Here is a 55,551-nt window from a genome sequence, read left to right as displayed (position 1 = left end):
ACAAGCTGGCGGGCTTTGCCTCGGAACATGGCCCTGCGTTCTATGGGCTGCCGGTGAGCGATCAGACGCTGACCCTGACCAAGTCGGAGACCGCCGTGGCATTTCCGGAGAAGATCGAGACCGGCGACGGGCCTGTCACCGTGTTTGATCCGGGCTTTGACGTGTACTGGCGTGCCGAATAGCAACACTTGTTAACCAACAGTAAAAATTTTCTCCCCGTCGCCTTGCCGGGAATCAGCAGCCCCACTCAAGTATCGGGCTATTGATTTCCGCCAGCGGCTGCCGCTGGCTTTTACCGGTAGGGGGGCAAGAGAATGACAACTTTTACTTTCAGTGGCGCGCGGGTCGATTTTGTGGACGGCGAACCGTCGTCCGTCAGCAACGTCGAAGTGCAAGTGACGGTTCCGAACGCCAGTTCGACCTTCACCTACTCAATTATCGGCCGTGACGACGACGGCGTGGCCTTTATCGACATGAATGACGATGTCCTTCAGGCGATCTCCGGCGGCGTTAATCTGAATAACCCCAGCTTCAACTTCCTCTCCGACGAGACCATATTGACCCAGGTCACTTGGTCCGGCGGCACCAGTGTGATCCTGGGGGTCACTTTTGAAACCGGCGACAACACTGATACAGAGTTCTATTTCGTGATCGACGGGGCGGCGCTGCCGCAAGTGAGTTCACCGGCGGATTGGAAGGCCTTCGACGCTACCATCTCCAGCTTGTCCGATCCCGCCGGGGCACTGGCTGCGGGCCAGGTCATTGCCTGGTCGTCGCTGGCCACCACCAGTTCCACCGAAGACGACGAATTCTACGGCACGGCGGGCCGCGACACGTTCAACGGCGGTGCCGGCGACGACTACTTCGTCAGTTCCGACGGGCGCGACACCTACAATGGCGGCAGCGGCAGCTTCGACCAGGTCGCCTTTACCAATGACCCCAGCGGCGTCGTTGCGCATCTGGGCACAGGCACCGCGACGGACGGCTGGGGCAAGACCGACACGCTGAAAAGCATCGAGGCGCTGCGCGGCTCTGCCCATGACGACAAGCTGACCGGCAACGGCAAGGCCAACTATTTCCGCGGCATCGAAGGCAACGACACCATCAACGGCGGCAAAGGCCAGGACGAGGTCCGCTATGACCGCGACGAACGCTATGGCGGCGAGGAGGGCGTGACCGTGAACCTGGCCAAGGGCTTTGCCATTGACGGATTCGGGGACCGCGACACGCTGAAAAGCATCGAACGCGCGCGCGGCTCCGAAAGCGCGGACAAGCTTTTGGGCAACGGCGGCGGCAACCGCCTGATGGGTCTGGGCGGCAATGACACGCTGTCCGGCAAAGGCGGCGATGACCTGATCCTGGGCGGCGCCGGGCGCGACAAGATCCTGGGCGACGGCGGCAACGACGAGCTGTTCGGGGAAGGCGGCGCCGACCGGTTCATCTTCAAGGGCGCCTTTGGCGACGACACCGTGTCCGATTTCGAGACTGCCGGGCGGAAGGAAAAGATCGACCTGTCCGGTGTGAACAGCATCAGGTCCTTCCGCGATCTGAAGAACAACCACCTGTCCGAAGAAGACGGCAATGCTGTGATCAGCGACGGAAATGGCAACACGATCACGCTGGACGGGGTCGGGATTGCCGACCTGTCGGGCAACGATTTCATTTTCTGACCCGCGCTGCGGCCGGCCCCCGCGATCATTGGGGGGCCGGCCCTTCGCCGGGGCTTCAAACCGGTGGCGTTCCGGTTTAAGGACAGCAAAACCGCTGCCGCAAAGGATGCCCGCCGCCATGATCCCCTCTTCCTACCCGTCGAAAGAAGAAATCGCCCGCCTGTCGGCCCGGATGCTGCTGGAAATCGGCGCGGTGAACTTCAATACAGAGACCCCCTATACGCTGGCGTCCGGCCTGCCTTCGCCCAGCTATATCGACTGCCGCAAGCTGATCTCCTTCCCGCGCATCCGCTCCACCCTGATGGATTTCATGGCGGTGACCGTGATGCGCAACGCGGGGTTTGAGGCGTTTGACAACATCGCCGGCGGCGAGACTGCGGGCATTCCGTTTGCCGCGCTGGTGGCGGAGCGGCTGGCGTTGCCGATGACCTATGTGCGCAAGAAGCCCAAGGGCTATGGCAGGAACGCCCGCATCGAAGGGGTGATGACCGAGGATCAGCGGGTGCTGCTCGTGGAAGACATGACCACCGACGGCGGCTCCAAACTGTCCTTTGTCGATGCAATCCGCGAAACCGGCGCGTCTTGCGGCCACACCGCGGTGATCTTCTATTACGATATCTTCCCCGAAACCACCAAACGCCTGGGCGACCACGGCGTTGAGCTGCATTACCTGTGCACCTGGTGGGATGTTCTGGCAGAAGCCAAGGCACAGAAAAGCTTCAGCGAGGAGACGCTCGCCGAGGTGGAGAAATTCCTCAAGGATCCGCGCGCCTGGCAGGACGCCAACAAGGCAGAGTGAGGCTGCGGCGGGCAGATTGCCCGCCAGTCCGCCGCCAGGGCCGCCGGCAGGGCCGCAGCAGGCGCGGCACGCGAAGATCCGCTTAACGCGAAGTTAAGCGCTCCCCGGCGGGCTGTGGAAAAGCCCGCCTCGAATCGTTCCCCGCGGCGGCTGATGCGCAGATATGGGGGCCTATCCAAACACGGCCGCATCATGTAGCCTGCATAGGACAGGCTTGCTGGCCCAATGCGGTAAACAGCCCACAGGCCCGGTGCGGATATCCACAGGGAATCCCCAGAGATTCCCAGATAGGCGAATGGCCCCGCGCACCGTATAAGGCGGCCGGAAAGACGAGAGCAGTGATGAACGAGATTACCCCTTTCGACGGCGATATGCCCCCTCCTGCACCGATGCCCGAACCCGCCGCGGCGCAGGCGGCCGCGATGCCGGACAACGAGCTGCCCCATTCGGTGGAGGCGGAACAGCAGCTCTTGGGCGCGATCCTGACCAACAACGAGGTCTACGACAAGATCGCGCTGATCATCGACTCGTCGCATTTCTACGACCCGGTCCATGCCCGCATCTATGAGGTGGCGGCGGCGCGGATCTCCAAGAACGCGCTGGCCTCGCCAGTGACGCTGAAGGCGTTCCTGGAGGACCACGAAGGGCTGAAGGAACTGGGCGGGCCGGCCTATCTGGCCAAGCTCGCCGGCGCGTCGATCTCCGCCTTTGCGGTGCGGGACTATGCGCAGATGATTTACGACCTGGCGATCCGGCGCGAGCTGATCGCCCTGGGCCAGTCGATCTCAGAAAAGGCACGCCGCGTTGACGTGGCATCAGAACCCAAAGAGCAGATCGTTGAGGCAGAGCAGGCGCTTTACCAGCTGGCAGAGCAGGGCCAGACGGAAAGCGGCTTCAAATCTTTCCTGAAGGCCGTCACAGAAGCGGTCAATGTGACCAACGAGGCGTATCAGCGGGGTGGCGGCATGGCCGGCATCTCGACGGGCCTGGTAGACCTCGACAAACAACTTGGCGGCCTGCATCCCTCGGACCTCCTCATCCTCGCAGGCCGCCCCTCTATGGGTAAGACGTCGCTGGCGACCAACATCGCCTTCAACGTCGCCAAGGCATACAAACGCGGGGTGAAACCCGACGGATCGGAAGGCGCGCTGGATGGCGGCGTGGTGGGGTTCTTCAGCCTCGAGATGAGCGCCGAGCAGCTGGCAGGCCGGATCCTGGCGGAAGCGTCGGAAATCTCCTCGCACAAGATCCGCCAGGGCGACATGACCGAAAGCGAATTCCGGCGCTTCGTGCAGGCGGCCAAAGACTTGGAAAGCTGCCCGCTGTTCATTGACGACACGCCCGCGATCCCGATCTCGCAGCTGGCCGCACGGGCGCGGCGCCTGAAGCGGACGCACGGGCTGGACCTTCTGGTGATCGACTATCTGCAGCTCTGCCGCGGCATGTCGGACAACCGGGTCAACGAGATCGCCGAAATCTCGATGGGGATGAAGGCGATTGCCAAGGAATTGCACATTCCGGTGATCGCGCTGTCGCAGCTGTCGCGTCAGGTGGAAAACCGCGAGGACAAGCGTCCGCAGCTCAGCGACCTTCGGGAATCGGGCTCGATCGAACAGGACGCCGACGTGGTGATGTTCGTGTTCCGCGAGGAATACTACAAGGAGCGGGAAAAGCCCGGCGACCACGAGCTGGAGAAGATGGAAGAGTGGAAGCAGGCGATGGAGCGGCTGCACGCCAAGGCCGAAGTCATCGTCGGCAAGCAGCGTCACGGCCCCATCGGCACGGTGGAGCTGTCGTTCGAGGCGCAGTTCACCCGCTTCGGCAACCTCGCCAAGGCCTGGCAGCAAGGCTACGACGAGCACTGATCCCGGCCTCTGCGGCCCGGATCGCGGAATTTCAGCGCTGCTGCCTGCCGGATCCATTCACCGTCAGGCCATCAGCACCAGCCCGGGCCGGCTCCCCCGCCGGACCGGGCTTTTTTGTTTCTTCAAAGGCAAACCTCCGCCGGCATTCCGGTTTTTCCCCCTTGACCTGCGCCCCGCCCATGTCATGAACACCGCATGAGCACGGCAAGATTGACAATCAACCTGGATGCGCTGGTCACCAACTGGCGGAATCTGGATGCGCTGACCAACTGCGAGACAGCCGCGGTGGTCAAGGCGAACGGCTACGGCCTGGATGCAGGCCGGGTGGGCAAGGCGCTGGCCCGGGCGGGCGCGCGCAACTTCTTTGTGGCCGCGGCCGAGGAAGGCGGCGCGCTGCGCCGCGCGCTGGGGCCGGGCCCCGGCATTTCGGTGTTCTCCGGCCATATGGAGGGCGACGCCAAGCTGTTGAAGGATTTCCAGCTGACGCCGATGCTGAACTCGCTGGACCAGATGCTGCGCCATTTCGAGACCCTGCCGGGCCACCCGTTCGGGGTGCAGCTGGACAGCGGCATGAACCGGCTGGGGATGGAGCCGGGCGAATGGGCCGCGGTGGCGGAAATCGCCCTGGGCCAGAACCCGGTACTCCTGATGTCGCATCTGGCCTGCGCCGATGAGCCGGGCCACGGCATGAATGCCCGCCAGCTGCACACCTTCCGCGAGCTGACGGACGGGCTGGACATCCCCCGCTCGCTGGCCGCGACCGGCGGCATGCTGCTGGGCTCCGATTACCACTTCGACCTCTGCCGCCCCGGCATCGGCCTCTATGGCGGGCTGCCGTTCATGGACGCGCTGCCGGTGGTGCAGCTGGACCTGCCTGTGATCCAGGTGCGCGATATGGAGCCAGGCGAAAGCGCCGGTTACGGCAATGCGTGGGTCGCCAAACGCCCCAGCCGCATCGCCACCGTTGCCGCCGGCTATGCCGACGGGCTGCACCGTGCGATGGGCCAGGGCGGCATCCAGGTTTACGCGGGCGACACCCCCTGCCCCGTTGTCGGCCGTGTCTCGATGGATCTGATCACCGTGGATGTCACCGACCTGGCCGAGGTGCCGGACATGCTGGCAATCCTGAACGAACGTCAGACCGTGGACATGCTCGCCGATGCGGCGGGCACCATCGGCTATGAAATCCTGACCTCCTCAGGCCACCGTTCGGCACGGACATATTTGGGATGAATCCAATCGCTCTCCTGGCCCGGCTGGGCCGCACCGCCCTGGCGGGGCTGTCGGCTGTTGGCCGCGCGGCGCTGTTTGCGCTGGGGGCCTTCAGCCATATGCTGCGCCCGCCCTATTACCCGCGGGAAGTGCTGAATTCGCTGCTGAACATCGGCTGGCTGTCGCTGCCGGTGGTCGGCCTGACCGCGATTTTCACCGGCGGCGCGCTGGCGCTGCAGATCTATGCCGGCGGCGCCCGCTTCAACGCCGAAGCCGTGGTGCCGCAGATCGTCGCCATCGGCATGGTACGCGAGCTGGGTCCGGTGCTGGTCGGGCTGATGATCGCGGCGCGCGTCACCTCCTCCATCGCCGCCGAGATCGCCACCATGAAGGTGACCGAGCAGATCGACGCGCTGGTGACGCTGTCCACCCATCCGATGAAGTACCTGGTCGCGCCCCGCGTGCTGGCAGCGCTGATCACGGTGCCGGTGCTGGTCGGCATCGGCGACATCATCGGCATCATGGGCGGCTATACGGTGGCGGTGCAGAACCTCGGCTTCAACGCTGCCGCCTACCTCAAGAACACGGTCGACTTCCTGGAGCCGCTCGACATCATCTCCTCGCTGGTCAAGGGCGCCGCCTTTGGCACCATCGCGGCGATGATGGGCTGCTACTACGGCATGCAGTCGGGCCGCGGCGCACAGGGCGTGGGCCGCGCCACCAAGGGGTCGGTGGAAGCCGCCGCGGTGCTGATCCTGGCCGCCAACTTTGTCCTGACAGGGGTGTTCTTCTCGCTATGATCCGCATGGAAAATGTCCATAAGGCCTTTGGCGACAACCGCGTCCTGAATGGCATGAACCTGGAGATCGCCAAGGGCACCTCGATGGTGATCATCGGCGGCTCCGGCACCGGCAAATCGGTGGCGCTGAAAAGCATCCTGGGGCTGATCAAGCCGGACTCGGGTCAGATCTATGTCGATGGCAAGCCCGCCGACTCCGGCGACCGCGACAAGTTCCTGGCGCGCTTTGGCATGCTGTTCCAGGGCGGCGCGCTGTTTGACAGCCTGCCGGTCTGGCAGAACGTGGCCTTCCGGCTCTTGCGCGGCACGCTGAAGCGCCCGGCGGAGGAAGCGCGCGCCATCGCCATCGAAAAGCTGCGCCGCGTGGGCCTGAAGGCCAATGTGGCCGACCTCTTTCCGTCAGAGCTGTCGGGCGGGATGCAGAAGCGCGTGGGCCTCGCCCGCGCCATTGCGGCGGAGCCGGAGATCATCTTTTTCGATGAGCCGACCACCGGGCTGGACCCGATCATGTCCGGTGTGATCAACGACCTGATCCGCGAGATCGTGGTGGAGATGGGCGCAACCGCAATGACCATCACCCACGACATGACCTCGGTGCGCGCCATTGCCGACAATGTGGCGATGCTGCACGGCGGGGTGATCCAATGGACCGGCCCCGTCGCGGAGATGGACCATTCGGGCGACCCCTATCTCGACCAGTTCATCCACGGCCGCGCCGAGGGGCCGATCGAGGCGGTGCGGTGAGGCATGGCTGAGGAGTGCCTTCCGCTTCATAACCTTCTTGGCTCCGGCCCGAGCCCTTATGCGGTTGCGATGTCCTACATCATCCTGGCCCTGCCTGTTGCCGCCGGCCTTTCCCTGATTGCAAAGCGGCTGAACGGGCAAGCCTCGCCCCGCATCGCAATCGGGATCGCCTCTGCACTTCTCTGGTCCGGCCTGCTGGCGACAAACTGGGTATCGCCCGGGTTCAGCAGCCGGCTCCTGCCGCAAGGCCTGAACACATTGGTTTTTGTGCTGTTGTTCGCCAGCACCATGCTTGACTGGACCGTCCAGGCGTTTCGCAGCAAGCTGCGCCCGCGCCTGAATGATGCATTTGTCCTCCTCCTCATTGCCGCCCTGCCCGCAATGGGTTACGCCGCGTCCAACTCTGCAAGACCGGTATGCGAAGACAGCTTCCAGTAAGAAGCCTTGTCCCCCTTTTCACCTTCTCCAAATACTCCCGCCGGAGGCTTCCTTCACAAGGCCGCAGAAGCCTCAGCAGGAAAGGTTCTCGCCGTTTTCCCCCTTTCAATCACGGCACAGAAGGCCCAAGTCTTGGCGGACCCGCAGAAAACGAGCCGCTATGATCCTCCGCTTCCTCACCCTGTCGCTCCTGATCCTCTACCCCGTCGCCTGGTTCGCGCCCTTGATGCGGGCGGGGCTGCTGCCGATTTTCGGCCTCAGCGAGATATCGGTGATCACCGGGCTGCAGAGCCTTTGGGGCAGCGACGCGGTGCTGGCGCTGATCGTCACCTTCTTTGCGATCTTCGCCCCCTACCTCAAGACCATCGGCCTGGCGCTGGTGCAGTGGAACCTGCTGGACGCGCGGCTGAAGCCGGTGCTGCATGTGCTGGGCAAGCTGGCGATGGCCGATGTGTTCCTGATCGCGCTCTATATCACCCTCGCCAAGGGCATTGGCCTCGCCACCATCGAGACGGCCTGGGGCCTTTACCTGTTCACCGGCTGCATCCTCGCCTCGCTGGTGCTGGGCATGGCAAATGCGCCGCAGGCGTTCAGGAATAAGATCAGCGGATAGTTGCCTAAAATTTGATTCTTGTGCAACATTTTGCCGATGAACCGCGTTGTTGTGTTCCGAGGGTGCCGCCGTGGACGGCCTGACAAGGCCACCCCCCCTGCCACCGGCCCCCGGGTGGTTTCGGTATTATGGAGGGGTATTCATGTCCGCCGTTCACACTGTCCTTTTCAAATCCCAGGCGCTGTTCCTGCGCCTCACGTTTGCGCTGATCTGCGTTGCCGCGCTCGGCGCGGTCTTGGCGACGGCGCTGTCTGCCGCCGGCGTCTGGCCCTGGCTGACGCTGCAGGCGGGGCTGGACGGGACCTATTATCCGCAGGCCGGCATGGTGGCGCAGATCACGCTGACCGCGCTGGTGCTGATGCTGGCGTTTTTCCTGCCGGCAAACGGCCGCATGCTGGCGCTGGAGAATTCGCACCGGAAATTCAGCGTGCAGATGGAGGATGTGGCCCGCGCCTACCACACCGCCCACGCCGGCGACCGCAAGGGGCTGTTCACCGCCCGCTCCGAATTCGACGCGGTGAAGGAACGGCTCGCCTTCATGCGCAACCACCCGGATCTGGGCGAGCTGGAGCCGGAAGTGCTGGAGCTGGCGGCGCAGATGAGCCAGGTCAGCCAGGATTTGGCCAGCACCTATTCGGACGCCAATGTCGAGCGTGCCCGCACGTTTCTGAAGCAGCGGCAGGAGGAACTGGATACCTTCCAGGCCCGGCTGGAGGATGCCAAGATGGTGATGCACGAGCTGCGCCAGTGGACCCGCGACGTGGAAATCGAGGAATCGCTGGCAAAGTCGCACCTGGGCCGCCTGCGCGAGGAGCTGTTCGAGCTGTTGCCGGAACTGTCGGCGCAGCTGCAAAGCCCGCCGGACGGCACCGACCCCGAAACCGGCAGCGTGGTGGCGATGAAGCCGCCGCGGCGCGCCGACTGACCGGGGTGCGGGGGCGCTGCCCCCGGCCCTCACGGGCCTCCCCCGGGATATTTTCAGCCAGATGAGGACCGGATCCTTCATTCATCTGGCCCTAAATATCCCGGAGCGCGAGGCAGAGCCTCGCATCCTCAGGTGCAGCACGCGCAGCCCCCTTGAACAAAACAGAAACATCTGCCACTGATCCGGCATGGCAAAAACAACTTTCTCCTGCTCGGCCTGCGGGGCCAGCTTTTCCAAATGGTCGGGCCGCTGCGAAGGCTGCGGCGACTGGAACACCATCAGCGAAGATCAGGGGCTGTCCTCCGGCCCCGCCAAGAAGTCCTTGGGGGTCAAGCGCGGCCGCACCATTCAGCTGACGGATCTGTCGGCGCGGGAGACGCCGCCGCCGCGCACCTGCTGCGGCGCGGGAGAGCTGGACCGGGTGCTGGGCGGCGGGCTGGTTCCGGCCTCGGCGATCCTGGTGGGCGGCGATCCGGGCATCGGCAAATCCACCCTCTTGCTGCAGGCGGCGGCGCGGTTTGCCCATGCGGGGCTCAAGACCGTCTATGTCAGCGGCGAGGAAGCCTCGGCCCAGGTGCGGATGCGGGCGCAGCGGCTGGGGCTGGCAGATGCGCCGGTGAAGCTGGCTGCGGAGACCAACCTGCGCGACATCCTGACGACGCTGGAAGCAGAGAAGCCGCAGCTGGCGATCATCGACTCGATCCAGACCATGTGGGCCGATCACGTGGACAGCGCGCCCGGGTCCGTCAGCCAGGTGCGCGCGGCGGCGCATGAGCTGACCACCTTTGCCAAGCGCAACGGGGTGTCGGTGATCATGGTGGGCCATGTCACCAAGGACGGCCAGATCGCAGGCCCCCGGGTGGTCGAGCATATGGTCGACACGGTGCTGTATTTCGAGGGCGAGCGCGGCCACCAGTTCCGCATCCTGCGCGCAGTCAAGAACCGCTTCGGCCCGGCCGATGAGATCGGGGTGTTCGAGATGACCGGCGGCGGGCTGGCGGAAGTGGTGAACCCCTCTGCCCTGTTCCTGTCCGAACGCGGCGAGCCCAGCCCCGGATCGGTGGTGTTTGCGGGCATCGAGGGCACCCGGCCGGTCCTGGTCGAGCTGCAGGCACTGATTGCGCCCTCGCCGCATTCGCAGCCGCGCCGGGCGGTGGTCGGCTGGGATTCATCGCGGCTGGCGATGATCCTCGCCGTTCTGGAGGCGCGCTGCGGCATTCCGTTTGCCGGGCTGGATGTCTACCTGAACGTGGCGGGCGGCATGAAGATTTCCGAACCGGCCGCCGACCTGGCGGTGGCGGCGGCGCTGCTGAGTGCGCGGGAAGACGTCGCTTTGCCCGCCGATACCGCGGTTTTCGGAGAAATTTCGCTATCCGGGGCCCTGCGCCCGGCGCCGCAGACGGAAAACCGGTTGAAAGAGGCGCAAAAACTTGGTTTCACGGCGGCGATTGCCCCAAGCGGCAGCAAAACCGTGTCCGTGAAAGGCCTGAACTTGCGAAAGTCCAGCGACCTGGCCGGTTTTGTTGGCGAATTCTTCGGGGCCGGCTAAAGTCGCAAAAAATTTGATACCGCAGGTAAACGGGCGAGGGACATGGAAGGTTTCACAATCATTGACGGGGTCGTGGCCCTGGTCATCGTCGTATCGGCGCTGCTGGCCTATTCGCGCGGGTTCGTGCGCGAGGCCATGGCCATCGCCGGCTGGATTGCCGCCGGCATCCTCGCCTTCATCTTTGCGCCGCAGGTCGAGCCGCTGATGGCGGAGATCCCGGTGATCGGCGAATTCATCGCCGACAGCTGCGAGTTGTCGATCATCGCTGCCTTTGCCGCGGTGTTCGCGCTGGCGCTGATCGTGGTCTCCTTCTTCACGCCGCTGTTCTCGACCCTGGTGCAGCGCTCGGCGCTTGGCGGGGTGGACCAGGGCGCAGGCTTCTTCTTCGGGGTGCTGCGCGGCATCCTCCTGGTGGCGATTGCCTTCTTCCTCTATGCGGTGGTGATGACCGGGCAGAGCTTTACCGTGGTTGACGAAAGCCGCTCCGCGGTGGTGTTTGAGCGCATGATCGGCAAGATCGAGGAGCGCAATCCGGAGCAGGCCCTGGGCTGGGTCACCCAGCAGTACGAGGCGCTGATCGGCAGCTGCGGGCAGTAAAGCCAACAGTACATTTCGGGACAGATCCGAACGGGCGCCGCACAGGCGCCCGTTTTTCTTTTCTTTCAAAGCGTTCACACAGTTATCCACAGAGTCATCACCGTAATTATTAACAGCGCAACCTTGCGTTAATACCTTGTTAACCAACAAGAATCGCGATTCGAGCGTCTCGCGCGCCGAGCGTTGACCGAGCGTCAATCCTTAACAAATCCTCAGGCTGCACCGTCAAAAGGTTAACAATGCCGGGTAAAACCGCGCTTTTGTCCCCAAAAATCCGCCGCATCCCGGAAGGGGCCGCACCCCTGCCCCAATTTGGTCCCAATTCGGGGGCCTGATGGCTTCAACGGCAAGACGCCGGGCCAAGGACGCTCAGAAGGGACACAAAATGCAGCTGGATCACACCACAGATTTCGCCGATTTCCTGCCGGTTGATATGCTGCTGAACACTCCCCTGCCGCAGTCCTGCAAACCCGCGCCGAAGCGTGCCCGCATCCGCAGCGGCGGCTTTCTGCCCGCCACCCTGGTGGAGACGGAAGAAGGGTTCAAGCAGGCCCGCGACATCAAGCCCGGCGACATGGTGTTCACCTTTGACGGCGGCGCCCAGGAAGTGAAAGCGGTGCGCCATGCCGTGCCGCGCCTGACCACCTGCATGCATGTCCCCGCCGGCGCCCTGGGCAATGACACCGATCTGATGCTGCCCTCCGACCAGAAAGTGGCGCTGGAGATGGACACCGCCGAGCGCCTGTTCGGGCTGCCGGTTGTGGTCACCAAGCTGATCGCCCTGGCCGGCTACAGGGGCATCACCGCCGCGGCGCCCGAGCGTCTGGGCCGGATCCATTTCGAATTCGCGGAAGAAGAGCTGGTCTGGGCCGAAAGCGGCATGCTGCTGCCCGCCGGCGATGACTCTGAAGGCTCTGCCTTTCACCATCTGTCGCTGACCGAAACCCGCCAGGTTCTGGCAAGCGATGAGGGCCGTGCCCTTGCGGACACCGGCATGGGCGCGGAAGACGCCCGCCTGCCTGCGCCGCTGGACAACCTGCTGGACCGCATTCTGGCAGCCTGACCGCCAACCGTTTTTCCCTCCCCCACCTTCGGCCCGCCCTTGTGCGGGCCTTTCCTTTTGCCGCTGCGGCCATCCGGCTGGAGGGAACACGGGTCCGCCGCGCCTCCCGCGGACAGGCGAAAAGCGCGTTATACGACCGCCTTGGCAGAACAAACGTTCCGCCCGGACGCGTGTTTCAAAAAAATTTGCCCGAAATCCGGATGTGTGCCAGCATCGCCCCGGGCGCAGCGAGAAGACCAAAATTTCAGGCGCCTGTTTTCCAGGGAGGATTTGACGATGAACTTGAGGCCTGACCCCACTTTTCATGCCACCCCCAGGCTTGCCATGGAGGCCCCGGCGGAAACGCTGGCCTTTACCCTGATGCTGAGCCCCGACGGCTCCCAGCCCGACGGGCTGGCGGTGGTCGATGTCGACCCGAAGTCCGACAGCTATGGCGAGATCGTGCATCAACTGATCATGCCCAACAAGGGCGACGAATTTCACCACTTCGGCTGGAACGCCTGCTCCTCGTCGCTGTCGCCGCTGTCCGGCCACGCGTTTCTGGAGCGGCGCTATCTGATCATTCCCGGCATCCGCTCCAGCCGGATCTATGTGGTCGACGTGAAGGAGCCGCGCGCGGCGAAGATCCACAAGATCATCGAACCCGAGGAGGTTTTTGCCAAGACCGGCTATTCGCGCCCGCACACCATCCACTGCGGCCCCGAAGGCATCTATGTGTCCACCCTGGGCGGCGGCGGCGAGGATGGCACCGACGGCCCCCCGGGCATCTTCATCATGGATTGCGAGACCTTCGAGATCCTGGGCCGCTACGAGATGGACCGCGGCAAGCAGGACAAGCATTATGATTTCTGGTGGAACCTGCCGCGCGACTACATGGTGAGTTCGGAATGGGGCCTGCCGCCGCAGTTCGAGAACGGCATCGTGGCGGAGGATCTGCTGAGCAACAAATACGGCCACTCGATCCATTTCTGGAACCTGCGCCAGCGCAAGAACGTGCAGACCATCGACCTCGGCGAAAACCACCAGATGGCGCTGGAGATCCGGCCCGCGCATGATCCCTCCAAGGATTACGGGTTTTGCGGCGTTGTGGTCGACACCACCAACCTGCAGGGCGCGATCTTCACCTGGTGGCAGCAGGCCGACGGCAGCTTTGAGGCCAAGAAGACCATCACCATCGACCCGCGGCCCGAGAAGCCGGAAAACCTGCCGCCGCTGTTGCAGGGGTTCGAGGCGGTGCCGCCCCTGGTCACCGATATCGACCTGAGCCTGGATGACAGGTTCCTGTACGTGGCCTGCTGGGGCCTGGGTGAGATGCATCAGTATGATGTCTCTGACCCGATGAACCCCAAGCTGGCCGGCAAGGTGGAGATCGGCGGGATTGCGCGGGGCACCAAGCATCCCAACGGCAAGGACTTTGCCTATGGCCCGCAGATGGTGGAGATCAGCCGCGACGGCAAGCGGGTCTACTGGACCAACTCGCTCTATTCCACCTGGGATGACCAGTTCTATCCGGACGCCGAGGGCGGCCAGATGGTGATGGCCAATGCCGGTGAAAACGGCGGGCTGGAGCTGGACAAGGACTTCTATGTGGAGTTCCCCAAGGGCTACCGCAGCCACCAGATCCGGCTGGAGGGCGGCGACTGCTCCACCGACAGCTTCTGCTACCCCTCCGCCTGACGCGTGGCAGAGATCAGCACGGCGGCGGCCCTGTGGGGGGCCGTTGCCGCCTCTGGCGTGTATCACGGCGTGAACCCCGGCATGGGCTGGCCCTTGGCGGTGTCAGCCGCGCTGATGGACCGGAAGCAGGGCAGCCTGTGGCGGGCGCTGGCGGCGCTGGCGGCCGGGCACCTCTTGGCGATGGCGGCGATCCTGTTTCCGTTCTCGGCGCTGCTGGTGCTGGCTGAGTGGCATCGCGAGATCCAGACCGGGGCCGCCTGCCTGGTGATTGCCCTGGGCCTCTATTTGCTGTGGAACCGCCGCCACCCGCGGTTCCTGGCGCGGGTGCCGCCGTCGCGGCTGGTGCTGTGGTCGTTCCTGGCGGCGATGGCGCATGGCGCGGGGCTGATGCTGGTGCCGATCTACCTCGGGATCTGCCGCACGGTTGAGACGGATGCAGGCCACGCCGCCGCGGGCACGCTGATCACCGGCAACGCGGGTATCGCGGCGCTGGTGGCGCTGCTCCATACCGCTGCGATGACCGCCGCGGGCGGCGCGCTGGCCTATGGGATCTACCGCTGGGTGGGGCTGAAATTCCTGTCCAAGGGGTGGTTCAACCTGGATCTGGTCTGGGCGCTGAGCCTGGTGCTGGTCGGGTCCGTTTCGCTGCTGACGCTGCACTGACGGCAGGGGCGCTGACCCGCTGCCGCCGCAGTGCAGCGGAGAAGTGTGATCCTTTGATGACAGCAGGGGCGAAAGCCACTATGTGAGGGCGCGAACAGGAAACGGATTCGGAGCCTCACCGCCTTGCCGCTGCTGCCCGCCTGCCTTTGTGGACCTGACCTGCCGCGCCCGGCGCCGGGGTCTGCTGCCGCAATCGGCCCTCAGGCCGGCGGCCGGGCCCGCGCCCAGGCACCGGGCCGGAGTGCGGCCAGGGCAGCCGGATTGGCGCCCCGGCGCACAAATGCGCTAGACTGCCGGCACCACCGCTTCCAGCATCAACCGAACAGCAAAGCCTAAGTGGGATTGGAGCCAGCCTATGTGCGGGATTTTGGGGATCGCAAGCCGGGACACGGATGTCTTTGCGGAAATTTATGACGGGCTCTTGATGCTGCAGCACCGCGGCCAGGACGCCTCGGGCATCGTGACCTACACCGGCGAGTTCTTCCGCGAGCGCAAGGAAAACGGGCTGGTCAAGGATGTGTTCGGCCCCGCAGACGCCGAAACCCTGACCGGCCGCATCGGCATGGGCCACGTCCGCTATCCCACTGCGGGCTCGCTCAGCGCTACCGAGGCGCAGCCGTTTTTCGTCAACGCGCCCTACGGCATCTACCTGGTTCACAACGGCAATATCACCAACACCGCCGAGCAGCGCGAGAAGGTGACTGGCAAATACAGCCGCCACCTGCGCACCACTTCGGATTCGGAAATCCTGCTGAACGTGCTGGCCGACAAGGTCGCCGACGCGATCAAGGTAAACGGCAATGCCGACCCGGTCCGCAACATCCTGGCCGGCGTCAAGATGACCATGGAGCGGGTGCAGGGCGCCTATTCCGTGCTGTGCCTGATTGCCGGCGTCGGGATGCTGGCCTTCCGCGACCCGCATGGCATCCGGCCCCTGTCGATGGCCGCGCGTCCGGCGGCGGACGGCGGCACCGATTACGCCTTTGCCTCCGAAGACGTGGCCTTTGGCATCAACGGCTTCAAGAAAACCCGCGACGTCAAGCCGGGCGAGGCGATCCTGGTCGACCTGGAGGGCAACCTGCATGAGTTCCAGGCGGTCGAGGGCAAGCTGACGCCCTGCATCTTCGAATATGTCTACCTGGCCCGCCCCGACTCGATGATGGACGGGGTGTCGGTCTACAAGACCCAGCTGCGCATGGGCCAGGCGCTGGCCAAGCAGATCGAGGAGTCGGGGCTGGAGATCGACAGCATCATCCCGGTACCCGATTCGGCCCGCCCCGTGGCGCTCGAAGTCGCCAATGCCACCGGCATCCGCTACCGCGAAGGGCTGGTGAAGAACCGCTATGTGGGCCGCACCTTCATCATGCCCGGCCAGGCCGAGCGGCAGAAATCGGTGCGCCGCAAGCTCAACGCGATCCCGCTGGAGTTCAAGGGCCTGAACGTGCTGCTGATCGACGATTCAATCGTGCGCGGCAACACCATCAAGAAGATCGTGCAGATGTGCCGCGAAGCGGGTGCCAAGAAGGTCTATGTCGCCTCCGCCTCGCCGCCGGTGAAGTACCCCAACGTCTATGGCATCGACATGCCGACCAAGCACGAGCTGATCGCAAACGGCCTCAGCATCGAGGAAATCCGCGACGAGCTGGGCGCGGACGCGCTGTTTTACCAGAACCTCGACGACCTGATCTGGGCCGCCAAGGAGGGCAACCCGGACATCGAGCAGTTCGACTGCTCCTGCTTTGACGGCAACTATGTCACCGGCGTCACCAGCGAGTACCTGAACGCGCTGGAAAGCAGCAGCCGGGTCAGCGCCAAGATCCAGGACATGCCGGTGCCCGGCGCCTCCTGGAACGCCCCCAACCTGGCCTCTGGCTGACCCCGCCCCGCCCCCCTCGCGGAAAGGGGGGTTTGAACTTCCGGCCGCATCCGCGTATGAGGGCCGCGACCACTGCATGGACAAGGCGCTGGCCGTGATGGCCCGCGCCTTTTTATGCTTCAGACGAAAGGCCGCCTCTTGGACGCGCATCTTGCCCGTATGCTGACCTCTCCGCGCCAGTGCCGCTGCTGCGGCGCCACTTTTGCGCAACTGCTGAGCCTCAGCTGCGACCGGCCCGATATCTGCTCCGAGGATATGGAGGTAGAGGACAACTCCGCCGTCCTTGCCACCCGCGGCGATATCCTGACCGAAGACTTCTGCCGCCTGGGCGATCTGCGCTTTGTCCGCGCGGTGCTGGCGATCCCGCTGCCCGGCAGCCGCGGCGAGGAGTTTCTGCTGGGCACCTGGGCCAGCCTCAGCCGCGACGATTTCGACGCCTATCTCGACCTGTTCGAGATGCGCGAGACGGAAAAGCTGGGCGACCGCCCGGCCTGGCTGGCCAATGCGATCCCGCCGGATATGCCGATGCCCGCGGGCTGCGTTCTGGAAATGCGGCCGGAGGGCCAGTATCCGGAACTGAAGGTCACCGAGCAGAACCATCCGCTCTATCCGCTGCAAAAGGACGGCGCCGAGCTGGAGGAGCTTCTGGAGCTGCTCTATGCCTATGGCCACGACCTGCCGTCGCTGGTTTTCGACGCCTGACAGGGCATTTCGGCGCAGGCAGGTGCGGCCGGCTGCGGCGGCGGGCTTCCACCGATTGCACCCCCGCCGGTCCGCGGCTTCCCGCCGAGCCGCGCGGCGGCTGGTTGAACCGGCCCTGCCGATTGGCCAGATACGCCCTGACACATCGGGGAAGAAAAACATGGCAAACGCAGAAACGGCGGGCCGCACACCCGCCAAGGTGGCCGGACTGGCCACCCAAGGCAATGCAGTCAACCGCAACCGGCTGAACCTTCTGGGCATCTACGGCCCCGAGAACAGCCTGACCGCGCTGGTGCGCCTGCCCAACGGCCGCACCAAGACCGTAACCCGCGGCACCCGCCTGTCCTCGCTGGGCCAGGTGGTGGCAATCGACGCCGAGGGTCTGGTGCTGAGCTCCAACGGCGAGACAAAACGCCTGCCGATGCCCGGCAGCTGAGCGCGGGAGCGCCGCAAATTTCTTCGAAGAAATTTGCCAAGAATTTTCGAAAATTCTTGCCCCGGGCCGCTGCCTCTTGACCTGCCTTCGCCCGCGGCCCAAGAAGGCGCCCATGACAGACAAAATCGCTCTCATCACCGGCGCATCCCGCGGCCTGGGCAGCGCCCTGGCCGAGGCGCTTGCGCCCACCCATCACATTGTCGCCGTGGCGCGCACCACCGGCGCGCTGGAAGAGCTGGACGACCGCATCAAGGCCGCGGGCGGCAGCGCCACCCTGGCGCCGATGGACATCACCGTGCCGGAGGCGATGGCAACGCTGTGCCGCGGCATCCATGACCGCTGGGGCAAGCTGGACCTGTGGCTGCACACCGCGATCCATGCCACCGCGCTGTGCCCGGCGCCCTCCGTTGCGGCCAAGGACTGGACCAAGGCGGTCGCGATCAACGCCACTGCCACCTCGGTGCTGATCCCCTATGTTGCGCCCTTGCTGGGCCGGACGGGGCGCGCAGTGTTCTTTGACGACCCCAAGGCGGGCGAGAAGTTCTATGGCACCTATGGCGCCACCAAGGCCGCGCAGATGGCGCTGGCCCGCAGCTGGCAGGCGGAAACCGAACGCACCGGCCCCAAGGTGCGCATTCTGGAGCCGCAGCCGATGGCCACCGCCCTGCGCGCCCGCTTCCACCCCGGCGAGGACCGCGCGGCGCTGACCCCGATCCAGGACGAGGCCGCGCGCCTGCTGCCGCAGATCCTGGCAGACTGAGACCCGAAACCGGCCCCGCGCCGCGCCTTGGCGCGGCGCCCGGCCCAACGCCTGGGACGGCATCTGTGATGCAGGCCCAGGGGGCGGGAGCCCCGCTCCGGGCAGCCCCGCCTGTTGCCTCCCTGCCCCGCTTTGCGGCGGATGCCGCTTCCCTCTGCGAAAACCTTGCCCCCTTCCGGCGCAGGTCCTATTCAATCGAAAACCCGGTTGAAGACGGCAGGCAGACACCCCATGCGCATTCTGATCACCAATGACGACGGCATCAGCGCCGAAGGGCTCACCATCCTGGAGGCCATCGCCCATGAGGTTGCAGGCCCGGAAGGCGAAGTCTGGACCGTGGCGCCGGCCTTTGAGCAATCCGGCGTCGCCCATTGCATCAGCTACACCCGCCCCACCATGCTCAGCCAGCTGAGCGAGCGCCGCTTTGCCGCCGAAGGCTCCCCTGCGGACTGCGTGCTGGCGGGACTGCACGTGGTGATGCACGGCCAAAGGCCCGACCTGGTGCTGTCCGGCGTGAACCGCGGCAACAACTCGGCGGAAAACGCGCTCTATTCCGGCACCCTGGGCGGCGCGATGGAGGCCGCTTTGCAGGGCATCCCGGCAATGGCGCTGTCGCAGTATTACGGGCCTGCCAACCGGGAGACCGGCAATCCGTTTGAAGCCGCCGCCGTGCATGGCGCCGCCCTGATCAAGAAGATCCTGGCCGCCCAGCCGCAGGATGCACAGGATTACCGGCTGTTTTACAACATCAATTTCCCGCCGGTCCCGGCTGCGGAGGTCAAGGGCACCCGGGTTGCGCCGCAGGGCTGGCGCCCCGGCTGCCATTTCTCGGCCGAGGAGCAGCTGTCGCCCACCGGGCGCCGCTACCTGTGGATCCGCGGCGGCAACCAGCATGTCGAGGCCACGCCCGGCTCGGATGCTGCGGTCAACCTGGACGGCTACATCTCCGTTACCCCGATGCGCGCCGACCTGACCGCGGGCGATGCGCTGGATGCGCTGAAGGCGGTCGAATGGACGGGCGAGTGAGCGCGGCTATGAGCGGACCCGATCCGGAAACCAAGATGCAGTTCCTCTACTCCGTGCGCTCGCGCGGGGTGACCGACCAGAAGGTGCTGGAGGCGATCGAGGAAATCGACCGCGGCCTGTTCGTGCGCGGCATCTTCTCGGAGCGCGCCTATGAAGACGTGCCGCTGCCGATTGCCTGCGGCCAGACCATTTCGCAGCCTTCGGTGGTGGGGATGATGACCCAGGCGCTGCAGCTGTCGCAGCGCGACACCGTGCTGGAGGTGGGCACCGGCTCCGGCTATCAGGCGGCGATCCTGTCCAAGCTGGCGCGCCGGGTCTACACCATCGACCGCCACGCCCGGCTGGTGCGCGAGGCGCGGTCCGTGTTCGACCGCCTGCGGCTCGCCAATGTGACCTCGCTGGTCGGCGATGGCAGCCACGGGCTGCCGGACCAGGCGCCGTTCGACCGCATCATCGTGACAGCCGCCGCAGAGGACCCGCCCGGGCCGCTTCTGGCGCAGCTCAAGACCGGCGGCATCATGGTGCTGCCGGTGGGCCAGTCGGACCATGTGCAGACCCTGATCCGGGTGCGCAAAACCGAAGACGGGCTCGAGTATGACGAGCTGCGCCCGGTGCGCTTCGTGCCGCTGCTTGAAGGGCTGGGCAAGGACAGCTAGGTCCGCGGCCGCAATTGCGCAAGCTGCGTTTGATATTCCTGCGCTGGCCCCGTAAACTGGCGGCGGAATTCAGCCGCCCGCTGAATTGCATGGGCTATAGTGATTGACGCGAGAGAATCCCCGCGAAAAAGGGGGAAGCGTGTTTTGAGGAGAGCAAGATGAACCGGACCCCCCCCACCCGGACCGCATCCCGCGGGCTGCCCCGTTTCCGGATGCCCCGGGCCCGGCTGCTGGCGCTGCTGCCCATGGCCGGGGTGCTGGCGGCCTGCCAGAGTCCGCTGGACTACGACCTGCGCGGCCAGCTTGGCGCTTTCAACACCGCCACCGCCGCCCAGTCGGCCACCTCCAGCCGTCCCGCTCCGGATGGCCGCGGGCTGATAACTTACCCCTCTTACCAGGTGGCGGTGGCGCAGCGCGGCGACACCGTCGCGGATGTCGCCGCGCGCATCGGCCTGCCGCCGGAGGAGGTCGCCCGCTACAACGGCATGGCGGCCGGCGACAAGATGCGCCAGGGCGAAGTGCTGGCGCTGCCGCGCCGCGCCCCGGCAGATTTCCCTGCGGACGGCACCGCCGCCCCGGGCTCGGTGGATATTGCCACCCTGGCCGGACAGGCGATTGAGACCGCGCCGCTCACCTCTCCCAACCCGGGCTCGGTGACCACCGCCGCGATCCAGCCGGCGCCCAAGCCGCAGCCCGCCAAGGTGCAGCGCGGCCCGGAGCCGGTGCGCCACAAGGTGAAACGCGGCGAGACCGCCTATACCATCTCGCGCCTGTATCAGGTGCCGGTGAAATCGCTGGCGGAATGGAACGGCCTGGGCAGCGACTTTGCCGTGCGCGAGGGCCAGTTCCTGCTGATCCCGCTGAAGGAGGAACCGGCGGCCGAGCTGACCCCGGCCGCAGCCCCCGTTGCAGTGACCGAACCGGGCGCAGGCACCCAGACGCCGGTGCCGCCCAGCGCCAGCAAGCCGCTGCCGGAAGAAAAGGTCGCGCCCGCCGCGGTCAAGCCCGCGGCAGAGACCCTGCCCAAGCCGGAGCTGCCGAAACCCACCCGCGCCAGCAGCGCGGCGATGGCCTATCCGGTGCAGGGCAAGATCATCAAGACCTACTCCAAGGGCCGCAATGACGGGATCGACATTTCCGGCGCCGCCGGTGCGCCTGTGAATGCAGCCGAAGCGGGCACCGTGGCGGCGATCACCAAGGATTCCAACAACGTGCCGATCGTGGTGATCCGCCACAGCCAGAAGCTGCTGACGGTGTATCAGAACGTTGCCAATATCACGGTGAAGAAGGGCGAGACCGTCGCCCGCGGCCAGCGCATCGCCTCCCTGCGCGGCGGTGACGATGCCTATGTGCATTTCGAAGTGCGCGACGGGTTCGAGAGCATCGACCCGCTGAATTACCTGAACTGACGGCGTTAGCAGACTGTTAATAAAGAAAAGCCCGGCCAATCAGCCGGGCTTTTCTTTTGCTGTGCTCAGCGGTCTCAGCGCAGCGCCACTCCGTGCCGCCCCGCCAGATCGGTGAAGAACTGCCAGGCCACCCGGCCCGAGCGCGCGCCGCGTGTCGCCTGCCATTCGATCGCCTCGGCGCGCAATCCCTCCGCGTCTGCCTCGATCCCGTAGGCGGCGCAATAGCCCTCAATCATCGCCAGGTATTCGTCCTGATCGCAAGGGTGGAAGCCCAGCCACAGCCCGAAACGGTCGGACAGGGACACCTTCTCCTCCACCGCCTCCGACGGGTTGATGGCGCTGGAGCGCTCGTTCTCGATCATGTCCCGCGGCATCAGGTGGCGGCGGTTGGAGGTGGCATAGAACACCACGTTCTCCGGCCGCCCCTCGATGCCGCCGTCCAGCACCGCCTTGAGGCTTTTGTAATGCTGGTCGTCATGGCTGAAGGACAGGTCATCGCAGAACAGGATGAACCGGTGCGCCGCGCCGCGCAGGTGGTTCAGAAGCCGCGCCACCGAGGGCAGATCCTCGCGCTGCAGTTCCACCAGCTTCAGCTCCGGGTGATCCGCCGCCAGCGCGCCGTGCACGGCTTTCACCAGGCTGGATTTCCCCATCCCCCGCGCGCCCCACAGCAGCGCGTTATTGGCAGCGAAGCCTTGCGCGAACCGCCGGGTGTTCTCCAACAGCGTATCGCGGGAGCGGTTGATGCCGACCAGAAGATCCAGATCGACCCGGTTCACCGCCTCCACCGGCTCCAGCCGCTCCGGCCCCACATGCCAGACAAAGGCGCTGGCGGCGTCAAAATCGGGGGTTTCCAGCGGCGCAGGCGACATCCGCTCCAGCGCCTCGGCAATGCGGGTCAATGCGTTCTGGTCCATGGGCTGCCTCCGTCCGTCAGTTGCCGGATTTCAAAGCATGTTCAGAGGCAAGCGGCAAGGGGGCTGGGTGAAGGCCGACTGTATCTTCCGGGAGGCCAGGATTGTGCTTGGCGCACAGATTGCCCCTTAACTGGGCCACGCACAAATGAGTCGATCCGGAGCCCGGTCACCTCCTTCAGAAGTTGACCACGGTGAAGTTCACCATCACCCCTTTGTCCTTTTTTTCGAACTCCCGGGGGTCGGCCCAAACCTTGATCGAAAACTTAGCCTTGGTGTCCAGCTTGGGGTCCAAAACCCATTCGGTGATCGGAATGGTGATTGATGGCACCCCGGCACCCGGCTTCTTCGCAGACCATTTGGCAGTGGCTTTCGGGATAACCGGCGGGTTGCTTCCCGCCGCCCCTTTCTTCTTCTTGTCCAGTTCTTTCTTAAGCTGATCGACCAGGAATTGAACGACCTTTTTGTCGACTGATTTTACTTCTTTACAGACGCCCTTGGTCACCGCGTCTTCGATTTTCTTACCGGCAAATTCTGGCTTTATGGTTTTTCCCACTTTCTTGGCAATCTTCTTGCACTCGCTTTCCATCTTCTTTTTGGCGGCAGCTGGGATCAGATCAGGCATAACAAACCTCCTAGTTACTAAACCGGACACCGCCTTGTGGAACTCGCCTGCGGCAAATGTGCTCAGTATGATGCTGCAGGTTTTGGGGTCCGCCATCAAGCCTTCTGCCTGCACAGGACTTGCTGCTGGCAGGAGTGGAACCGCATGTAAATGCAGCGGCGGCAGGCGATATGAGCCTCCTTAACCGGGTCCCCGATGCAGTCGGCAAGATGCCTTTTGAGCCTTGAAGCAAAAAAGGCGCGCCCTTGCAGGCGCGCCTTCTCATTTCAAACCGGTCCCGGACTATGTGCCCTTGCCGTCCTCAGCCTCGAACTCAGCCATCAGGGGATCGTCGGGATGGGCGTCCATCTCGTCCTCATCGTCATAGTAGCCCTCGGCGCGCAGCTTTGCCTCGCGCTTGGTCTCGACCCTGCGGACCAGGAAAATCGAGATTTCATACAGCCCGTAAACGACCACAAACAGGATGATCTGAGTGATCACGTCCGGCGGCGTCACCAGGGCTGCCAGCACCAGAATCGCAACCACCGCGTATTTGCGGACTGACCCCAGGCCTTCGGCGCTGACCAGACCGGCCTTGCCCATCAGCGTCAGCAGCACCGGCAGTTGGAAGCACAGGCCAAAGGCCACGATGAACTTGATGGTCAGGTTCAGATACTCCTGCGCGGAGCCCTGGAACACCACGCTGAGACCCTGAGTGACCTCCTCGCCGGTAATCGCCTCGCCAGTGGCGCCGAACTGCTGGAAGCCCAGGAAGAAGTCGTAGGCCAGCGGGGTGACGACATAGAAGGCAAAGCTGGCGCCCAGAATGAACATGAAGGGCGACGCCACCAGGAAAGGCAGGAACGCCCCCTTCTCAGACTTGTACAGGCCCGGCGCCACAAACCGCCACAGCTGGTACCCGATAAAGGGAAACGCCAGCATAAAGCCGCCCAGGAAGGAGATCTTGATCGCGACAAAGAAACCCTCCTGCGGGCTGATGAAGATCAGCGCGCAGTCCTGGCCGCTTTCCGCCAGCACCTCGCACAGCGGCGCGGTGAGGAAGTTGAACACCGGCGTTGCCACGGTGAAACAGATCACCATGCCAACCATGAAGGCCAGCACCGAATGAATAAGCCGCGTGCGCAGCTCGGCCAGATGCTCGATCAGCGGTGCGGTTGAGTCGTCGATCTCATCCGGGTTGCTCATGATTTGGCCCCATCATCCGTCTTCAGCGCCGCTTCGGCAGCTTCTGCCTTGGCCAGCGCCTCTTCCGCCTCGCGCGCCTTGCGCTCCGCCGCGGCACGCGCGGTGGAGGCCTGGATCTTCTTGGCATCCTCGGCGCGCTGCGCGGCCAGCTTGCCGGTCTCGCTGCCGGGGTCAAACTTCGCCGGGTCGATCGACGAAGCCATCTCCTGCGCCGCCTGCTTGACCCCGTCCATGGCTGCGCTCATCGGATTCGACGCCGCTTTCAGGCCCTTGGCGACCTCATTGACCCCGGCCTCATCTGCCGCGTCATGCATTGCCCGGCTGAACTCGCGCGCCATCCCCTTGGCCTTGCCCACGAACCGCCCGACATTGCGGAACAGCACCGGCAGGTCCTTGGGGCCGACCACGATCAGCGCGACAACGCCGATGACCAGCAGTTCGGTCCACCCAAGATCGAACATTCGCGCTTAGACCTTGTCTTTTTCGGTCTCGGGCGTCACGTCCTTGGCCGAGGTCACAGAGTCCTGCTCCAGCTCGTTGCTGCCTTCGCTGATGCCCTTCTTGAACGAGGTGATGCCCTTGCCGACTTCGCCCATCAGCGAGGAAATCTTGCCGCGGCCGAACAGGACCAGAACCACAACGGCGATGAGCAGCAGGCCGGGCAGGCCGATATTGTTGAGCATGAGTGTCTCTCCTTACGTGATCCGGCGCGGATTTGCGGCGCCGGTGGAATTCTTCGCTACGGGTTTAGCGCGCGGCCTGCTTTGAGCGAAAGCAACTCCGCGCGCGGAAGGTGCCTGCAAGCGAAGGATTTCGCAGTTTTTGCAGGCAGCCCGCATCCAACTGACAGGTTTATGTCAGTTGCAGCACGGTAAATCCAGCCCATCACATGAACAAAGGAGAAACGTGATGAGCAAACATGCCGCCGAAATCGTGACCTTCAAACTGGCCGAGGGCGTGAGTCCCGCGGCGTTCACAGAGCTGATGCAGCGCACAGAGGCTTTCGTGCGCGCTCAGGACGGCTTTGTCACCCGCCAGCTGAGCCGGGGGGCGGACGGCAGCTGGACCGACTATGTGGTGTGGAAGGACATGGCCACAGCGCAACAGGCGGCGCAGGCCTTCATGCAGCAGGAGTTCGCCCCTGACGTGGTTGCGGCCATTGCACCCGACAGCGCGGCCATACGCCATGAAGAGGTGCGGTGGCAGATGACGCCCTAAGACCTGAGGGCTGCGCCTGTCCGCCAAGGACAGCAGGCGCAGCCCTTGACCTCCCCCCTCACCCGCGCAAAGGCTAGGCCCATGCGCCGCACCGACCGCCTTTTCGAAATCATCCAGATCCTGCGCGACGGGAAGCTGCACCGCGCCCAGGACATCGCCGGGCGGCTGGAGGTTTCCACCCGCACTATCTACCGCGACATGGAAACGCTGATGGCCTCCGGCGTGCCGGTCGAGGGCGAGCGCGGCGTCGGTTACATGGTGCGCGAGCAGATCAGCCTGCCGCCGCTCACCCTGACGCCAGAGGAGCTGGAGGCGCTGAACCTCGGCATGGCCATCGTGGCCGAGGCCGCCGACCCGGACCTGAAGGCCGCCGCCCTGTCGCTGGCGGCCAAGGTGGACGCGGTGCTGCCGGAACAGACCATCGCGGAGGCCGACGCCTGGAAATTCGCGGTCTACCCCTTCTCGGACGCCGCCCGCGCCCTGGCCCACATGCCTACGCTGCGGGCCGCCATTAAGGCGCGGCAGAAACTGCAGCTCACTTACCGCCGCATCGACGGCACCCTGACGGAGCGCAAGATCCGCCCGCTGCACATGGAATACTGGGGCCGGGTCTGGACCCTGACCGCGTGGTGCGAAACGCGGCAGGATTTCCGGGTGTTCCGGGTCGACCTGATCGAGGACGCCTCTGCCCTGCCGGAGCTGTTCGTGGACGAACCCGGAAAGCGCTTGCAGGACTACGATCCCTACGGGCGCTAAGACCCTTCTTCTTGCGGCTGAAATTTCCCGAAGACGGCGCGCAGCGCCTGGGCAGAGACCCCCGCCTCGGTTCCGCCCGCGCAGTACCGGATTTCAGATCCGCCTTCAGCCGCAGCCTGGTGCCACGCCCGCATAAGCAGCCGCACCCGCCGCTGCTTGCCCGCTAGCGCGGAACAGCTGGCCCCACCGCCGCGTTGAACCGCTGTACGCAACCGGAGCCCGCGCCCATGTCCCAGATTTCGCTTCCCCCCGCCCTGCACAACGCCCCCACCCTCATCATCCTGCTCGCGTGCTATGCCGTTCTCGGCTGTGTCCTGCTGGCCGCCTCGGTGATTGCCGCCGGCGTCATTGTGCCCGGCCATGACTGGGTGGCGGACACGATCAGCGACCTTGGCGCGGGGCGCTATGAATTCATCGCGGATTCGGGCCTTTATGCCTTTTCCGCAGCGCTGGTTGCCATCGCCGTTGCCGCCGCCCATGTGCATCTGGGCGGCCGCGGCTGGAGCTTCGGGATCGTCGCCTTTGCGCTGATGGGGCTGATCGTCTTTCTGGTCGGCGCGCGCAACGAATACGGCGACAGCGATAACGAGGGCGTGGTGATCCACATTTACCTGGTCTACGCGCTGGGGGTGCTGATGGCGGTCGCGCCCTGGGTGATGGCAGGTGCGGCGGGGCAGATGGGCCAAGGCTACACCCGGATGCTGCGGGGCATCTCGGTGCTTTGGACACTGACGGCGCCGGTGTTCTTTTTCCTGCCCACCGGCGTCGACGGCTTGTACGAGCGCGGCCTGGGCCTGTTGGCGCTTGCGGCCGTATGCACGCTGGCGCATCTGTTCCTGCGCTACGGGCGCGCCCTGCGCTAAACGCCGCCGCACCGGCAGCGTGTCTGCAAGCGCGGCCTTCCTCTTTGCAAAAATACTCCGGGGGGGGGGGGTGAAGCCCTTCCCGGGAACCGTCCGGGGGACGGTTTCAGGGCTGAACGGGCGGAGCCCCTATACAGCGGCGGCGGGGGCAGCGCCCCCCTACCCGAGTTCGAAACTGGTCACGCCGTAGATCAGATCCGTCTCCAGCCGCGGCGCAGGCCCGCGGTACATCCGGGCGGTCTCAAACACCGGCGCCAGCCCCAGGGCGCGCGCCAGGTCCACCGCCGCAGAATGCGGTTCCGGCACATCCAGGAACACCTCCTGCCCCGATGGCAGCTCCTGCAGAAGCCGCGCCAGCACCGCCTCCGCCGCCGGGCGGGAGACCGCCACCAGCGGCCCTATCTTGCAGCCGCTGCCGCAGCGCCGCAGGGTGCCGAATCCGGCCAGGCCTCCGTCCCGGTAAGCGGCAAAGGAGTGATGCCCCTCCGCCGCCAGCCACTGCTGCCAGAAAACCGGGCGCGGCGCCGGGAAGACGCGGGCGTCCAGCGCCTCCAGCTCCGCTGCGGGCGCGCTCAGCGGCGACAGGTCGAAATCCGCGGAGGCCTGCAGCCCGCCGGCGGGCACCCCGCCAAAGCGGATATTGCGGTACGCCAGCTCAAAGCCCGAGCGGCGGTAATTGCTTTGCTGGTCCACCACCCCTTCAAGCCCGACAACCCGGCCCCCGGCATGTTCCAGCGCCTTTTGCCACAGGGCATAGCCATAGCCCTGGCCGCGGTGCGCCGGCGCCACGATGTAAAAGCCGAGGAAGGAGAACGCCTGCCCGTAGTTCACCACCGAGATGCAGGCGATCATCTGCCCGTCCAGGAAGCCGCCCCAGAACCCCTCAGGGTCGACGCTGGCAAAGCACGCGGCATCGTTGCGCCCGGGGTTCCAGCCTTCGCGCCCGGCCCAGTCCGCGGCGGTCCGGATCTCCGCAGGCGTCAACGCCCGGATCTGATAGCTGCCTTGCATCTGCATCTCCTGTTTCACCGGGTGCAGAATGCCTCTTAAGCCTCAGGCGGGAAAGACAAAACAACGGTTGCGGCGCACCGTCAGCCACATCACGCGGCCCTTTTCCGGCAGAAAAACGTTCGGCACTGTCGCCTTGAGGATCGAGCCGTCGAAATCCATCCGGAATTCCACCAGGCTTTCGCTGCCCAGAAACCGGGCGCGCTCCACCACCGCGCGGGCGGCAACGCCGTCGCTGGGGGTCGGCAGCGGACCCTGGCCGCCGCGATCGAAGTCGATGCGCAGATGCTGCGGGCGGAACACGATCTCCACCGCGGTGCCATCCGCCACGCCGGGCGCCAGGAACTCGCCAAAGGCGGTGCGCGCCAGCGCGCCGTTCACTTCTGCCTTCAGCACGTTCACATCGCTGAAGAACGCCACCGCGGCCTTGTCGACCGGATGGGTATAGACGTTGTAGGGCGCGCCCTGCTGCACGATCCGGCCGCCGCGCATCAGCGCGATCTCGTCGGCCATCCGCATCGCCTCTTCCGGCTCATGGGTGACCAGCAGCACCGCGGTGTCCTCTTCCTTCAAGAGGCTCAGCGTCTCGTCCCGGATGCCGTCGCGCAGCCGGTTATCCAGGCCCGAGAACGGCTCATCCATCAGCATGATGCGCGGTCTGGGCGCAATCGCGCGGGCCAGCGCCACCCGCTGCTGCTCGCCGCCCGACAGCTGGTGCGGATAGCCGTCAATGAAGCGCTTGAGCGACACCCGGTTCAGCAGCTCCTCGACCCGGGCGCGCTTCTCGTCCCGGCTGCCCTTCAGGCCGAAGCCCACGTTGTCGGCCACGCTCAGATGCGGGAACAGGGCAAAATCCTGAAACATCAGCCCGATCTCGCGCCGTTCAGGCGGCACCCGGAACACGGTGTCGCAGATCAGCTTGCCATCGACATAGATTTCGCCGCTGTCCTGCATCTCCACCCCGGCGATCATCCGCAGGGTGGTGGACTTGCCGCAGCCCGACGGCCCCAAAAGGCAGGTGACCTGCCCCGCCCGGATCTTCAGCGAGACGTCATCCACCACCGCGCGGCCCTCGAAGAAGCGCCGGATATTGCGGATTTCCAGCCGCGGCGGGGCCATGGTGCTGTGCATCTCGGCTGGGGCAGTGTTCATGAGGCCTCGGGGCTTTTCCGATAAAAACGCTTGGGGTCACGCCGGGATAGCAATCCTGCTCAGCCGCCGCAAGCGGTACGGGCAGGCCCGAAGATGTCATTGCATCATAGTGGGGGCAGCGCCCGCCCATGGGGGCGGACGGGCGCTGCCCGGCCTTCGGCCGGGCGGTTCATTCAAATCAACTCAGCAGCACCCCGGCGCCGCCCCGTCCTGCTCCAGCCCGTTAAAGGGAGAATTGCCGCCGCACCCCTCGAAAATCCCGTAGTGGGTCGCAAACGAGCCGATGAACTCGAAATGCGGCGCCAGGCGGGTGTCCTGCAGCATCATCCAGGTATTGCCGCAGACCGGGAATACCTTGCCCGCTTCCATCACATGATGATCATCCAGCATGAAACGGTGCGGCGCGTGCTCGATTGTGCCCTTGTAGATCACCGCCTGCCCGTAATCCTCGCAGGCCGGCTCCAGCGCTGGCAGCTTGAACAGACGGTAGGTGGCTGACAGGAACTTCAGCGGCTGCACCCGCTTTTCCAGCACCGGGTTCTCGATGGTCAATAGCCGCGAGGTCACCATCCGCGGGTCCTTGAACCCGGCCTCTTTCGCGATGGTCAGGAAGTCGTTCCAATAGAGCGCGCCGGACAGGCATTCGCCGTACAGCACCTCATCCTCCGCCATCGCCTGCGGCACCCGGCGGTCGGCGTAGACGTCGGAGAAATACATCTCGCCGCCCTCTTTCAGCAGATGGTGCGCGCCGCGCAGCACCGCGCCCTTGTCGGTGGCAAGGTTGATCACGCAGTTGGAGACGATGATGTCAAACGAGCCCGGCTCCAGATCCAGCGCGTCCAGCGTCTCGATATAGCCGTGGTGGAATTCGACGTTGGACCGGGCATAGCCGAAGGCCTCGGCGTGGTAGTCCTGATGGCGCCTCGCCACCTCCAGCTGCGCGGGCGTCATGTCGACGCCCACCACCTTGCCATGCTCCCCGACCAGCGCCGACAGCGCATAGACATCGCGGCCCGCACCGCAGCCCAGATCAAGGATGCGCGCGCCCTCCAGCGCCTCCGGCGCAATCAGGCCGCAGCCGTAATAGCGGGTCAGCACCTCGTCATGGATCTTGGACAGCACCGCCTTCACATGGTCCGGCATGTCGTCCGGCGTGCAGCAGGCGTTGGTCTGAAGATCATCGCTGCCCTGCAGCACCTCGCCGTAATAAGCCTGCACGGTTTCGTGGTTCATGGGGGGCGCCTCTCCTGATGGTTCCGGACCGTTTGGATAGCGGTCACGGGTCACCTGGGCAATCGGGCCGGCGAGAGGTCTGACGTAAGTGTGATGGAATGCGGGGTGCAAAGTTCTGAGGGCGGCGCCCGCCCAGCGGGGCGGACGGGCGCTGCCCGGAGGAGCCGCCGGGCGGAGCGGGAGTTGTTCAGCCTTCCGGCAGCAACTCAAACGCCGCCTCGGCGCGCACCTTGCCGTTCACCATCAGCTCCACCCGGTGCGGCCCCGGCACCAGCTTGAAGGTGGTCGCATCCCCCTTCAGCTTGTGCTTCTTGCCCAGTTCCAGCGTGCCGCTGCTGATCTTTGCCTGTTTCAGCTTGAACACCTTGGCCGAGGTTTTCCCCCCAGGGCGCTGAAAATGCAGGATGTAATCGACCAGCACCGGCGCTCCCGCAGCCCCGTCCAGACGGCAGGAGAAGTCCAGCGCCCCGCCGATGCGCACGGTCTCCGGGACCCTGATCCGCGCGTCCAGCGCCAGATCCGGATCATAGCCCAGCATCGCCATCGCGCGCGGGTGGCCTGCCTTCACCAGCCCGCGCAGGGCGTGGCCGGTCATCCAGTCCAGCTCCTTGCGCTGCTGCTGCCCGGCCTGGTGCCAGTGCTGCAGCCGGTCCATCACCAGGTCCGGATCCTTCTTGGCTATGTCGTTCAGATGATTGGCGACCGAGCGGGTGACAAAGCGGGCGCCATCGCCGTGCAGCCGGTCCAGAAGCGGCAGCGGAGCGCCAAGCGCAAGGCCCACCGCCTCGCCCCAGGGCAGCCGCGGGCGGGTGCCCTCGCTGACCAGCCGCCGCACGTGATAGCTGCTGTGGCCGGCCCAGTCCTGCATCCGCGCCAGCACCTCATCCGGCCAGCGGTTCAGGAAAGGCCGGATCGCCCATTCCATCGAAAACCGCTGGGTGATTTCCTCCAGCAGGTCCAGCGACAGATCCCGGTGCGCCTCAAGACCCCGCGCGGCGACATACTCCCCCAAGGGGGCAAAGATGAAGTCGCCGAAATCATCATCCGTCTTGCCGGGATCCAGCGGCGGCGGCAGCGCCTTCAGCAGAATGGGCGCTGCCTCGGGCAAGGCTGCGGGCAGATGATCCGCCAGCACCTGCGCAATCAGCGCAATCCGCTGCTTCAGCTCCAGCGCCGGCAGCTCCGCCATAACCTGGGCCTCGAAAGCCTCAGCATCAAACCCGGCCTCAGCCGCGGAAAAAAGGCCCGCCAGATAGCGGACCTTTTCGCGGTTGAAGAGCTGGTCCTTCAGGGAAAACCCGCTGGCCATGCAGCACTCCTTACATCGTGGTGTTGGTGGCGCCGCCGTCCAGCAGGATATTCTGCCCGACCATGAACCCCGCGTGCTGCGAGCACAGGAAGGCGCAGGTGGCGCCGAACTCTTGACGGGTGCCATAGCGGCCCGCCGGGATGGTGGCGCAGCGCTGTTGCTTGGCGTCCTCCACCGAAATGCCCTGCGCCTTGGCCGCGCCGCCGTCCAGTGCCTCCGCCCGGTCGGTGGCATGAATGCCCGGCTGCAGATTGTTCATGATGACGCCCTTGCCTGCCACCTGCCGCGCGGTGCCCGCGACATAGCCGGTAAGACCCGCCCGCGCCGCGTTCGACAGCCCCAGCACCGGGATCGGCGACTTGACCGAGACCGAGGTGATGTTGACCACCCGCCCCCAGCCGCGCTCCATCATGCCCGGAACCAGCGCCTTGATCAGCGCAATCGGTGTCAGCATGTTGGCGTCCAGCGCCTTGATGAAATCCTCGCGGTCCCAGTCGGTCCACATGCCCGGCGGCGGGCCGCCCGCGTTGGTGACCAGGATGTCCACGCCCTCGGCCGCCTCCAGCACCTTCTGCTGGCCCTCCGGCGTGGTCACATCGGCGGCCACCGTCACCACATCCACGCCATAGGCGTCGCGGATCGCCTGCGCCGACGCCTCCAATGCCTCCGCCCCGCGGGCGTTCATCACCAGGTTCACACCCGCCTCTGCCAGCGCCTCGGCGCAGCCCAGCCCCAGCCCCTTGCTGCTGGCGCAAACCAGCGCGCGCTTGCCCGCAATACCCAGATCCATTGCCATCCTCCCTCGGGAATCTTCTCAGTCGCCGCAGAGCTTGCACCGCCCGCCCGGCGAAGGCCAGCCCCGCGCGCCCGGCGCCAATCGTCAAACCGCCGGAAAATCAGCCCCTTCCGGACCGCTTTCTGCCACATTCCTGCAGCACATCTATTGGACAGCGCCCCGCGCGGGCCCACAGTGGAAACCAAACACACGCCGCTTATGGGACAGACCTTGACCGCCAGCCTCACCTCCGTTCAGGCCTGCCTGGCCGAGCATTTCCGCGTCGAATACGGCGCCAACGCCGGCGACCCGCTGGGCGTGCTCGAGGATCTGGTGCTGGATGACGTCTACATGTTGGACGCCGCCGCCGCGCCGCAGAGTTTGGCCATCGCCGCCCATCACGACGGCAGCCTTTCCGTTGCCGGGACCTCCGCGCTTGGCACCCCCGGCGCCGCGCTGCATCTGGATTGCCTGCTGACCCTGATGCCCGACCGCGGACCCAATACCGAGATCCTGGTGCTGGTCGAGGCCGATGCCGAGAGCTACATCGCCGCCGTCTACCTGGTGCCGCTCGCCCCCCTGCAGCCGCAGGTGCCCTACACGCTGGTCAGGGCCGAGCGCGAGCCCGCCCGGCGCAAGCTGGCGCAATCGGCCTGCGTCTCCTTCGCCCGCGGCACCCGCATCACGCTCTCGACCGGCGCGCAGCGCCCGATCGAGGACATGCGCCCCGGCGACCGCGTCCTGACCCGCGACGACGGCATCCAGGAGGTGCGCTGGGTCGGCCAGTCCACCCTGCGCGCGGTCGGCGATCTGGCCCCGGTCCTGATCCGCAAGGGCGCCCTGAACAACGCCCGCGACCTGATCGTCAGCCCCGGCCACCGGCTGATGGTCTACCAGCGCAGCGACGAAATCGGCGCCGGCGCGCCCGAGATCCTGGTCCGCGCCCGCGACCTGGTGAACGGCGACAGCGTGGTGGTGCTGGACGGCGGCTTTGCCGATTACTTCCAGATCCTGTTCGACCGCCACCACATCATCTATGCCGAAGGCATCGCCGCCGAGAGCACCTTCCTCGACCCCGTCACCCGCCCCGCGCTGCCGGAGGATATATGGGTCACACGCTCAGGACACCGGCAAGTCCCGCTGCCCGCCGCCCACAAGCGCGGCGCGCATGGTCTCGACGTGAGCCGCTCGCTGCTGGACCGGCCGGATGCGGTGGGGCTGCTGAGAAGGGCGTCGCTGCAGTAGGGCGAAAAGAGACGCCGGATTGCCAACCTGCTGTGCCCTCAAACGCCGCCTGTTTTGCAGCGCGGAGTTTGCGTCCTAACCGGGCTTCTATCGCAGAATGCGCTCCAGCAGCTCATGCCGGCGGAACGGTTTTGACAGAAAATCATTCATGCCGGCAGCCAAGCAAGCCTCGACATCGCTGGGCTGGGCGTTGGCGGTCAGCGCTATGATCGGGCATTCCGGCAGCCCCGCCTTCTGCTCATGCTGGCGTATCAGGCGCGTGGCTTCCAGCCCGCCAAGAACGGGCATGGACAGGTCCATCAGGATCAGGTCGCAGCCCTCCGCCTTGTAGGCGTCCAGCGCTATCTGACCATTCCCGGCGAAACAAAGCTCGGCGCCCGTCGATTTCAGCATCTTGCGGACAACCAGCTGGTTGGTTCTGTTGTCTTCAGCCACCAGAATACGCATGCCCGAAAGCGCCTCCGGCGGCATTCTGGGAACCGGAATGCGGGTTTGAATGCTCAGCGCAGACCTGCGGGTCTGGGAATGGACCGCCGCCGCGGTGCTTTCCTGGCGTGCAGAGCGCCAGTCCGGCTGCGGCAGGTCCAAGCCCACCGTGAAGACCGACCCTTCGCCGGGAACGGACGATGCGGTGATTGTGCCCCCCATCCGCTCCACCAGTGCCCGGGTGATCGCCAGCCCCAAACCAGTCCCCTCGATCACGCGGGCAGCACGGCGGTCGACCTGTTCGAACGCGGAAAAGATCCACTTAAGCTGAGTTTGCTCAATTCCTATGCCGGTGTCGCTAACCTGAATGCGCAGGGGCAAAGTTGCGGCCCCGGGATCATAGGTGATGCTGACGCACACATGCCCGTCCTCGGTGAATTTGATCGCGTTGCCCAGCAGGTTCATCAGAATCTGGCGGATCTTGCTGGCATCGCCGGTAAATTCGCGGGGTGCGTCTTCGGGATAATCCGTACGCAGTTCAATACCCTTGTAGGCGGCTCTGGCCCACAGCAGGGTTCCCACATCCTGCACAAGCTCCAGCAGGGAAAACGGCGCGTCGTGAAGCGATATCTTGTCGGCCTGGATCTTGGAGAAATCGAGCACATCGTTGATGACACTGAGCAACGCGGTCGCCGAATTGAAGATCGTGTCCGCAAACAGCTGCTGCTGCTCGTCCAGTTCCGTCTCCTTCAGCAGTTCGCAGATCCCGATGATTCCATTCATCGGCGTCCTGATTTCGTGGCTCATGTTGGCCAGAAACCGCTCCTTGGCCTGGCTCGCTTCCTCGGCCTTGTCCAGGGCCAGTTTGGTGAGTTCCAGAGCCTCGTCCCGCTCCCGTGCCGATGTGACATCAGAAGAGGAGCCGACGAGGTAAGTCAGGCGGCCATCCTTGTCGAACACCGGCCGGAGTGTCGTGCTGAGGTATTTGGCCTTATGCTCCGTTGGCAAGACAATGTCATAGGTCGCTTCCTTGCCGCTGCGGATGACTGCCAAATGATGGTTCAAGGCGCGGCGGCCGGTCGCCCCGCCATAAAGCTCAAGCGCGGTCTTGCCTGCGTAATCACTGTATTTGAACTTGGTGAACTGCCGCGACTTGGTGTTCATGGCGACGTAGCGCGGCAAGCCGTCCTCGCCCACTTCCAGGACGATCACGGCAAGCTCGATTGCGTCGAGAATTTCAAAATGATCGGAGAATTCACCGAGTTGCACGGGCCGGTCCTAAATGGGATAAGTCTTTGAGTTGCTGTACTACACAGGCATAGCGCAAACGTTACAGAAAAAGCGTTAGCAAAATACAGGCAAGACTGAATTCGGCCCCGTGCAGCGGGCAGGATACGGGGCAAGCCGTTTTCCTTGCCTCTTTCGCGGTTTGTGGATACAGCCACCCGCATGTTGGACACCGCTGCAAACCGCCCCGAACTGCCGCCCGAAATTGCGCGGCGCCGCACCTTTGCGATCATCTCGCACCCGGATGCCGGCAAGACCACGCTGACTGAAAAGTTCCTGCTCTATGGCGGCGCGATTCAGATGGCCGGACAGGTGCGCGCCAAGGGCGAGGCACGGCGCACGCGGTCGGACTTCATGCAGATGGAGAAGGACCGCGGGATCTCTGTGTCGGCTTCGGCAATGTCATTTGACTTCAGCGGCTTCCGCTTCAACCTGGTGGACACGCCGGGCCACTCGGACTTTTCCGAGGACACCTACCGCACGCTGACGGCGGTGGATGCGGCGGTGATGGTGATCGACGGCGCCAAAGGTGTGGAAAGCCAGACCCAGAAGCTGTTCGAGGTCTGCCGACTGCGCGACCTGCCGATCCTGACCTTCTGTAACAAGATGGACCGCGAAAGCCGGGACACATTTGAAATCATCGATGAAATCCAGGAGATGCTGGCGATTGACGTGACTCCCGCCAGCTGGCCCATCGGCGTGGGCCGCGATTTCATCGGCTGCTACGACATGCTGCGCGACCGGCTGGAGCTGATGGACCGCGCCGACCGCAACAAGGTGGCAGAGAGCATCGCGATTGAGGGTTTGGACGATCCCAAGCTGGCCGAGCATGTGCCTGCGCATCTGCTGGAAAAACTGCTGGAAGAGGTCGAGATGGCGCGCGAACTGCTGCCCGCGCTGGACCCGCAGTCGGTGCTCGAGGGCCACATGACCCCGATCTGGTTCGGCTCCGCTATCAACTCCTTTGGTGTCAAGGAGCTGATGGACGGCATCGGCAAATACGGCCCCGAGCCGCAGCCCCAGTCTGCCGAGCCGCGCCAGGTGAGCCCGGAGGAAAAGAAGGTCGCCGGTTTCGTGTTCAAGGTGCAGGCCAACATGGACCCCAAGCACCGCGACCGGGTGGCCTTTGTGCGCATGGCCTCGGGCCATTTCAAGCGCGGCATGAAGCTCACGCATGTGCGCACCAAGAAGCCGATGGCTGTCTCCAACCCCGTGCTGTTCCTGGCTTCCGACCGGGAGCTGGCCGAGGAAGCCTGGGCAGGCGACATCATCGGCATCCCGAACCACGGCCAGCTGCGGATCGGCGACACGCTGACCGAGGGCGAGGTGCTGAAGGTGACCGGCATCCCGTCGTTTGCCCCGGAGCTGTTGCAAACCGTGCGCGCGGGCGACCCGATGAAGGCCAAGCATCTGGAAAAGGCGCTGATGCAGTTCGCCGAGGAAGGCGCCGCCAAGGTGTTCAAACCCTCAATCGGCTCCGGCTTCATCGTCGGCGTGGTCGGCCAGCTGCAGTTCGAGGTTCTGGCGAGCCGGATCGAACTGGAATACGGCCTGCCGGTTCGGTTTGAGGCAAGCCAGTTCACCAGCGCACGCTGGGTCAGCGGCGGCAAGGCGGCGGTGGACAAGTTCATCAACGCCAACAAGCAGCACATCGCCCATGACCACGACGGCGACATCGTCTATCTGACGCGGCTTCAGTGGGACATCGACCGGGTCGAGCGTGACTACCCGGACCTGAAGCTGACCGCGACCAAGGAAATGATGGTCTGACAAGAACGCCCGGCCTCCCGGGCGTTTTTCTTTGCGCCCGCTGCGGCCGGCAGCAGATTCGCCGGCCCGGCCTCAGCACCGCGATTGCCCTGAACACTGCCCGGATTCCGGCTGATTTGTTTCCTTTCTGCATGGTTCAAAGGCGAAAATACTGTAAAATCCGGCATTAATTGACGATCGCCCGGGATTTTGATATGCCCCGCAACGAGCCGGAAGCTGCCATCCCGCATGACCATTTGCGGATCCGGCTGCAACACACACGCGCGGGCCAGGTCAGTGTCCGCAATGACGGACACAGATGACAAAATTTACCAATCTGAACCTGAATCCCAAGGTCCTCAAAGCTATTGAGGAAGCTGGTTATGAAACCCCAACGCCGATCCAGGCCGGGGCAATCCCGCCTGCGCTGGAAGGGCGCGATGTTCTGGGAATCGCCCAAACCGGCACCGGCAAGACCGCGTCCTTCACGCTGCCGATGATCACCCTTCTGGCCCGCGGCCGCGCCCGGGCCCGGATGCCGCGCAGCCTGGTGCTGTGCCCCACCCGCGAGCTGGCTGCCCAGGTGGCGGAAAACTTCGACACCTATGCCAAGCACGTGAAGCTCACCAAGGCGCTGCTGATCGGCGGTGTCTCCTTCAAGGAGCAGGACGCGCTGATCGACAAGGGCGTCGACGTGCTGATCGCTACCCCCGGCCGCCTGCTGGACCATTTCGAGCGCGGCAAGCTGCTGCTCACCGGCGTGCAGATCATGGTGGTGGACGAGGCCGACCGGATGCTCGACATGGGCTTCATCCCGGACATCGAGCGCATCTTCTCGCTGACGCCCTTCACCCGCCAGACGCTGTTCTTCTCCGCCACCATGGCGCCGGAGATCGAGCGGATCACCAATACCTTCCTGTCGGGCCCTGCCCGTATCGAGGTGGCGCGCCAGGCGACCGCGTCGGAAACCATCGAACAGGCCGTGGTGCAGGTCAAGCCGTCGCGCCGCGACCGCGAGGGCAGCGAGAAGCGCACGGTTCTGCGCGCGCTGATCGACGGCGAAGGCGACAAGCTGACCAATGGCATCATCTTCTGCAACCGCAAGACAGATGTGGATATCTGCGCGAAATCGCTCAAGAAGTACGGCTATGACGCCGCTGCCATCCATGGCGATCTGGACCAGAGCCAGCGGACCAGGACGCTCGACTCCTTCCGCGAAGGCTCCTTGCGCATCCTGGTGGCCTCGGACGTGGCCGCGCGCGGCCTGGACGTGCCCAGCGTCAGCCATGTGTTCAATTTCGACGTGCCGGGCCATGCCGAGGACTATGTCCACCGGATCGGCCGCACCGGCCGTGCCGGCCGCGAAGGCAAGGCGATCACCATCTGCACCCCGCGCGACGAAAAGGCGCTGGATGCCGTGGAGAAGCTGATCCAGAAGGACATCAAGCGCCTGGAGAACCCGGTCAAGCCCGAGCCGGTTCAGGAAAAGCCGTCCCGGTCCGCCAAGCCGGACACTGCGAAGCCGGACACAGCCAAGCAGGACACTGCCAAGGCAGACACCGGATCGCGGGCGCCCCGCAAGGAGGACAAGGCTGCGCAGAAGCCCGAACGCTCGTCCCCGCGCGGCAAATACGGCAAACGCGACGACAAGGCCGTGGTTGGCATGGGCGACCACCTGCCCAGCTTTATCGCGCTCAGCTTTGCCGAACGCCGCGCCAGCTAATCAGCGCACCAGAACGCTTAAGGGCCGCTCTTCGGAGCGGCCTTTTTTTGTTGATGGCTTCCCGGCGGCGCTGCCCCCAGCGGCCATGCAGCCGCAGCATAGGGACCTTTGCAGTTGCAGCATACCGGGTCTTCGATCTTGGCCGGTGTCAGCCTGCGGCAACCGGCGTATAGGGGTCGCAACACAGAAACGCGCCATTGATGATGGGCTAAGCCATGAACACCACTGACACCAACACCCTGACGATCTCCCAATTCCAGGCCATCGAGGCCCGCGCCCATGAGCTGCGCGCAGAGGCTTTTGCCAGCATGATGCGCAGCTTGTTCCGCGCTCTTGTCCGCGCGCCGCGCAAGGTCATCTCCTGCCCCAGCTGCGCCCGCCCGCTGCACGGCTGAGACGCCTGCCGGGTTCCAGCAGACGCACGGAATTGAAAACGCCGCGTGCCCCAAGGGGCCGCGGCGTTTTTCGTTTTCCAGCGGTGGCGTTCTGCGCCCGCGCCGCGGGCCCGTCAGGGCGCGCGGCGCTTGGCCCAACGGGGCCTGCTGCATCTGTGATGCGGCTTGGGCCGGGCGGGAGCACCGCCCTGCCCGGCCATTCTCCGCGCTGAAAGGTCAGCGCACACGGCTGACCACCACCGTGACCTCCGGTTTCTTGCCGATCTCGCTAAAGGCGCTCTGGCGGGCGATGCGGCGCAGCTCCTGCTCCAGCTTGTCGTCATCGCGCAGGGTCTTGGCGCCTGCCCGCATCAGGAACTGGTTCAGGTCTTCTTCCATCACCTCGACCAGTGCCGCGTTTGAGGTGCCGGTTTCCGGCAGGCCCTTGACGTCGCACCAGGGTTCGCCCAGCGGCTCGTCTTCCTCGTCCAGGATCACCGTCACCAGCACATGGCCGTTCAGCGCCATGCGGATACGGTCGCGCACAATCCCGTCCATAGCGCCGTATTTGACGGTGCCGTCCAGATAGGTGCGCCCGGTTTCGATCCACTCGGTCACTTTCGGCACGTCGCCTGTCAGGTCCATCATCATGCCGTTGACGACAACGGCGCTGGCGATGCCCTTTTCCTCGCCCAGACGGGCGTGCTGGCGCAGGTGGCGGTGCTCGCCATGCATCGGGATCAGCATCTTGGGTTTCAGCAGCCTGTGGACCTCCTCCAGGTCCGGGCGGTTGGCGTGGCCCGACACATGGTAGAGGCCGGAGCTGTCATCGACCACATCCACCCCCATTTCGGAGAACTGGTTGATGATGCGGATGACGCCCTTCTCGTTGCCCGGGATGGTCTTGGAGGAGAACAGGAACAGATCGCCCTCCTTCAGCTCCAGCCCGCGGTACTTGCCGCGCGCCAGCTGCGCGGTGGCGGCGCGGCGTTCGCCCTGGCTGCCGGTGGTGATCAGCATCAGGTTGTCGCGCGGCACGTTGACGGCGTCCTCGGGGCTGATCGTCTTGGGGAAGTCCGTCAGCACACCGGTTTCCACCGCCGCCTCGATCATGCGGCGCATGGCGCGGCCCAGCAGCACCACGGACCGCCCCGCCTTCTCGGCAGCGACGGCGAGGGTTTTCACGCGGGCCACGTTGGAGGCAAAGGTGGTGGCCGCAACCAGCCCCTTGGCCTCGGCAAACAGCTTGGTGATCTCCTCCGGCAGTTCGGATTCCGAACGGCCCGGATGCTGCGAGAACACATTGGTGGAATCGCAGACCAGCGCCTGAATGCCGTCTCCTGCAATCTGCGCCCACATCTCCGGATCAAAGGGTTCGCCGACCAGCGGGTTGGCGTCCAGCTTGAAGTCGCCGGTGTGCACCACCCGCCCTGCCGGGCTGTCGATCACCAGCCCGCCGCTTTCGGGGATCGAGTGGCTCATCGGCGCAACGCCGATGGTGAAGGGGCCAAGCCTCGTCACCTCGGGCCAGGCCTGCACGGTGTGCACATTGGCCGGGTCGTGGCCTGCCTCCTCCATCTTGCGGCGCGCCAGATTGGCGGTGAAGGCGCGGGCGTAGACGGGCACGTTCAGATGCCCGTACATATGGGCGATGGCGCCAATGTGGTCCTCATGCCCGTGGGTGATAAAGATCCCCTCCAGCCGGTCCCTGCGCTCCTTCAGCCAGGTGATGTCGGGCATGATCAAGTCCACGCCCGGGGTGGTGTCCATGTCGGGGAAGGTCACGCCCAGGTCGACCAGAACCAGGCGTTCTTTGTCCTTCGGGCCGTAGCCATAGACATAGGCGTTCATGCCAATTTCACCCGCCCCGCCGAGGGGCAGGTAGATCAGTCTTTCACTGCTCATGCGTCAGTACCATTTTCCTTGTTGTATTTGTGGATGATCTGCAGCCCATGCATGGTGAGATCGTCCTCATATGCGTCAAACAGATCGGCAGATTGCTGGAACAGAGGCGCCAGCCCGCCTGTTGAGATCACTTTCATCGGCACCGCGCGTTCGGCCTTGATACGGGCGCAAATCTCGCGCACCAGGCCGACATAGCCCCAGAACACGCCGGACTGCATGCAGGCGACGGTGTTGGTGCCGATGACATTTTGCGGCTTGGATATGTCCACGTGAGGCAGTGCCGCGGCGGCCTGGTGCAGCGCTTCCAGGCTCAGGTTCACACCCGGCGCAATCACCCCGCCGACATAGGCGCCATCCTCGGCCACCACGTCAAAGGTGGTGGCGGTGCCGAAATCCACCACGATCAGGTTGCCGCCGTAGGTGTCAAACCCCGAAACCGTGTTGACCAGCCGGTCAGGGCCGACGGCGGTGCCTTCGTCCACCCGCACCGCGACGGGCAGCAGGCAGTCGGGTTTGCCCACCACCAAGGGCCGCGTGTTGAAATAGCGGTCCGCCAGCACACGCAGGTTGAACACCACCCGCGGCACGGTGGAGGAGATGATCATGTCGGTGATATCCGCCTCGATCCCCTGCAGCCGCATCAGCGTGCTGAGCCAGACATAGTACTGGTCGGCGGTTCTCTTCCAGTCGGTGGCGGTGCGCCACAGACCAAGGAACTTTTCCCCGTCATAGATCGAGAAGACGGTATTGGTGTTGCCGCAATCAACTGCCAGAAGCATTGCTGCCCCTTCCTAGAAATAAATGTCGGCCGCGGGAATGCTGACGCGGCCTTTGGCGGTGTTTAGGACAAGGTTGCCGCTGGCGTCCACCGTTTCAAAGGTGCCCTCGGTTTCCGAATTGGCGGTGCGGGCCGTGATCACCTCGCCCAGCTTGGCGGCGCGGGCCAGCCATTCGGTGCGGATCGGTTCAAACCCGTAGGTCGCAAACTGCTGCTCGTAGCGGGCGAACGCGCCGGCGACGGCTATCAGAAACTCCTCCGGGGTGACCTGCACGCCGGTTTCCGACAACAGCGATACCGGGTAGACGGCGCCGGGCTCCAGCCATTCCTGCATCGGGGTTTCCACCAGATTGACACCGATGCCGACAAACAGGTGGTTGACCCCCTGCCCGTTGCCCGCGCTTTCCAGCAGGATGCCCGCCAGCTTGCCGCCCTTCAGCAGCACGTCGTTGGGCCACTTCAGCGACAGCCCCTCGCTGCGGCCCGTCACTGCGACGCAGGCGTCGTAAACGGCCAATGCGGCGACGAAGCTGCGCAGCGCCGCCTGATCCGGAGCGCCGTCGGGGCGCATCACCAGAGTGGCCGCAAAGTTGCCTTTGGGGTCCTTCCAGTCGCGGCCGCGGCGGCCGCGCCCTTGGGTCTGGCGCAGCGCCAGGATCCACTCAGGGCCCGCCAGCTCCCCGGCGATGCGGGCGGCCTCGTTGAGGGTGCTGTCCACCTCGGCGAGCACCCGTTTTCCATATCCTGCTGGCCAGCTCATCTGCGCTCCTCAAAAGTGCGAAAAGGCCCGGTCGCGTGACCGGGCCTTTCCAGCCTGCCTGAAAAGCAGATCAATTTACAAGGGTCGCTGCGGCGGCAGCCGCTGCAGTGTCCACGCCGAACTGGTACACCAGCCCGACCAGCATCATGGCGGCAGACGCCATCAGCGCAACGGTCAGCACCGGCGAGCCCTTGGCCTCGACATCGTCTTCGCCTGTGCCGAAGTACATGTAGAAGACAATGCGCAGGTAATAGAACGCGCCGATCACCGAGGCGATGGCGGAGGCCACGACCAGCCCCATCAGCCCGGCCTCCACACCCGCTTTCCACACGCCCAGCTTGGCAAAGAAGCCCAGCATCGGCGGCACGCCGGCCAGCGAGAACATCAGGATCAGCACCGCCAGCGCCTTGCCCGGCTCGCGCGCGGCGAACTGGTTCAGGGCCAGAATGTCAGTGACCGGCTTGCCGTCCTTCTGCAGCATCAGGATGAAGGAGAAGGTGCCGATGTTCATGGTGACATAGATTGCCAGGTAAACCAGCATCGCGGTGATGCCCGCCTCGGTGCCCGCTGCCAGGCCGATCATCGCATAGCCCATGTGGGCGATCGAGGAGAAGGCCATCAGGCGCTTGATGTCGCGCTGGCCGATCGCGGCGATGGCGCCCAGGAACATCGACAGCACCGACAGAACCACGATGATCTGCTGCCAGTCGGCAATGGCGCCGCCAAAGGCGTCATGCAGCACGCGGGCGAACAGGCCCATCGCCGCAACCTTCGGCGCGGTGGCAAAGAAGGCGGTCACAGGCGTCGGCGAGCCTTCGTAGACGTCCGGGGTCCACATGTGGAAGGGCACCGCCGAGACCTTGAACGCAAGACCTGAGATCATGAACACCAGGCCGAACAGCATGCCGAGGGACATTTGGCCCTGCTCTGCCACCTGGATGATGCCCGCGAACTGGGTGGTGCCGGCAAAGCCGTAGACCAGCGAGGCACCGTACAGCAGCAGGCCGGAGGACAGGGCGCCCAGCACGAAGTACTTGAGGCCCGCCTCGGTCGACTTCACGCTGTCGCGGCGCATCGCGGCCACGACGTAGAGCGACAGCGACTGCAGCTCCAGCCCCATGTAGAGGGACATCAGGTTGCCTGCGGACACCATCATCATCATGCCGACCGCAGACAGCGCCACCAGGACCGGGTATTCGAACTTCAGCAGCCCGCGGCGCGCCATGTAGTCCTGGCCGATCAGCAGCACAGCCGACGCGCCCAGCAGCAGCGCCACCTTGGCAAAGCGCGAGAAGCTGTCGTCGATGAACATGCCGCCAAAGGCGGTCTGGGTGCCGGCCGGGCTGCTGGCAATCCAGAACGCCAGCACGGCCATCAGCGCCGCGGTGCTCCAGACCAGCGGGGCGGCCAGCTTGTCCTTGCCGGTGTAGACCGCGCCGATCAGCGCCGCCATGGCGTAGAGCGCCAGAACGATCTCTGGCAGGATTACAGTAAGATCAGCTTGGATCATCTGCCTGATGCCCCCTTAATGCGAAGCAATCTGGGTGGCTGCCGAGGTATCGGCCGCCGCCAGAGACTGGTTGAAGTTTGCAATCAGCGCCTCGGTCGAGGGGCCGATGATGTCGGTGACCACCGCCGGGTAGATGCCCAGGATCAGGGTCATGGCGATCAGCGGCGCAAAGACGAAGCGTTCGCGCGCGGACATGTCCTTGATGCCCATCAGGCTGCCCTTGATCAGGTCGCCGAACACCACGCGGCGGTAGAGCCACAGCGCATAGCCGGCCGAAAAGATCACGCCGGTTGCCGCCACCGCGGTCACCCAGGTGTTCTTCTGGAAGGTGCCCATCAGGGTCAGGAATTCACCGATGAAACCGGAGGTGCCCGGCAGGCCGACGTTGCCCATGGTGAAGAACATGAAGACCAGCGCATAAGCCGGCATCCGGATCACCAGGCCGCCATAGGCGTCGATGTCGCGGGTGTGCATCCGGTCATAGATCACGCCCACGCAAAGGAAGAGCGCGGCGGAGATGAAACCGTGCGACAGCATCTGGAAGATGGCGCCGTCGATGCCCTGCTGGTTGGCGGCAAAGATGCCCATGGTGACAAAGCCCATGTGCGCAACCGAGGAATAGGCAATCAGCTTTTTCATGTCTTCCTGCACCATCGCCACCAGCGAGGTGTAGACCACCGCAATCGCGGACATCCACAGGACCACATCGGTCATCACGTCCGCGCCCACCGGGAACATCGGCAGGGAGAAGCGCAGGAAGCCGTAGCCGCCCATCTTCAGCAGAATCGCCGCCAGCACCACGGAGCCCGCGGTCGGCGCCTGCACGTGCGCGTCCGGCAGCCAGGTGTGCACCGGCCACATCGGCATCTTCACCGCGAAGGAGGCAAAGAAGGCCAGGAACATCAGCGTCTGCGCACCGCCCACGATGTGAATGCCCAGCACGTCAAAGGACGCCGCCGAGAAGCTGTGGGTCAGCAGGGTCTCGATATCGGTGGTGCCGGCATCCACATACATGAACACCATCGCCACCAGCATCAGCACCGAGCCGAAGAAGGTGTAGAGGAAGAACTTGAAGGAGGCGTAGATCCGCTCCTTGCCGCCCCAGATGCCGATGATCAGGAACATCGGAATGAGGCCTGCCTCGAAGAACAGGTAGAACAGCACCAGGTCCAGCGCCATGAAGACGCCCAGCATCAGGGTCTCCAGCAGCAGGAAAGCCACCATGTATTCCTTGACGCGGGTGGTCACATTCCAGCTGGCCAGGATGGTCAGCGGCATGATGAAGGTGGTCAGCATCACGAACAGCACCGAGATGCCGTCGACGCCCATTTTGTACTTCAGCCCGAAGATCCACTCCGCCTCTTCCACGAACTGGAAGCCGGTGTTGTTGGGGTCGAACTCGAAATAGATGCCGAGGCTCACCAGGAAGGTGATGGTGGTGGCAAAAAGCGCAACAAACTTGGCGTTGCGCTGCGCCGCCTTATCCTCGCCGCGCAGGAACAGGGCCAGGATGGCCGCCGCGAGCGCCGGGATGAAGGTGACAATAGAAAGGAGATTGTCCATCAGTGCGTTCCTCCGCCGATCGACATCCAGGTGACCAGGGCCGCAATGCCCAGCACCATCCAGAAGGCATAAGTGAAGATGTAACCGGACTGCGCCCGGCCCGCGAGGCGGGTGAAGAAGGGAACCACGCCCATGGCCAGACCGTTCAGGAAGCCGTCGATGGCGTTGCCATCGCCGCGTTTCCAGAAGAAGCGGCCCAGGGCCAAGGCCGGTTTGACGAAGATCGCGTTATAGATTTCGTCAAAGTACCATTTGTTGAGCAGGAACAGGTACAGCGGACGCTGCTGTTCGGCCAGACGCTTCGGCAGCGACGGGTTCCAGATGTAGAACCACAGCGCCAGAACCAGGCCGCCCAGCATTGCTGCAAACGGCGACAGCTTCACCCATTTCGGCGCTGCATGCGCGTCCTCCAGGATGTGGTTGTCCGGCGCGATATAGAGCGCACCCTCGCCCGGCTGGCCGGCAAACACATAGTGATGCTCGCCTTCGCCGCCGTGTGCAGCCTCTTCGCCGTGTGCAGCCTCTTCGCCGTGCGCGGCTTCTTCGCCGTGGCCTGCCTCTTCGCCTTGCTCCGAAGCCGCGGCTTCCGCCACAGGAATGCCGTAGAACTTGCCGACTTGGTCGGCGTGGCCGAAGAAGCTGCTGTACCACAGCATGCCCGAGAAGATTGCGCCGAGGGCCAGCACGCCCAGCGGCACCAGCATGGTCCAGGGGCTTTCATGGGCGTGGTCGTGGGTGTGCTGATCCCCGCGCGCCTTGCCGTAGAAGGTCATGAACATCAGGCGCCAGGAATAGAAGGAGGTCATGAAGGCCGCGATCACCAGCGCCCAGAAGCCGAACATGGAACCGCCCGCATAGGCGCTTTCGATGATGGCGTCCTTGGACACAAAGCCGGCAAAGCCAACCCAGCCGCTCAGCGGAATACCGACGCCGGTAATCGCCAGGGTGCCGATCATCATCGCCCAGAAGGTATAGGGGATCTTTTTGCGCAGCGCGCCGTAGTTCCGCATGTCCTGCTCGTGATGCATCGCGTGGATCACCGAACCGGCGCCCAGGAACAGCATCGCCTTGAAGAAGGCGTGGGTGAACAGGTGGAACATGGCCGCCGAGTACATGCCGACGCCAGCCGCCACGAACATGTAGCCCAGCTGCGAGCAGGTCGAATAGGCGATCACGCGCTTGATGTCGTTCTGCACCAGGCCCACGGTAGCCGCGAAGAACGCGGTCGCAGCGCCCAGCACGGTGATAAAGGCGGTGGCCTCAGGCGCGAATTCCATCAGCGGCGACATCCGGCAGACCAGGAACACGCCCGCGGTCACCATGGTCGCGGCGTGGATCAGCGCCGACACCGGGGTCGGGCCTTCCATCGCGTCCGGCAGCCAGGTGTGCAGCAAGAGCTGCGCCGATTTGCCCATCGCACCGACAAACAGCAGGAAGGCCAGCAGGTTCGCCGCGTTCCATTCGGTCCACAGGAAGGACACCTGGGTTTCCGCCAGCGTCGGGGCGGCGGCAAAGATGTCCGCCAGGTTGATGCTGTCGGTCAGGAAGAACAGCCCGAAAATCCCCAGCGCAAAGCCGAAGTCGCCGACGCGGTTGACGATAAACGCCTTCATCGCCGCCGCATTGGCCGATGGCTTGCGGTAGTAGAAGCCGATCAGCAGGTAGGAGGCAACGCCCACGCCTTCCCAGCCGAAGAACATCTGCACCAGGTTGTCGGAGGTCACCAGCATCAGCATCGCGAAGGTGAAGAACGACAAGTAGGCAAAGAAGCGCGGCTTGTAGCTCTCGCCCTCTTTCCACTGCGGGTCATGATCCATGTAGCCGAAGGAATAGAGGTGCACGAGCGACGACACCGTGGTGATCACGATCAGCATGATCGCGGTCAGACGGTCCAGGCGGATCGCCCAGGAGGTCGACAGCGAGCCGCTTTCGATCCAGCGGAAGATCTCGATGTTCTGCGTCACCCCGTCAAACGACAGGAAGGTGATCCAGCTGAGCAGCGCCGCCAGGAACAAAAGCGCCGTGGCGGTCACGGTGGCGGCTTTCTCACCGATCATCTTGTGGCCGAAGCCGCAGATAATTGCGCCAGCCAGCGGGGCAAAGAGAAGGATGGTTTCCATGGTTCTTTAGCCCTTCATCACGTTGACGTCTTCGACGGCGATGGTGCCGCGGTTGCGGAAGAAGCAGACCAGGATCGCAAGGCCGATGGCGGCCTCTGCGGCGGCCACGGTCAGCACGAACAGGGTAAAGACCTGCCCGACCAGATCGCCCAGGAAGCTGGAGAAGGCGACCAGGTTGATGTTCACCGCCAGAAGCATCAGTTCGATGCTCATCAAGAGGATGATCACGTTCTTGCGGTTCAGGAAGAGCCCGAAGATGCCGATCACGAACAGCGTCGCCGCGACGGTCAGATAATGTTCAAGTCCGATCATGTGCTCACAGCCCCTGCCCCGGTTTCACGTCCCTAAGCTCCATCGCTTTGGCCGGGTCGCGCATCATCTGGGCAACCACGTCCTGGCGCTTGACGTCGGTGCGGTGGCGCAGGGTCAGCACGATTGCGCCGATCATCGCCACCAGCAGGATCAGGCCCGCCAGCTGGAACAGAAGGAAATATTGATCATAGATGATGAGGCCGAGCGCCTCGGTGTTGTGGCGGTCGGCAGGCACCGGATTGGCCAGCAGCTCAGGCGCCTGGTGCGCGGTTTCCCAGACACCGAAAGCCATCACGAACTGCATCAGGATCACCAGGCCGATCAGCAGGGCAAGCGGCATGTAGCGCGCCATCTCCGCCTTCAGCTCGGCAAAATCCACGTCCAGCATCATCACCACAAACAGGAACAGCACCGCGACCGCGCCCACGTAGACGATGACCAGCAGCATGGCGACGAATTCCGCCCCCAGAAGCACAAACAGCCCGGCCGAAGACAGGAAGGCCAGGATCAGCCACAGCACCGAATGCACCGGCTGGCGGCTGATCACGGTGAACAGCCCGCCGGTGATGGTGCTGATGGCGAAGAGGTAGAAGGCAAAAACGCTCATGTCTCATCGTCCCTTTTGTCGTCCATGACCCCCTGCGCCAGATCCAGCGCCCGGTTCATGGCCGGAATGCCGGCAAACACCGACATCTGTGCGATCGTTTCCACGATCTCTTGTTTCTTGGCGCCGGCCGCGAGGGCGTGGCGCACGGTCTGGCGCACGGCACTGTCAGCCTGCGCGCCCTGGCACGTCAGCCCGGCCAGCGTCAGCAGCAGCCGGGTTTTGGCATCCAGCCCGTCCTTGTTGACGGTGTTGCCGAACATCATTTCCATGACCTCTTTGGGCATGGTGGGCCACAGCGCCTCGAACTCCTTGAAAGCCTCGGAGGGCGAGAAGTTCTCCAGCGCCGGGTTGAACGCCTTGGCCATCTGCTGGGCCTGGGCCTGCATCTGCTGCATCATGGCCTCAAACGGGTTGGGCGGCTGTTTGCTCACTTGCTCTCCTCCAGCCAAGAATTTTCGAAAATTCTTGGCAAAAGTTTTCGAAAACTTTTGCGCGGCTCTCTCATCGGTACGGCGCGTCGATTTCCAGGTTGCGGGCAATCTCGGCTTCCCAGCGCTCCCCGTTCGAAAGCAGCTTCTCCTTGTCGTAGAACAGCTCCTCGCGGGTTTCGGTGGCGAACTCGAAGTTCGGGCCTTCGACAATCGCATCCACCGGGCAGGCTTCCTGGCAGAAGCCGCAGTAGATGCATTTGGTCATGTCGATGTCATAGCGCGTGGTGCGGCGGCTGCCGTCCTCGCGCGGTTCCGCGTCGATGGTGATCGCCTGTGCCGGGCAGATCGCCTCGCACAGCTTGCAGGCAATGCAGCGCTCCTCGCCGTTCGGATAGCGGCGCAGCGCGTGCTCGCCGCGGAAGCGCGGCGACAGCGGGCCCTTCTCGTGCGGGTAGTTCAGGGTGGCCTTGGGGGCGAAGAAATACTTCATCCCCAGTTTGAAGCCGACCCAGAAATCCTGCAGCAGGAAGTATTTGGCGGCGCGGGTGTAGTCGATTTGGGTCATTGCGAAATCACCGTCTTCTTCAGAGTTGCCATCCGGTGCTCACTATAAAACATCAAGGCATGGTCATTAGGCAGGTCAGTTGGTGCCGGGCCGGCAGCCGCGGCACACTGAGCGAGAGCATCCGATGTCAAGATGAGTGAGTTCCAGACCAAGTCTTTGTTTCCACGCATTTTCTCCATCGCCCCCCTCCAAAACACGAAGGTCGACCATTCCCAAGCCTTCTTATTGTCGGCCAACAGTTGCGAGCCATTCTCAACATCAGCTAACGATGCGATCTCTGGCCAAATCTTCAACATATTCGATGCAGAGGCTTCACAGTCGGCCTTAGAAGCCGAATGAGCAATCTGCGCCATCGAAACAATCAAGAGAGCGAGAACCCCTACCTTCATCGGTCAGCCTCCCACGGTCCAGCGGGCGAAGATGCCCCAGAACCAGTCAAATTTTGCAGCAAAGGACACGAAGACCACCCAGGCCAGCGAGAAGGGCAGGAACACTTTCCAGCCTAGGCGCATGAGCTGGTCGTAGCGGTAGCGCGGGGTGATCGCCTTTACCATTGCGAAGAGGAAGAAGAAGAACGCCATCTTGGCGACCATCCACAGGACGCCATCCGGCAGGCCCGGGATCGGGGACAGCCAGCCGCCGAAGAACAAGAGCGAGGTCAGCGCGCACATCAGGAAGATGGCGATGTATTCCCCGGCCATGAACAGCAGGAACGGGGTCGCCGAGTATTCCACCTGGTAGCCCGCGACCAGCTCCGATTCCGCTTCCGGCAGGTCGAACGGCGGCCGGTTGGTTTCCGCCAGCGCCGAGATGAAGAACAGGAAGACCATCGGGAAATGCGGGATCCAGTACCAGTTCAACAGACCCAGATCGCCGTCCTGCGCGCGCACGATATCGCCGAAGTTCATCGAGCCGGTGGAGATGATCACACCGATGATGATCAGGCCGATGGACACCTCGTAGGAGATCATCTGCGCGGCGGAGCGCAGCGAGCCCAGGAACGGGTATTTCGAGTTCGACGCCCAGCCGCCCATGATCACGCCGTAAACCTCAAGCGAGGACACCGCGAAGACATAGAGGATGGCGACGTTGATGTCAGAGAGCACCCAGCCGTCGTTGAAGGGGATCACCGCCCAGGCGATCATCGCCAGCACGAAAGACGTCAACGGCGCCAGGATAAAGACGGTGCGGTCGGCACCGGCCGGGATCACCACCTCTTTCACCACGTATTTCAGCGCGTCGGCCACCGATTGCAGCAGGCCGTAGACGCCGACCACGTTCGGGCCCCGGCGCATCTGGACCGCGGCCCAGATCTTGCGGTCCCCGTAGACGAGGAACAGGAGCGAGATCATCACAAAGGCAACAACTGCAAGCACTTGCGCCAGGATCAGAACAGCGATGCCGCCTGGAGTGTTAAAGAAATCAGCCATAGGTCCTCACACCGTGGGTATTCCGTTCGCCGCGCAATCCGCGACCACGACTTCGGCGTCGATGGTGCGCAGGCCGCGCGGCAGAGAGGGCGAAATCAGATAGACCGCATCAGCGGTCCGGCTGCCCCCTGCCTGTTTCGTTGTTGTGCGCACATGGCGCGCAAACCCGTAACCCCGGATCAGCGCGTATTGCGCGGCGGCGCATTCCGCATAGGTATCGAGATCGCCCACCGTGCGCGGGCCGCGCATGGAGACGTGAAATTGCACCAGATCGCCCTCCAGCAGGCTGGTTTCCACCCCTTCGTAAACCGGGGCGGGCCGCTCGCCTCCGCTGCCGGGCGCCATTGCACAGGCGGCCAGAGCGAAGGGGGTTATGAGGGCAAGACGGTTCATTCGGCGGCCATCTTCCCGGTTGCGCGGGCTTTCACGCCGGCCGACAGTTCCGCCATCAGCTGGGACGCGCGGGCGATCGGGTTGGTCAGGTAGAAATCCTTGACCGCCGGCAGGAAACCGGCGTTGCCAAGCTTGTCCTGCGCCAGCGGTTCGCCTTCCTTGTCGGCCACTTCGTCAATCCGGGCCAGATGCGGCACTTCGCCCACCAGAGCCTGGCGCAGCTGCGCCAGCGAGTCATAGCCCAGCTTGGCACCCGCTTCGGCGCTGAGAGCGCGCAGGATGGCCCAGTTTTCCTTGGCCTCGCCCGGCGCGAAGGCCGCGCGCATGGCCAGCTGCGGGCGGCCTTCGGTGTTCACGAACAGGCCGTTTTCCTCGGTGTAGGCCGCGCCCGGCAGGATCACGTCGGCGCGGTGCGCGCCCCGGTCACCGTGGGAGCCCTGGTAGATCACAAAGGCGCCTGCGTCGATTTCAACTTCATCGGCGCCGAAGTTGTAGATCACCTCTGCCCCGTCGATGGCCGCTGCCATGCCGCCTTCGGTCACGGCGCCAATGTCCATCGCGCCGACGCGGGAGGCGGCGGTGTGCAGCACCAGCAGCTTGGAATCGGTATCTGCAGCCAGCTTCTGCGCGGCGGCCAGAACCGCCAGGCCGTCAGCCTCGCGCAGGGCGCCCTGCCCCACGATCACGAGGGACGGCGCGTCCTTGACGGCGCCGTAGTCCTTGTCGAGCAGGTTTTCCAGCGCGGCGCGGTCGGTGCCGGCGTGGGTGTATTCATAGGTCAGGTCGGCGGGCTGGCCGACCAGGCCCACTTGCGCGCCGTTCAGCCAGGCCTTGCGGATGCGGGCGTTCAGCACCGGCGCCTCGTCACGCGGGTTGGTGCCGATCAGCTGAATGAACTTGGCGCTGTCGATGTCCTCAATCGTGGCGGTGCCGGCATAGCCTGCGCGGTTGCCGATCGGCAGACGGGCATTGTCGGTGCGGCATTCCACCTTGCCGCCCAGACCTTCGACCAGCTGTTTCAGGGCAAAGGCTGCCTCAACCGGGACCAGGTCGCCGATCAGGCCCGCAACCTTCTTGCCCTTCATGGCGTTCGCCGCAGCAGCCAGGGCTTCAGGCCAGGTGGCGGGCTTCAGCTTGCCATCGACGCGCACGTAAGGACGGTCGAGGCGCTGGCGGCGCAGGCCGTCCCAGACAAAGCGGGTCTTGTCGCTGATCCACTCCTCGTTCACGCCATCGTGGTTGCGCGGCAGAATGCGCATCACTTCGCGGCCCTTGGTGTCGACCCGGATATTCGATCCCAGCGCGTCCATCACGTCGATGGTTTCGGTCTTGGTCAGCTCCCAGGGCCGTGCGGTGAAGGCATAAGGCTTAGACGTCAGCGCGCCCACCGGGCACAGGTCGATGATGTTGCCCTGCAGGTTCGATTGCAGGGTTTCGTTCAGATAGGAGGTGATCTCCGCATCCTCGCCGCGCCCGGTCTGGCCCATCTGGGTGATGCCCGCGACCTCAGTGGTGAAGCGCACGCAACGGGTGCAGGAGATGCAGCGGGTCATCGCGGTGCCGACCAGCGGCCCCAGATCCAGATCGTCCACCGCGCGCTTGGGCTCGCGGAAGCGGGAGAAGTCGACGCCATAGGCCATCGCCTGGTCCTGCAGGTCGCACTCGCCGCCCTGGTCGCAGATCGGGCAGTCCAGCGGGTGGTTGATCAGCATGAATTCCATCACGCCTTCGCGGGCCTTCTTGACCATCGGCGAATTGGTTTTCACCTGCGGCGCCTGGCCTTCGGGGCCGGGGCGCAGATCGCGCACCTGCATCGCGCAGGAGGCGGCGGGCTTCGGCGGGCCGCCGACAACCTCTACCAGGCACATGCGGCAGTTGCCCGCGATGGACAGCCGCTCGTGATAGCAGAAGCGCGGGATCTCGACACCGGCCTCCTCACAGGCCTGGATCAGGGTCATCGCCCCATCCACCTCGATCTCGGTTCCGTCAATGTTGATCTTGCGGAGGTCAGACATGGTCTATTTCGCCCTCAGTAACACGCCGATCGCGCTGTTCTTTTCGATTTCCGCGCGGCCATAGGCGCAGAAGGTTTCCGGTTTGCCGTAATCCACGCCGTTCTGCGCCAGGAGTTTTTCTCCCTTGGCACGCATCCGGGCCTTTTCGGCATCAGATTCGATGTAGTCGCGGATTTCCGCGTCCGTGTATCCCAACGCGTTTGCCCGCGCTTTGAGCCGGCGCAACTCGCCCAGCCCTTTCAGGTACCGGGGGGAAATATCGTCGCAATAGTCAGAGACTTCTTTCGCCACGGCGACGGCAAACAGCGGGTCTTCGATTTCCTGCACGTCGCGCAGCGACGGTTTGGCCATCGCCGCAGCCGGCAAGGCAACAAAAGTGGACAGGGCAATCGCGATCAAGGCACGCATGACAGGGGACTCCTTCGATGTGAAAGCCCCCATGCGCGTGCATGCGGCGCTGCTATTCAATAGCAGCCCTGCCTGACGGCCCTGATATGCCTGAAATCCGCTCACGGGGTGCAGGTTCCCTGAAAGGTTGCGCGGCCATCGGTCAGGGTCAGCGGTGCTGCCTCATCTCTCGGGTCGATGGCCCAGGCGATTTTGGAAGAGCCGTAGTTCACCACGCAGTAAGTCGTGCCGGCATGGGCCGCAGCCTCGCGCGCGCCTTTGACGGAGCGGTCTGCCCCCTTGATTTCAACGTAAAACGCGGCCCGGTCCGTCTTCTTGTCGACGGGCTTGGCCTTGGCCTTGAACGGCACGCCGTTATACAGGTGCCGCTCCCGGTTGCTGAGGGAATTGCCGCACGCCGTTACCAGCGTCATCGCTGCCAGGCACGCCATCGGCGCGGCGATCCGGTATGTCTTCAAAATGCTCAAAATACTGCCGCCAATGTCAAAAGCCCCAGGCCGCCCATGCAGGCCCAGCCAATCACGTAGAAAACCGACCGCAGCCCGCCATGCGGTTTACCGGCCCCGCGCAGGTGAATGACAATCATCACCATCCGCGACACCAGCACCAGCGAGGCCAGCAGGTTCACCCAGAACGGCGCCGCACCGGCCAGAATGGCCGCCAGCGTCACGGTCAGGAAAGCCGGCAGCGTCTCGCAGCCGTTCAGGTAGGCCCGGTTCAGCCGGTAGGCCTTGTCCGCATAATCCTCCCGCGGCGTGGCACCCGGAGCGAGGCCCGCCTTCTGCTTGGCCAGCGCCGAGAACGGCGACAGCGCCAGGGTGATCAGGGTAAAGATCACCAGCGCGGCCAGAGCGTGGGAGTATGCGGCAAAAGCGTCCATCAAAGGTTATTCCGCCGCCATCGCGCCCATGCGGCCCGTCTTCTGGGCCTTGATGCGGTCTTCGATTTCCTCGCGGAAGTTCTTGATCAGGCCCTGGATCGGCCAGGCCGCCGCATCGCCAAGCGCGCAGATGGTGTGGCCCTCGACCTGCTTGGTCACGTCCCACAGCATGTCGATCTCTTCCAGCTCTGCCTCGCCCTTCACCAGGCGGTCCATGACGCGCATCATCCAGCCGGTGCCTTCGCGGCAGGGCGTGCACTGGCCGCAGCTTTCGTGCTTGTAGAACTTGGACAGCCGCCAGATCGCCTTGATGATGTCGGTCTGCTTGTCCATCACGATCACCGCCGCAGTGCCAAGGCCGGAGCCCAGCTCGCCGCGCAGGTAGTCGAAATCCATGAGTGCGTCGCGCATGTTCTCGCCGCGCACGCACGGAACGGAGGAGCCGCCGGGGATCACCGCCAGCAGGTTGTCCCAGCCGCCGCGGATGCCGCCGCAGTGCTTCTCGATCAGTTCCTCAAAGGAGATCGACATCGCTTCTTCGACAACACAGGGG

General features: G+C 64.4%; 58 protein-coding genes (2 of these 58 running past the window's edge). 29 read left to right on the top strand and 29 right to left on the bottom strand.

The features are described from left to right. The 22 genes from pyrC to DAEP_RS0102990 all read left to right on the top strand — a co-directional run. Positions 1-182: the 3' end of a dihydroorotase gene (gene pyrC, locus DAEP_RS0103095; RefSeq protein ID WP_027243648.1), read on the top strand. Its footprint begins 859 nt before the window's first position; only the last 182 of its 1,041 coding nucleotides appear in the window; the start codon falls outside the window, past its left edge; the stop codon is at positions 180-182. Between the two features lie 132 nt (positions 183-314). Further along, positions 315-1,670: a calcium-binding protein gene (locus DAEP_RS23260; protein ID WP_027243647.1), complete on the top strand. Its 1,356-nt coding sequence runs from the start codon at positions 315-317 to the stop codon at positions 1,668-1,670. Between the two features lie 118 nt (positions 1,671-1,788). After that, a complete protein-coding gene (locus DAEP_RS0103085) occupies positions 1,789-2,469 on the top strand; it encodes an orotate phosphoribosyltransferase (RefSeq protein ID WP_027243646.1) in 681 nt (226 codons plus the stop codon). 341 nt (positions 2,470-2,810) lie between these two features. Next, positions 2,811-4,334, top strand: a complete 1,524-nt coding sequence (locus tag DAEP_RS0103080; RefSeq protein ID WP_027243645.1) for a replicative DNA helicase — start codon at positions 2,811-2,813, stop codon at positions 4,332-4,334. 195 nt (positions 4,335-4,529) lie between these two features. Next, entirely contained in the window at positions 4,530-5,567 is a 1,038-nt protein-coding gene (gene alr, locus DAEP_RS0103075) for an alanine racemase (protein ID WP_027243644.1), read from the top strand. Further along, positions 5,564-6,346: an MlaE family ABC transporter permease gene (locus tag DAEP_RS0103070; protein ID WP_008554671.1), complete on the top strand. Its 783-nt coding sequence runs from the start codon at positions 5,564-5,566 to the stop codon at positions 6,344-6,346. Before alr ends, DAEP_RS0103070 begins: the two co-directional genes overlap by 4 nt. Next, positions 6,343-7,089, top strand: a complete 747-nt coding sequence (locus DAEP_RS0103065) for an ABC transporter ATP-binding protein (protein WP_008553949.1) — start codon at positions 6,343-6,345, stop codon at positions 7,087-7,089. Before DAEP_RS0103070 ends, DAEP_RS0103065 begins: the two co-directional genes overlap by 4 nt. 69 nt (positions 7,090-7,158) lie before the next feature. Continuing rightward, entirely contained in the window at positions 7,159-7,527 is a 369-nt protein-coding gene (locus DAEP_RS0103060; protein WP_027243643.1) for a hypothetical protein, read from the top strand. Positions 7,528-7,687: 160 nt separating this feature from the next. Next, positions 7,688-8,140, top strand: a complete 453-nt coding sequence (locus DAEP_RS0103055) for a paraquat-inducible protein A (protein ID WP_027243642.1) — start codon at positions 7,688-7,690, stop codon at positions 8,138-8,140. A gap of 142 nt (positions 8,141-8,282) precedes the next feature. After that, positions 8,283-9,065, top strand: coding sequence for a hypothetical protein (locus DAEP_RS0103050; protein WP_008554647.1), 783 nt, complete (start codon positions 8,283-8,285; stop codon positions 9,063-9,065). Positions 9,066-9,252: 187 nt separating this feature from the next. After that, positions 9,253-10,614: a DNA repair protein RadA gene (gene radA / locus DAEP_RS0103045; RefSeq protein WP_027243641.1), complete on the top strand. Its 1,362-nt coding sequence runs from the start codon at positions 9,253-9,255 to the stop codon at positions 10,612-10,614. A gap of 42 nt (positions 10,615-10,656) precedes the next feature. Continuing rightward, positions 10,657-11,211: a CvpA family protein gene (locus DAEP_RS0103040; RefSeq protein WP_008553790.1), complete on the top strand. Its 555-nt coding sequence runs from the start codon at positions 10,657-10,659 to the stop codon at positions 11,209-11,211. A 385-nt stretch (positions 11,212-11,596) separates the two neighbouring features. Further along, on the top strand, positions 11,597-12,274 hold the full coding sequence (locus DAEP_RS0103035) for a Hint domain-containing protein (RefSeq protein WP_027243640.1): 678 nt from the start codon (positions 11,597-11,599) through the stop codon (positions 12,272-12,274). A 276-nt stretch (positions 12,275-12,550) separates the two neighbouring features. Further along, positions 12,551-13,951, top strand: a complete 1,401-nt coding sequence (locus DAEP_RS0103030) for a selenium-binding protein SBP56-related protein (RefSeq protein ID WP_027243639.1) — start codon at positions 12,551-12,553, stop codon at positions 13,949-13,951. A 3-nt stretch (positions 13,952-13,954) separates the two neighbouring features. Further along, positions 13,955-14,614 (top strand): hypothetical protein, encoded by a 660-nt coding sequence (locus DAEP_RS0103025; protein ID WP_027243638.1) that lies wholly within the window; start codon positions 13,955-13,957, stop codon positions 14,612-14,614. Between the two features lie 355 nt (positions 14,615-14,969). Beyond that, positions 14,970-16,490 carry an amidophosphoribosyltransferase gene (gene purF / locus DAEP_RS0103020; RefSeq protein WP_008555576.1) on the top strand — a complete coding sequence of 507 codons (1,521 nt, stop codon included), beginning with the start codon at positions 14,970-14,972 and terminating at the stop codon, positions 16,488-16,490. Between the two features lie 114 nt (positions 16,491-16,604). Further along, entirely contained in the window at positions 16,605-17,192 is a 588-nt protein-coding gene (locus DAEP_RS0103015; protein WP_245595049.1) for a DUF2199 domain-containing protein, read from the top strand. Positions 17,193-17,352: 160 nt separating this feature from the next. Beyond that, entirely contained in the window at positions 17,353-17,628 is a 276-nt protein-coding gene (locus DAEP_RS0103010; RefSeq protein ID WP_027243637.1) for a hypothetical protein, read from the top strand. Between the two features lie 112 nt (positions 17,629-17,740). After that, entirely contained in the window at positions 17,741-18,388 is a 648-nt protein-coding gene (locus tag DAEP_RS0103005) for an SDR family NAD(P)-dependent oxidoreductase (protein WP_027243636.1), read from the top strand. 231 nt (positions 18,389-18,619) lie between these two features. After that, positions 18,620-19,414, top strand: coding sequence for a 5'/3'-nucleotidase SurE (gene surE, locus DAEP_RS0103000; RefSeq protein WP_008557109.1), 795 nt, complete (start codon positions 18,620-18,622; stop codon positions 19,412-19,414). 8 nt (positions 19,415-19,422) lie between these two features. Beyond that, positions 19,423-20,070: a protein-L-isoaspartate(D-aspartate) O-methyltransferase gene (locus DAEP_RS0102995; protein WP_027243635.1), complete on the top strand. Its 648-nt coding sequence runs from the start codon at positions 19,423-19,425 to the stop codon at positions 20,068-20,070. Between the two features lie 158 nt (positions 20,071-20,228). Continuing rightward, positions 20,229-21,479 (top strand): peptidoglycan DD-metalloendopeptidase family protein, encoded by a 1,251-nt coding sequence (locus DAEP_RS0102990; RefSeq protein WP_008555578.1) that lies wholly within the window; start codon positions 20,229-20,231, stop codon positions 21,477-21,479. A 74-nt stretch (positions 21,480-21,553) separates the two neighbouring features. On the opposite strand, the gene DAEP_RS0102985 is transcribed toward DAEP_RS0102990, so the two are convergent. The 5 genes from DAEP_RS0102985 to DAEP_RS0102965 form a co-directional block, all read right to left on the bottom strand. Continuing rightward, on the bottom strand, positions 21,554-22,396 hold the full coding sequence (locus DAEP_RS0102985; RefSeq protein WP_008554747.1) for an ATP-binding protein: 843 nt from the start codon (positions 22,394-22,396) through the stop codon (positions 21,554-21,556). Positions 22,397-22,571: 175 nt separating this feature from the next. Beyond that, positions 22,572-23,018 (bottom strand): hypothetical protein, encoded by a 447-nt coding sequence (locus DAEP_RS0102980; RefSeq protein WP_027243633.1) that lies wholly within the window; start codon positions 23,016-23,018, stop codon positions 22,572-22,574. Positions 23,019-23,300: 282 nt separating this feature from the next. Beyond that, positions 23,301-24,203: a twin-arginine translocase subunit TatC gene (gene tatC / locus DAEP_RS0102975; RefSeq protein ID WP_008554860.1), complete on the bottom strand. Its 903-nt coding sequence runs from the start codon at positions 24,201-24,203 to the stop codon at positions 23,301-23,303. Beyond that, complete coding sequence (gene tatB / locus DAEP_RS0102970) at positions 24,200-24,664, bottom strand: Sec-independent protein translocase protein TatB (protein WP_027243632.1); 465 nt, start codon at positions 24,662-24,664, stop codon at positions 24,200-24,202. The genes tatC and tatB overlap by 4 nt, the downstream gene beginning before the upstream one ends. Positions 24,665-24,670: 6 nt before the next feature. Beyond that, positions 24,671-24,886 carry a twin-arginine translocase TatA/TatE family subunit gene (locus DAEP_RS0102965; protein WP_008554448.1) on the bottom strand — a complete coding sequence of 72 codons (216 nt, stop codon included), beginning with the start codon at positions 24,884-24,886 and terminating at the stop codon, positions 24,671-24,673. A gap of 226 nt (positions 24,887-25,112) precedes the next feature. Between DAEP_RS0102965 and DAEP_RS0102960 the strand changes: the two genes are divergently transcribed. From DAEP_RS0102960 to DAEP_RS0102945, 3 genes are all read left to right on the top strand, one after another. Continuing rightward, positions 25,113-25,421, top strand: coding sequence for a hypothetical protein (locus DAEP_RS0102960; protein WP_027243631.1), 309 nt, complete (start codon positions 25,113-25,115; stop codon positions 25,419-25,421). An 81-nt stretch (positions 25,422-25,502) separates the two neighbouring features. Beyond that, positions 25,503-26,177, top strand: coding sequence for a helix-turn-helix transcriptional regulator (locus tag DAEP_RS0102955; RefSeq protein WP_027243630.1), 675 nt, complete (start codon positions 25,503-25,505; stop codon positions 26,175-26,177). 227 nt (positions 26,178-26,404) lie between these two features. Then, the gene (locus DAEP_RS0102945) at positions 26,405-27,040 is read left to right on the top strand and encodes a DUF998 domain-containing protein (RefSeq protein WP_008558063.1); all 636 of its coding nucleotides are present in this window, start codon (positions 26,405-26,407) and stop codon (positions 27,038-27,040) included. Between the two features lie 159 nt (positions 27,041-27,199). Here the strand turns inward: DAEP_RS0102945 and DAEP_RS0102940 are convergent, their stop codons facing one another. The 5 genes from DAEP_RS0102940 to DAEP_RS0102920 form a co-directional block, all read right to left on the bottom strand. Further along, entirely contained in the window at positions 27,200-28,051 is an 852-nt protein-coding gene (locus DAEP_RS0102940) for a GNAT family N-acetyltransferase (protein ID WP_027243629.1), read from the bottom strand. A 42-nt stretch (positions 28,052-28,093) separates the two neighbouring features. Beyond that, positions 28,094-29,200, bottom strand: a complete 1,107-nt coding sequence (locus DAEP_RS0102935) for an ABC transporter ATP-binding protein (RefSeq protein ID WP_027243628.1) — start codon at positions 29,198-29,200, stop codon at positions 28,094-28,096. A gap of 183 nt (positions 29,201-29,383) precedes the next feature. Then, complete coding sequence (locus tag DAEP_RS0102930; protein WP_027243627.1) at positions 29,384-30,433, bottom strand: methyltransferase domain-containing protein; 1,050 nt, start codon at positions 30,431-30,433, stop codon at positions 29,384-29,386. Positions 30,434-30,620: 187 nt separating this feature from the next. After that, entirely contained in the window at positions 30,621-31,742 is a 1,122-nt protein-coding gene (locus tag DAEP_RS0102925) for a hypothetical protein (protein ID WP_027243626.1), read from the bottom strand. Between the two features lie 10 nt (positions 31,743-31,752). Continuing rightward, positions 31,753-32,532, bottom strand: coding sequence for an SDR family oxidoreductase (locus DAEP_RS0102920; protein WP_008555769.1), 780 nt, complete (start codon positions 32,530-32,532; stop codon positions 31,753-31,755). Between the two features lie 204 nt (positions 32,533-32,736). Between DAEP_RS0102920 and DAEP_RS0102915 the strand changes: the two genes are divergently transcribed. Further along, positions 32,737-33,762, top strand: coding sequence for a Hint domain-containing protein (locus DAEP_RS0102915; protein WP_036760424.1), 1,026 nt, complete (start codon positions 32,737-32,739; stop codon positions 33,760-33,762). Positions 33,763-33,849: 87 nt separating this feature from the next. Here DAEP_RS0102915 and DAEP_RS0102910 read toward each other — a convergent pair whose 3' ends face one another. Beyond that, a complete protein-coding gene (locus tag DAEP_RS0102910; RefSeq protein WP_027243624.1) occupies positions 33,850-35,457 on the bottom strand; it encodes a response regulator in 1,608 nt (535 codons plus the stop codon). A gap of 180 nt (positions 35,458-35,637) precedes the next feature. Between DAEP_RS0102910 and DAEP_RS0102905 the strand changes: the two genes are divergently transcribed. The 3 genes from DAEP_RS0102905 to DAEP_RS0102895 all read left to right on the top strand — a co-directional run bounded on the left by DAEP_RS0102905 (position 35,638) and on the right by DAEP_RS0102895 (position 39,342). Beyond that, complete coding sequence (locus tag DAEP_RS0102905) at positions 35,638-37,245, top strand: peptide chain release factor 3 (protein WP_027243623.1); 1,608 nt, start codon at positions 35,638-35,640, stop codon at positions 37,243-37,245. Positions 37,246-37,543: 298 nt separating this feature from the next. Continuing rightward, entirely contained in the window at positions 37,544-38,947 is a 1,404-nt protein-coding gene (locus tag DAEP_RS0102900) for a DEAD/DEAH box helicase (RefSeq protein WP_027243622.1), read from the top strand. A 215-nt stretch (positions 38,948-39,162) separates the two neighbouring features. Next, entirely contained in the window at positions 39,163-39,342 is a 180-nt protein-coding gene (locus tag DAEP_RS0102895) for an RSP_7527 family protein (RefSeq protein ID WP_008556340.1), read from the top strand. A gap of 216 nt (positions 39,343-39,558) precedes the next feature. Here DAEP_RS0102895 and DAEP_RS0102890 read toward each other — a convergent pair whose 3' ends face one another. The 18 genes from DAEP_RS0102890 to nuoF form a co-directional block, all read right to left on the bottom strand. Then, entirely contained in the window at positions 39,559-41,226 is a 1,668-nt protein-coding gene (locus tag DAEP_RS0102890; RefSeq protein WP_027243621.1) for a ribonuclease J, read from the bottom strand. Beyond that, the gene (locus DAEP_RS0102885) at positions 41,223-42,005 is read right to left on the bottom strand and encodes a type III pantothenate kinase (RefSeq protein ID WP_008554260.1); all 783 of its coding nucleotides are present in this window, start codon (positions 42,003-42,005) and stop codon (positions 41,223-41,225) included. Before DAEP_RS0102885 ends, DAEP_RS0102890 begins: the two co-directional genes overlap by 4 nt. Before the next feature lie 12 nt (positions 42,006-42,017). Continuing rightward, a complete protein-coding gene (locus tag DAEP_RS0102880; RefSeq protein WP_027243620.1) occupies positions 42,018-42,764 on the bottom strand; it encodes a biotin--[acetyl-CoA-carboxylase] ligase in 747 nt (248 codons plus the stop codon). Between the two features lie 70 nt (positions 42,765-42,834). After that, entirely contained in the window at positions 42,835-44,274 is a 1,440-nt protein-coding gene (gene nuoN, locus DAEP_RS0102875) for an NADH-quinone oxidoreductase subunit NuoN (protein ID WP_008553800.1), read from the bottom strand. Between the two features lie 15 nt (positions 44,275-44,289). Then, complete coding sequence (locus DAEP_RS0102870; protein WP_027243619.1) at positions 44,290-45,837, bottom strand: NADH-quinone oxidoreductase subunit M; 1,548 nt, start codon at positions 45,835-45,837, stop codon at positions 44,290-44,292. Then, on the bottom strand, positions 45,837-47,957 hold the full coding sequence (gene nuoL, locus DAEP_RS0102865) for an NADH-quinone oxidoreductase subunit L (RefSeq protein WP_027243618.1): 2,121 nt from the start codon (positions 47,955-47,957) through the stop codon (positions 45,837-45,839). The genes DAEP_RS0102870 and nuoL overlap by 1 nt, the downstream gene beginning before the upstream one ends. Before the next feature lie 6 nt (positions 47,958-47,963). Next, positions 47,964-48,269, bottom strand: a complete 306-nt coding sequence (nuoK, locus tag DAEP_RS0102860) for an NADH-quinone oxidoreductase subunit NuoK (RefSeq protein ID WP_008553673.1) — start codon at positions 48,267-48,269, stop codon at positions 47,964-47,966. A gap of 4 nt (positions 48,270-48,273) precedes the next feature. Next, positions 48,274-48,876: an NADH-quinone oxidoreductase subunit J gene (locus tag DAEP_RS0102855; protein WP_008556785.1), complete on the bottom strand. Its 603-nt coding sequence runs from the start codon at positions 48,874-48,876 to the stop codon at positions 48,274-48,276. After that, the gene (locus tag DAEP_RS0102850) at positions 48,873-49,274 is read right to left on the bottom strand and encodes a carboxymuconolactone decarboxylase family protein (RefSeq protein WP_036760951.1); all 402 of its coding nucleotides are present in this window, start codon (positions 49,272-49,274) and stop codon (positions 48,873-48,875) included. The genes DAEP_RS0102855 and DAEP_RS0102850 overlap by 4 nt, the downstream gene beginning before the upstream one ends. Positions 49,275-49,377: 103 nt before the next feature. Further along, positions 49,378-49,872, bottom strand: a complete 495-nt coding sequence (gene nuoI, locus DAEP_RS0102845) for an NADH-quinone oxidoreductase subunit NuoI (protein WP_027243616.1) — start codon at positions 49,870-49,872, stop codon at positions 49,378-49,380. After that, entirely contained in the window at positions 49,869-50,261 is a 393-nt protein-coding gene (locus tag DAEP_RS0102840; RefSeq protein ID WP_027243615.1) for a hypothetical protein, read from the bottom strand. The genes nuoI and DAEP_RS0102840 overlap by 4 nt, the downstream gene beginning before the upstream one ends. Positions 50,262-50,264: 3 nt before the next feature. Next, the gene (nuoH, locus tag DAEP_RS0102835) at positions 50,265-51,302 is read right to left on the bottom strand and encodes an NADH-quinone oxidoreductase subunit NuoH (protein WP_008554458.1); all 1,038 of its coding nucleotides are present in this window, start codon (positions 51,300-51,302) and stop codon (positions 50,265-50,267) included. A gap of 6 nt (positions 51,303-51,308) precedes the next feature. Continuing rightward, on the bottom strand, positions 51,309-51,695 hold the full coding sequence (locus DAEP_RS0102830; protein WP_027243614.1) for a hypothetical protein: 387 nt from the start codon (positions 51,693-51,695) through the stop codon (positions 51,309-51,311). Continuing rightward, positions 51,692-53,710, bottom strand: coding sequence for an NADH-quinone oxidoreductase subunit NuoG (gene nuoG / locus DAEP_RS0102825; RefSeq protein WP_027243613.1), 2,019 nt, complete (start codon positions 53,708-53,710; stop codon positions 51,692-51,694). Before nuoG ends, DAEP_RS0102830 begins: the two co-directional genes overlap by 4 nt. A 3-nt stretch (positions 53,711-53,713) precedes the next feature. After that, positions 53,714-54,118: a DUF5333 domain-containing protein gene (locus tag DAEP_RS0102820; RefSeq protein WP_008556310.1), complete on the bottom strand. Its 405-nt coding sequence runs from the start codon at positions 54,116-54,118 to the stop codon at positions 53,714-53,716. A 101-nt stretch (positions 54,119-54,219) separates the two neighbouring features. Beyond that, entirely contained in the window at positions 54,220-54,585 is a 366-nt protein-coding gene (locus DAEP_RS0102815; protein WP_245595048.1) for a hypothetical protein, read from the bottom strand. Further along, on the bottom strand, positions 54,582-54,998 hold the full coding sequence (locus DAEP_RS0102810) for an MAPEG family protein (protein WP_008554050.1): 417 nt from the start codon (positions 54,996-54,998) through the stop codon (positions 54,582-54,584). Before DAEP_RS0102810 ends, DAEP_RS0102815 begins: the two co-directional genes overlap by 4 nt. A 6-nt stretch (positions 54,999-55,004) precedes the next feature. Next, positions 55,005-55,551, bottom strand: partial view of an NADH-quinone oxidoreductase subunit NuoF gene (gene nuoF / locus DAEP_RS0102805; RefSeq protein WP_027243612.1) — the end only. Its footprint extends 752 nt past the window's final position; the window shows 547 of its 1,299 coding nt (coding positions 753-1,299); its start codon lies beyond the right edge, outside the window; the stop codon is at positions 55,005-55,007.

The sequence above is a fragment of the Leisingera daeponensis DSM 23529 genome, assembly GCF_000473145.1.
Taxonomy (GTDB): domain Bacteria; phylum Pseudomonadota; class Alphaproteobacteria; order Rhodobacterales; family Rhodobacteraceae; genus Leisingera; species Leisingera daeponensis.
This window is presented reverse-complemented; position numbering and strand designations above follow the sequence as displayed.

What these genes read in the sequence shown, in the direction of transcription:
- alr (WP_027243644.1), top strand. Translation starts at nt 4,530, where the DNA reads ATGAGCACGGCAAGATTGACAATCAACCTGGATGCGCTGGTCACCAAC.
- DAEP_RS0103085 (WP_027243646.1), top strand. Translation starts at nt 1,789, where the DNA reads ATGATCCCCTCTTCCTACCCGTCGAAAGAAGAAATCGCCCGCCTGTCG.
- DAEP_RS0103055 (WP_027243642.1), top strand. Translation starts at nt 7,688, where the DNA reads ATGATCCTCCGCTTCCTCACCCTGTCGCTCCTGATCCTCTACCCCGTC.
- DAEP_RS0102855 (WP_008556785.1), bottom strand. Translation starts at nt 48,876, where the DNA reads ATGAGCGTTTTTGCCTTCTACCTCTTCGCCATCAGCACCATCACCGGC.
- DAEP_RS0102915 (WP_036760424.1), top strand. Translation starts at nt 32,737, where the DNA reads ATGGGACAGACCTTGACCGCCAGCCTCACCTCCGTTCAGGCCTGCCTG.
- DAEP_RS0103050 (WP_008554647.1), top strand. Translation starts at nt 8,283, where the DNA reads ATGTCCGCCGTTCACACTGTCCTTTTCAAATCCCAGGCGCTGTTCCTG.
- DAEP_RS0103010 (WP_027243637.1), top strand. Translation starts at nt 17,353, where the DNA reads ATGGCAAACGCAGAAACGGCGGGCCGCACACCCGCCAAGGTGGCCGGA.
- DAEP_RS0102820 (WP_008556310.1), bottom strand. Translation starts at nt 54,118, where the DNA reads ATGCGTGCCTTGATCGCGATTGCCCTGTCCACTTTTGTTGCCTTGCCG.
- DAEP_RS0102880 (WP_027243620.1), bottom strand. Translation starts at nt 42,764, where the DNA reads ATGAGCTGGCCAGCAGGATATGGAAAACGGGTGCTCGCCGAGGTGGAC.
- tatB (WP_027243632.1), bottom strand. Translation starts at nt 24,664, where the DNA reads ATGTTCGATCTTGGGTGGACCGAACTGCTGGTCATCGGCGTTGTCGCG.
- DAEP_RS0102870 (WP_027243619.1), bottom strand. Translation starts at nt 45,837, where the DNA reads ATGGACAATCTCCTTTCTATTGTCACCTTCATCCCGGCGCTCGCGGCG.
- tatC (WP_008554860.1), bottom strand. Translation starts at nt 24,203, where the DNA reads ATGAGCAACCCGGATGAGATCGACGACTCAACCGCACCGCTGATCGAG.
- nuoN (WP_008553800.1), bottom strand. Translation starts at nt 44,274, where the DNA reads ATGATCCAAGCTGATCTTACTGTAATCCTGCCAGAGATCGTTCTGGCG.
- DAEP_RS0102900 (WP_027243622.1), top strand. Translation starts at nt 37,544, where the DNA reads ATGACAAAATTTACCAATCTGAACCTGAATCCCAAGGTCCTCAAAGCT.
- DAEP_RS0102995 (WP_027243635.1), top strand. Translation starts at nt 19,423, where the DNA reads ATGAGCGGACCCGATCCGGAAACCAAGATGCAGTTCCTCTACTCCGTG.
- DAEP_RS0103060 (WP_027243643.1), top strand. Translation starts at nt 7,159, where the DNA reads ATGTCCTACATCATCCTGGCCCTGCCTGTTGCCGCCGGCCTTTCCCTG.
- DAEP_RS0102960 (WP_027243631.1), top strand. Translation starts at nt 25,113, where the DNA reads ATGAGCAAACATGCCGCCGAAATCGTGACCTTCAAACTGGCCGAGGGC.
- purF (WP_008555576.1), top strand. Translation starts at nt 14,970, where the DNA reads ATGTGCGGGATTTTGGGGATCGCAAGCCGGGACACGGATGTCTTTGCG.
- DAEP_RS0103015 (WP_245595049.1), top strand. Translation starts at nt 16,605, where the DNA reads ATGCTTCAGACGAAAGGCCGCCTCTTGGACGCGCATCTTGCCCGTATG.
- DAEP_RS0102850 (WP_036760951.1), bottom strand. Translation starts at nt 49,274, where the DNA reads ATGATGCAGCAGATGCAGGCCCAGGCCCAGCAGATGGCCAAGGCGTTC.
- DAEP_RS0102990 (WP_008555578.1), top strand. Translation starts at nt 20,229, where the DNA reads ATGAACCGGACCCCCCCCACCCGGACCGCATCCCGCGGGCTGCCCCGT.
- nuoI (WP_027243616.1), bottom strand. Translation starts at nt 49,872, where the DNA reads ATGACCCAAATCGACTACACCCGCGCCGCCAAATACTTCCTGCTGCAG.
- DAEP_RS0102840 (WP_027243615.1), bottom strand. Translation starts at nt 50,261, where the DNA reads ATGAAGGTAGGGGTTCTCGCTCTCTTGATTGTTTCGATGGCGCAGATT.
- DAEP_RS0102980 (WP_027243633.1), bottom strand. Translation starts at nt 23,018, where the DNA reads ATGCCTGATCTGATCCCAGCTGCCGCCAAAAAGAAGATGGAAAGCGAG.
- DAEP_RS0102930 (WP_027243627.1), bottom strand. Translation starts at nt 30,433, where the DNA reads ATGAACCACGAAACCGTGCAGGCTTATTACGGCGAGGTGCTGCAGGGC.
- nuoG (WP_027243613.1), bottom strand. Translation starts at nt 53,710, where the DNA reads ATGTCTGACCTCCGCAAGATCAACATTGACGGAACCGAGATCGAGGTG.
- DAEP_RS0102905 (WP_027243623.1), top strand. Translation starts at nt 35,638, where the DNA reads ATGTTGGACACCGCTGCAAACCGCCCCGAACTGCCGCCCGAAATTGCG.
- DAEP_RS0102955 (WP_027243630.1), top strand. Translation starts at nt 25,503, where the DNA reads ATGCGCCGCACCGACCGCCTTTTCGAAATCATCCAGATCCTGCGCGAC.
- DAEP_RS0102935 (WP_027243628.1), bottom strand. Translation starts at nt 29,200, where the DNA reads ATGAACACTGCCCCAGCCGAGATGCACAGCACCATGGCCCCGCCGCGG.
- nuoK (WP_008553673.1), bottom strand. Translation starts at nt 48,269, where the DNA reads ATGATCGGACTTGAACATTATCTGACCGTCGCGGCGACGCTGTTCGTG.
- DAEP_RS0102985 (WP_008554747.1), bottom strand. Translation starts at nt 22,396, where the DNA reads ATGGACCAGAACGCATTGACCCGCATTGCCGAGGCGCTGGAGCGGATG.
- DAEP_RS0102830 (WP_027243614.1), bottom strand. Translation starts at nt 51,695, where the DNA reads ATGAACCGTCTTGCCCTCATAACCCCCTTCGCTCTGGCCGCCTGTGCA.
- nuoH (WP_008554458.1), bottom strand. Translation starts at nt 51,302, where the DNA reads ATGGCTGATTTCTTTAACACTCCAGGCGGCATCGCTGTTCTGATCCTG.
- DAEP_RS0102895 (WP_008556340.1), top strand. Translation starts at nt 39,163, where the DNA reads ATGAACACCACTGACACCAACACCCTGACGATCTCCCAATTCCAGGCC.
- nuoL (WP_027243618.1), bottom strand. Translation starts at nt 47,957, where the DNA reads ATGGAAACCATCCTTCTCTTTGCCCCGCTGGCTGGCGCAATTATCTGC.
- DAEP_RS0103035 (WP_027243640.1), top strand. Translation starts at nt 11,597, where the DNA reads ATGCAGCTGGATCACACCACAGATTTCGCCGATTTCCTGCCGGTTGAT.
- DAEP_RS0102925 (WP_027243626.1), bottom strand. Translation starts at nt 31,742, where the DNA reads ATGGCCAGCGGGTTTTCCCTGAAGGACCAGCTCTTCAACCGCGAAAAG.
- DAEP_RS0103065 (WP_008553949.1), top strand. Translation starts at nt 6,343, where the DNA reads ATGATCCGCATGGAAAATGTCCATAAGGCCTTTGGCGACAACCGCGTC.
- DAEP_RS0102920 (WP_008555769.1), bottom strand. Translation starts at nt 32,532, where the DNA reads ATGGATCTGGGTATTGCGGGCAAGCGCGCGCTGGTTTGCGCCAGCAGC.
- DAEP_RS0102940 (WP_027243629.1), bottom strand. Translation starts at nt 28,051, where the DNA reads ATGCAAGGCAGCTATCAGATCCGGGCGTTGACGCCTGCGGAGATCCGG.
- DAEP_RS0103030 (WP_027243639.1), top strand. Translation starts at nt 12,551, where the DNA reads ATGAACTTGAGGCCTGACCCCACTTTTCATGCCACCCCCAGGCTTGCC.
- DAEP_RS0102885 (WP_008554260.1), bottom strand. Translation starts at nt 42,005, where the DNA reads ATGCTTCTGGCAGTTGATTGCGGCAACACCAATACCGTCTTCTCGATC.
- DAEP_RS23260 (WP_027243647.1), top strand. Translation starts at nt 315, where the DNA reads ATGACAACTTTTACTTTCAGTGGCGCGCGGGTCGATTTTGTGGACGGC.
- DAEP_RS0103040 (WP_008553790.1), top strand. Translation starts at nt 10,657, where the DNA reads ATGGAAGGTTTCACAATCATTGACGGGGTCGTGGCCCTGGTCATCGTC.
- DAEP_RS0103070 (WP_008554671.1), top strand. Translation starts at nt 5,564, where the DNA reads ATGAATCCAATCGCTCTCCTGGCCCGGCTGGGCCGCACCGCCCTGGCG.
- surE (WP_008557109.1), top strand. Translation starts at nt 18,620, where the DNA reads ATGCGCATTCTGATCACCAATGACGACGGCATCAGCGCCGAAGGGCTC.
- DAEP_RS0103080 (WP_027243645.1), top strand. Translation starts at nt 2,811, where the DNA reads ATGAACGAGATTACCCCTTTCGACGGCGATATGCCCCCTCCTGCACCG.
- DAEP_RS0103005 (WP_027243636.1), top strand. Translation starts at nt 17,741, where the DNA reads ATGACAGACAAAATCGCTCTCATCACCGGCGCATCCCGCGGCCTGGGC.
- DAEP_RS0102810 (WP_008554050.1), bottom strand. Translation starts at nt 54,998, where the DNA reads ATGGACGCTTTTGCCGCATACTCCCACGCTCTGGCCGCGCTGGTGATC.
- DAEP_RS0102945 (WP_008558063.1), top strand. Translation starts at nt 26,405, where the DNA reads ATGTCCCAGATTTCGCTTCCCCCCGCCCTGCACAACGCCCCCACCCTC.
- radA (WP_027243641.1), top strand. Translation starts at nt 9,253, where the DNA reads ATGGCAAAAACAACTTTCTCCTGCTCGGCCTGCGGGGCCAGCTTTTCC.
- DAEP_RS0102965 (WP_008554448.1), bottom strand. Translation starts at nt 24,886, where the DNA reads ATGCTCAACAATATCGGCCTGCCCGGCCTGCTGCTCATCGCCGTTGTG.
- DAEP_RS0102890 (WP_027243621.1), bottom strand. Translation starts at nt 41,226, where the DNA reads ATGAGCAGTGAAAGACTGATCTACCTGCCCCTCGGCGGGGCGGGTGAA.